Source organism: Streptomyces sp. NPDC050842 (genome assembly GCF_044456565.1).
In the GTDB taxonomy this organism is placed as follows: domain Bacteria; phylum Actinomycetota; class Actinomycetes; order Streptomycetales; family Streptomycetaceae; genus Streptomyces.
In genome coordinates this window covers 57,672-113,783 of the sequence record NZ_JBITGA010000004.1, presented here as the reverse complement: position 1 = coordinate 113,783, position 56,112 = coordinate 57,672, and the positions used below count along the sequence as shown (strand labels likewise).

Genomic DNA, 56,112 nt, shown 5'->3' with positions numbered 1-56,112 from the left:
GAACCGCCCCTCCTGAATCACCCTCAGGGGTGAGCGAGTTCTCCACAGCACCGCGGCCCTCCACAGGCCCGCACGCGGTCCGGTCCACTCCGTCACAGTCGGTGACGGAGGTGGTACCGCATGAACAGGACCCAAGCCCTCGGACGGTACGGGGAAGAGCTGGCGACCCGCCGGCTCACCGCGACCGGCATGCACATCCTCGCCCGCAACTGGCGCTGCGGCCGGGCCGGAGAGATCGACATCGTCGCCCGTGACGGCGACACCCTCGTCATCTGCGAGGTCAAGACCCGCCGCCACGGCGCCTACGAACACCCGATGGCCGCCGTCACCCCGACCAAGGCCGAGCGGCTCCGCCGCCTCGCCGCCTGCTGGCTCGACCGCAGCGGCGCACCCGCCCCCACGGGCGGCGTCCGCATCGACCTCGTCGGCATCGTCCTGCCCCGCAAGGGCGCCCCCGTCCTCACCCACGCCCAGGGGGTGGCCTGATGGGATTCGCCCGCACGTGCTCCGTCGGCGTCGAAGGCGTCGTCGTCGAGGTCCAGGCCGACCTCGAACCCGGCGTCGCCGCCTTCACCCTCGTCGGCCTCCCCGACAAGAGCCTCAGCGAGAGCCGCGACCGTGTCCGCGCCGCCGTCGTCAACTCCGGCGCCGAATGGCCCCAGAAGAAGCTCACCGTCGGACTCAGCCCCGCGTCCGTCCCCAAGAGCGGCAGCGGCTTCGACCTGGCCGTCGCGGCCGCCGTGCTCGGCGCCGCCGAGCGCATCGACCCCCGCACCATCGCCGACCTCGTCCTCATCGGCGAACTCGGACTCGACGGACGCGTCCGCCCCGTGCGAGGCGTCCTGCCCGCCGTCCTGGCCGCCGCCGACGCCGGGTACCGCCAGGTCGTCGTCCCCGAACAGACCGCCGGCGAAGCCTCACTCGTCCCCGGCGTCTCCGTCCTCGGCGTCCGCACCCTCCGTCAGCTGATCGCCGTCCTCACCGACGAACCCGTCCCCGACGAGGAACCCATGGAGGAAGGACGACCCGACGCCATGCTCGCCGGACTCCTCGTCCCCGGCGCCGGCATCGGCACCGGACTCGCCGCCGACCCCACCGAGGGGCCCGACCTGGCCGATGTCGCCGGCCAGCACCGGGCCCGCCACGCCCTGGAGATCGCCGCCGCCGGCAGCCACCACCTCCTGCTCTCCGGCCCTCCGGGCGCGGGGAAAACGATGCTCGCCGAGCGACTCCCCGGCATCCTCCCGCCCCTCACCCGGCAGGAATCCCTCGAAGTCACCGCCGTCCACTCCGTCGCCGGGATCCTCCCGCCCGGCGAACCCCTCGTCCGCCGCGCCCCCTACTGCGCGCCCCACCACTCCGCCACCATGCAGTCCCTCGTCGGCGGCGGCAACGGCCTCCCCAGGCCGGGCGCCGTCTCCCTGGCACACCGCGGCATCCTCTTTTTGGACGAAGCTCCCGAGTTCTCCGGCAAGGTCCTCGACGCACTGCGTCAGCCCCTCGAATCGGGACACGTCGTCATCGCCCGCGCCGCGGGCGTCGTCCGCCTCCCCGCCCGCTTCCTCCTCGCCCTCGCCGCCAACCCCTGCCCCTGCGGGAGGCACACCCTCCTCGGCGCCGGCTGCGAATGCCCCGCCTCCCTCATCCGCCGCTACCAGGCCCGCCTCTCCGGCCCCCTCCTCGACCGCGTCGACCTGCGCGTCGAAGTCGAACCCGTCACCCGCTCCGACCTCCTCGGACAGGGCGGGCGCGGCGAGACCACCGCCGTGGTCGCCGCCCGCGTCCACGAGGCCAGAGCCCGCGCCGCCGCCCGCCTGTCCGACACCCCCTGGAACGTCAACAGCGAGATCCCCGGACACGAACTCCGTACGCGCTACCTCGCCGCACCCGGCGCCCTCGCCGCGGCCGAACGCGACATCGAGCGCGGACTCCTCACCGCCCGCGGCCTCGACCGTGTCCTCCGCGTCGCCTGGACCGTCGCCGACCTCGCCGGACACGACCGGCCCGACAGCGAGGACATCGCCCTCGCCCTCGAAATGCGCACCGGCATCGCCCGCGGCGTGCCCGTCGGAGCGGGGGAGCGCACATGACCGGCCCTCAGCCCCCTGGTACCGCGGGGGCCATGGACGAGCGACTCGCCCGCGCCACCCTCACCCGGGCCGTCGAACCCGGCGACGAACACGCCGGCCGCTGGCTCCGCCACCACGGAGCCGTCGGCTTCCTCGACCGCCTCCTCCACCCCGGCGACGACCCCTTCCCCGGCACCGGAGCCACACGCGTCGACAGCTGGCGACGACGCGCCACCGCCGCCGACCCCGCCCGCGACCTCGACACCGTGCACCGCCTCGGCGGACGCTTCCTCGTCCCCGGCGACATCGAATGGCCCCGTCAACTCGACGACCTCGGCCACGCCCGCCCGCTCGGACTCTGGATCCGGGGCCCCGCCGACCTGCGGACCTGGGCCCTGCGCTCCGTCGCCCTCGTCGGCGCCCGCGCCTGCACCCCGTACGGCGCCCACATCGCGGCCGATCTCGCCACCGGCCTCGCCCGACAGGGCTGGGTCGTCGTCTCCGGCGCCGCCTACGGCATCGACGGCGCGGCCCACCGCGGCGCCCTCGCCGCCGGCGGAGCCACCGTCGCCGTCCTCGCCTGCGGCGTCGACACCCCGTACCCCCGAGGCCACGGAGGGCTCATCGGCCGCATCGCCGAACAAGGACTCGTCGTCGGGGAACTGCCGCCCGACAGTCACCCCACACCCAGCCGCTTCATCCTCCGGAACCGTGTGATCGCCGCCCTCACCCGAGGCACCGTCGTCATCGAGGCCCAGCACCGCAGCGGCTCCCTCGTCACCGCCCGCGCCGCCGCCCGTCTCGGCCGCCACACCATGGGCGTCCCCGGACCCGTCACCAGCGCTCTCTCCGCCGGCGTCCACGAGCTCCTCCGGGGCGACGCCACCCTCGTCACCGACGCCCAGGAGATCGTCGAACTCGTCGGCGACATGGGCGAACTCGCCCCCGCCCGCCGCGGCCCCGTCCTGCCGCGCGACCTGCTCGCGCCGGCCACCGCGCACATCCTCGAAGCCGTCCCCGCCCGCGGCCCCACCCCCACGACCGTCATCGCCCGCCGGGCCGGAACCACCCCCGACGACACCCTCGCGAAGCTGTACGAACTGCACGCCCTCGGCTTCGTCGAACGGTACGGAGAGGGCTGGCAGTTGACGAACACGGCCACTCACGAGTCGAACGCGCGGCGAGGCGATACTTGACCTGGAGCATTCGGGTGACAGGGTGAAGCCGATGAGCAACCGAGTTCTCTCGGCCGGAACCGAGGGGTCGACACGCGCCACGGCCCGGGTTCGAAGATGTGGCCGACGGTGTCCACCCGGACCGGCGCTATCCCCCGATGTTCGCGCACCGCGACAGCGCACTCACGCTACGCTCACCAGGATTCCCCGCCGGACATCCCACAGGACACCCCCACCGACGCACCCGACAGCAGAACGGCTCAAGGCAACGCATGCCCCAGCACACCTCCGGGTCTGACCGCGCTGCGGTGCCCCCAGCAGCCCGGGGCGCCGTGCGACCACCCGCACCGACCTCGCTCGACGAGCTGTGGCGCTCGTACAAGGACTCGGGCGACGAGCGGCTGCGGGAGCAGCTGATCCTGCACTACTCGCCGCTCGTCAAGTACGTCGCCGGACGCGTCAGCGTGGGGCTGCCGTCCAACGTGGAACAGGCCGACTTCGTCTCCTCCGGGGTCTTCGGCCTCATCGACGCCATCGAGAAGTTCGACGTCGAGCGCGCCATCAAGTTCGAGACGTACGCGATCACCCGCATCCGCGGCGCCATGATCGACGAACTGCGAGCCCTGGACTGGATCCCCCGCTCCGTCCGCCAGAAGGCGCGCAACGTCGAGCGCGCCTACGCGACCCTCGAAGCCCAGCTCCGGCGCACCCCCTCCGAGAGCGAGGTCGCCGCGGAGATGGACGTCACGCTGGAGGAACTGCACGCGGTTTTCAGCCAGTTGTCCCTGGCGAACGTGGTCGCCCTGGAGGAGCTGCTGCACGTCGGGGGAGAGGGCGGCGACCGCCTCTCCCTGATGGACACGCTGGAGGACACGGCGGCGGACAACCCCGTCGAGGTCGCGGAGGACCGCGAGCTGCGCCGACTGCTCGCCCGGGCGATCAACACACTCCCCGAGCGCGAGAAGACCGTCGTCACGCTCTACTACTACGAGGGCCTCACGCTGGCCGAGATCGGCCACGTCCTCGGCGTCACCGAGAGCCGCGTCAGCCAGATCCACACCAAGTCGGTCCTCCAGCTCCGCGCCAAACTGGCCGACGTCGGACGTTGAGCCACCCGGGGCCGGTCGTACAGTGGAGCCGTGCCCAGGATTCGAGCGGCCTCCGTGGCCGAGCACCGGACGATGCAGCGAGGCGCCCTGTTGGACGCCGCGCGTTCCCTGCTGTCCGAGGGCGGTACGGAGGCGCTGACCTTCCCCGCACTCGCCGAGCGCACGGGCCTGGCCCGGTCCTCGGTGTACGAGTACTTCCGCTCACGCGCGGCCGTGGTCGAAGAGCTGTGCGCCGTCGACTTCCCCGTCTGGGCCGCCGAGGTCGAGACCGCCATGGCCGGCGCCGAGACGCCCGAGGGCAAGGTCGAGGCGTACGTCCGCACGCAGCTGGCCCTGGTCGGGGACCGGCGCCACCGGGCGGTCGTCGCGATCTCGGCGAGCGAGCTGGACGACGGGGCCCGCGAGAAGATCCGCGCGGCCCACGGCGGCCTCGTCACCATGATCGTCGAAGCCCTCGCCGCCCTGGGCCAACAGGAGCCCCGCCTGGGCGCCATGCTCCTCCAGGGCGTCGTCGACGCGGCCGTCCGCCGCATCGAACTCGGCGCGGCGGAGGACCCCGCGACCATCGCGGAAGCGGCGGTCACCATGGCCCTCCACGGCGTCAGCGGCTCCTCGGCCTGAACCTTCGCGGGCCGCACCGCAGCCCTCTAGAGTTCCCCCGGGGGTGGGGGCATGGAGTTCGGGGTGGGACTGCCGAGATACGGGCGACGGCCGGCGGTACGGCGCTTGCCGGCCCACCCGCGCCGGACGAGAAGGGACGCCGTGTGCGCCTTCTTCCTCCTCCGTTTCCTGCTCTCGCTGCCGGAGGACCCCTTCGAGGCGCTCGCCGCGCTGTTCGAGCCGGCGCGGAAGGCCTCCAGGCTCCTGACGCGACTGTGGGCCGGGCCGGGCATGCGGGGCGGCTGGGACAGCGACGCGGGACGGCTCGTCCTCGCGGTCCACACGGCGTACTGGCTGAGGGACGCGCTGCGCACCGAGGAAGCGGACGGGCTGCTCGTCGTGGCGGACGGGAGAGTCTCCCTGCGGGCCCCCTGGCAGGAGGCGTCGGAGGCGGTGTCGTTCCCGCACGCGGGCGTGCGGGCCACCCCGTGGCCGCGAAGGCTGCGGCGGCGGGTGGACATCGCCTGCGCGGACGGCTCCTGGCTGACCGTGCGTGCTTCACAGGCCCGGTCCGCCGACCGGATCCGCGCACTCCTGGCGGACCGGGGGTCCCTCCCCGGTCAGCCGCCCGTCGGCAGCAGCCGTGAAGGGGCTCTCCGGGTCAGGAGCAGCGGGTTCAGGTAGGTGTCGCCGCGGAGCAGGCCCCAGTGGAGGCAGGTCCGTGGGCAGTGGGTGCTCGGTGTGACGCGGGCCACGGGGGTGCCCGCGGTGACCCGGGTGCCCGCCTTCACCAGAGGGGTCACCGGAGAGAAGGTCGTGCGCAGTGGGGGAGTGCCCGTGCCCGGGAGGGTGAGGGTGAGGACCCCGCGGCCGCCGACCGGGCCCGCGAACGAGACCGTGCCCGCCGCCGGGGCGAGGACCGGGGCGTCGGGGGCGGCCGCCAGGTCGACGCCGCGGTGGCCGGGGCCGTACGGGCCGGCCGGGGGTTGCCAGCCGCGGAGGATCTCGGGCGGGGGCGGGCCCACCGGCCACAGCAGGCCGAGGGCCAGGAGCAAGGTCGCGAAGTACATGGGGGAAGGCTGCCCCGGGGGAGCGGTTCGCGGGGGTCGGCGACGGTTTCTGTGGACTACCCGCCGGTTGTGGACAGCGCCGTCACCCGCCGCTCCCGGGGTCCCGTACACTTCCTATGGCGACTCGGGACACCGGGTCGACTTCGCACGCCCCGCCATAGCCCTCACCGGTCGTGGCAGCGCCTTTCGGTCCCTTGTGGGCATGGCGCGTCGGGGCGTCAGGAAAACAACCGAGAAACCCAAGGAGATACGGCCATGGCCGTCGTCACGATGCGGGAGCTGCTGGAAAGCGGCGTCCACTTCGGTCACCAGACCCGTCGTTGGAACCCGAAGATGCGTCGCTTCATCTTCACGGAGCGCAACGGCATCTACATCATCGACCTGCTCCAGTCGCTGTCGTACATCGACCGCGCCTACGAGTTCGTCAAGGAGACCGTCGCGCACGGCGGCTCCATCATGTTCGTCGGTACGAAGAAGCAGGCCCAGGAGGCCATCGCCGAGCAGGCGACGCGTGTCGGCATGCCGTACGTCAACCAGCGTTGGCTCGGTGGCATGCTCACCAACTTCTCCACCGTCTACAAGCGTCTGCAGCGCCTCAAGGAGCTTGAGCAGATCGACTTCGAGGATGTGGCCGCCTCCGGCCTCACCAAGAAGGAGCTCCTGGTCCTCTCCCGCGAGAAGGGCAAGCTGGAGAAGACCCTTGGCGGTATCCGCGAGATGTCCAAGGTGCCCAGCGCCGTCTGGATCGTGGACACCAAGAAGGAGCACATCGCCGTCGGCGAGGCTCGCAAGCTCAAGATCCCGGTCGTCGCGATCCTCGACACCAACTGCGACCCCGACGAGGTCGACTACAAGATCCCGGGCAACGACGACGCGATCCGCTCCGTCACCCTGCTCACCCGCGTGATCGCCGACGCTGTCGCCGAGGGCCTCATCGCCCGCTCCGGCGCCGCGACCGGCGACTCGAAGCCGGGCGAGAAGGCCGCCGGCGAGCCCCTCGCCGAGTGGGAGCGCGACCTGCTCGAGGGTGAGAAGAAGGCCGACGACGCCGAGGTCCAGACCTCCGCCGAGACCGAGAAGGTCGCGGACGCCGAGGCTGCCGACGCCGCCGAGGCCGTCGCCGAGGCTCCGGCCGCCGAGGCCGAGGTCGCGGACGCCGAGGCTCCGGCCGCGGACGCCGAGCAGGCCTGACCCTTCAGGACCTTCGGGTGACGACGGCGGGGGCTCACGAAGCCCCCGCCGTCCACCCGTGGACCCGCCCGATCTTTCAGACTTCGAGAGAGAAACAGACTCATGGCGAACTACACCGCCGCTGACGTCAAGAAGCTCCGCGAGCTCACCGGCGCCGGCATGATGGACTGCAAGAAGGCCCTGGACGAGGCCGACGGCAACGTCGACAAGGCCGTCGAGGCCCTGCGCATCAAGGGCCAGAAGGGTGTCGCCAAGCGCGAGGGCCGCTCCGCCGAGAACGGCGCCGTGGTCTCCCTCATCGCCGACGACAACACCTCCGGTGTCCTGGTCGAGCTGAAGTGCGAGACGGACTTCGTCGCCAAGGGTGACAAGTTCCAGGCCGTCGCCGCCGAGCTCGCCGAGCACGTCGCGAAGACCGCCCCGGCCGACCTGGAGGCGCTGCTCGCCTCCGAGATCGAGGCCGGCAAGACCGTCCAGGCGTTCGTCGACGAGGCCAACGCCAACCTCGGCGAGAAGATCGTCCTGGACCGCTTCGCGCAGTACGCCGACGGCTTCGTCTTCGCGTACATGCACCGCACGATGCCGGACCTCCCGCCGCAGATCGGTGTCCTCGTCGAGTTCGACAAGGCCGACGCCGCCGTCGCCAAGGGTGTCGCCCAGCACATCGCCGCCTTCGCGCCGAAGTACCTCACCCGTGAGGACGTCCCGGCCGAGGTCGTCGAGACCGAGCGTCGCGTCGCCGAGGAGACCACCCGCGCCGAGGGCAAGCCCGAGGCCGCGCTCCCGAAGATCGTCGAGGGTCGCGTGAACGGCTTCTTCAAGGACGCGACGCTGCTCGGTCAGCCGTACGCCCTTGACAACAAGAAGTCCGTCCAGCAGGTCCTGGACGAGGCCGGTGTCACCCTGAAGCGTTTCACCCGCATCAAGGTCGGCATCTGAGTCCGTCCGCGAACGCGACGGACACCGGACCCCGGTAGGGTCTGAGGCAGTCGTCCGCCCCCGCGCAGGACGACCGCAGATCTGACGAGGAGGCCATTGCCGTACGGGATACCGCGAGGACCCAAGGCAATGGCCTCCTTCGTATGTGCACGAGGAGATCTCCATGAACCAGGGCGCCGTACAGGGCGACGACAACAACGGCAAAAAGGCCGGCCGCTACATGCTGAAGCTGTCCGGAGAAGCCTTCTCCGGCGGTACGGGCCTGGGCGTCGACCCCAACGTCGTGCACGCCATCGCGCGTGAGATCGCGGCGGTCGTACGCGACGGCGCGGAGATCGCGGTGGTGATCGGCGGCGGCAACTTCTTCCGTGGCGCCGAGCTCCAGCAGCGCGGCATGGACCGGGCCCGCTCCGACTACATGGGCATGCTCGGCACCGTGATGAACTGCCTCGCCCTCCAGGACTTCCTGGAGAAGGAAGGCATCGACTCGCGCGTCCAGACCGCCATCACCATGGGCCAGGTCGCCGAGCCGTACATTCCGCTGCGTGCCGTGCGCCACCTGGAGAAGGGCCGCGTCGTCATCTTCGGCGCGGGCATGGGCATGCCCTACTTCTCCACCGACACCACCGCGGCCCAGCGGGCCCTGGAGATCGACGCCGAGGCCCTGCTCATGGGCAAGAACGGCGTGGACGGGGTCTACGACTCCGACCCGAAGGCCAACCCCCACGCGGTCAAGTTCGACGCGCTGGAGTACGGCGAGGTGCTCTCCCGTGACCTCAAGGTCGCCGACGCCACCGCCATCACCCTGTGCCGGGACAACAAGCTCCCGATCCTCGTCTTCGAACTGCTCACCGAGGGCAATATCGCTCGCGCGGTGAAGGGTGAGAAGATCGGCACGCTCGTGAGCGACCAGGGCACCCGGGCCTGACACCCGAACCGGGAACCGCCCCGCAAGGGGATGGACAGAGCCCTGCCGGTCGTACCCACCGTGCAGGACACAAAGCGACGACACGCAGGAGCATGTGGTGATCGAAGAGACCCTCCTCGAGGCCGAGGAGAAGATGGAGAAGGCCGTCGTGGTCGCCAAGGAGGACTTCGCCGCGATCCGCACCGGCCGTGCGCACCCGGCGATGTTCAACAAGATCGTGGCGGACTACTACGGTGCCATCACCCCCATCAACCAGCTGGCGTCGTTCTCCGTTCCGGAGCCGCGCATGGCTGTGGTGACCCCGTTCGACAAGAGCGCGCTGCGCAACATCGAGCAGGCGATCCGCGACTCGGACCTCGGTGTCAACCCGAGCAACGACGGCAACATCATCCGGGTGGTGTTCCCCGAGCTGACCGAGGAGCGCCGCCGGGAGTACATCAAGGTGGCCAAGAGCAAGGCCGAGGACTCGAAGATCTCGATCCGCGCCGTGCGCCGCAAGGCCAAGGAGTCCATCGACAAGCTCGTCAAGGACGGCGAGGTCGGCGAGGACGACGGCCGTCGCGCGGAGAAGGAGCTCGACGACACCACCGCGAAGTACGTCGCGCAGGTGGACGAGCTGCTCAAGCACAAGGAAGCCGAGCTGCTCGAGGTCTGATGAACGACTCTTCCTGGGGGGCCCCGGGCGGCAGCGGCCGCCGGGGACCCGACCAGGGGCCTGCCCCGGCGGGTCCCGCATACGATCGGCATCAGGCGGCGCAGACTCGGCCCATGCCCATCGTGCCCGACGTTCCCGCCGGCGGATTCCAGGACGGTCACGGCCGGGGGGCCGCTCACCAGAGCGGTCCCCTGTTCCGTGACGAGACGCCGCACGAGCACCCGCAGGAGCCCATGTCCAGCCCCACCCCGCCTCCGCCGCCCGCGCCGACGGCGCCCCGGCAGAAGAAGAGCGCGGGGCGTGACCTGGGCGCGGCCATAGGGGTCGGAGTCGGTCTCGGCGCGGTCATCGTCGCGTCGCTGTTCATCTGGAAGCCGGCGTTCGTCGGGGTGATCGCGGTCGCCGTGGTCGTCGGGCTGTGGGAGCTCACGTCCCGCCTCCAGGAGCGCAAGGCCATCAAGGCTCCGCTGGTGCCGCTCGCGGTCGGCGGTGCGGCGATGGTCGTCGCCGGCTACGTCAGGGGCCCCGAGGGCGCCTGGGTGGCGATGGCGCTGACGGCGCTCGCGGTACTCGTCTGGCGGATGACGGAGCCCCCCGAGGGCTACCTGAAGGACGTCACGGCGGGTGTCTTCGCCGCGTTCTACGTGCCGTTCCTGGCGACGTTCGTGGCGATGCTGCTCACCGCGGACGACGGTCCGCAGCGGGTGCTGACCTTCCTGATCCTGACGGTGGTCAGCGACACCGGTGCGTACGCGGTCGGCTGGCGCTTCGGCAAGCACAAGCTGGCGCCGAGGATCAGCCCCGGCAAGACCCGCGAGGGTCTCGGCGGCGCGGTGGCGTTCGCGATGGCGGCGGGCGCGCTGTGCATGGAGTTCATGATCGACGACGGGACCTGGTGGCAGGGTCTGATCCTCGGTCTGGCGGTGGCGGCGAGCGCGACGCTCGGTGACCTCGGCGAGTCGATGATCAAGCGCGATCTCGGCATCAAGGACATGGGCACGCTGCTCCCGGGCCACGGGGGCATCATGGACCGGCTGGACTCGTTGCTGCCGACGGCGCCGGTGGTGTGGTTGCTGCTCGCGCTGTTCGTGGGGACGGGCTGAGAGGCCGGTCGATTCCGTCCGTCGGAGACGGTTGACGGACAGCGGGTACTCTGGAAGGGCTCGTGGCGCGTGCGCCGCGGGCCCTTCCGCCGTCCTCGCCACCGCGAGGACGCTCCAGTGAGGTCTCCTGGCTTCGGCATCGTCATGCCGCGCTTCCCGCCGACGCGGGGCTGTCCGGACCTCGTGCCGTCTGAGGAGACACCCGATCGTGGCCCGTCCTGTGCCCGGAGAACTCACTTTCATCGCCCCCAAGGAAGCCAAGAAGCCGCCGCGGCACCTGGCCGACCTCACGCCCGCCGAGCGCAAGGAAGCCGTCGCCGCGATCGGCGAGAAGCCGTTCCGCGCCAAGCAGCTGTCGCAGCACTACTTCGCGCGGTACACGCACGACCCCGCGCAGTGGACCGACATCCCGGCGGCCTCGCGGGAGAAGCTGGCCGGGGAGCTGCTGCCCGACCTGATGTCCGTCGTGCGGCACATCTCGTGCGACGACGACACCACCCGTAAGACCCTGTGGCGGCTGCACGACGGCACGCTCGTGGAGTCGGTGCTCATGCGCTACCCGGAGCGGGTGACCATGTGCATCTCCTCGCAGGCCGGCTGCGGCATGAACTGCCCGTTCTGCGCGACCGGGCAGGCGGGCCTCGACCGGAACCTGTCGACCGCCGAGATCGTGCACCAGATCGTGGACGGCATGCGGTCCCTGCGGGACGGCGAGGTGCCCGGCGGGCCGGCGCGCCTCTCGAACATCGTGTTCATGGGCATGGGCGAGCCCCTCGCCAACTACAAGCGGGTCGTCGGCGCGATCCGGCGGCTCACCGACCCCGAGCCGGACGGCCTGGGGCTCTCGCAGCGCGGGATCACCGTGTCCACGGTCGGTCTCGTGCCGGCGATGCAGCGCTTCGCCGACGAGGGCTTCAAGTGCCGCCTCGCGGTCTCGCTGCACGCCCCCGACGACGAGCTGCGCGACACCCTCGTGCCGGTGAACACCCGCTGGAAGGTCCGCGAGGTCCTCGACGCCGCCTGGGAGTACGCGGAGAAGTCGGGCCGCCGGGTCTCCATCGAGTACGCGCTCATCCGCGACATCAACGACCAGGCGTGGCGCGGTGACCTCCTCGGCAAGCTGCTGAAGAACAAGCGGGTGCACGTCAACCTGATCCCGCTGAACCCGACGCCCGGCTCGAAGTGGACGGCGTCCCGTCCGGAGGACGAGCGGGCCTTCGTCGACGCCATCGCCCGCCACGGCGTTCCGGTGACCGTCCGGGACACCCGGGGCCAGGAGATCGACGGTGCCTGTGGACAGCTGGCGGCCTCCGAGCGCTGACCTTGTAGTCTGAGCTCGAACACATCTCCATATTCCGACAGGGGAGCGCCACAGCGCTGAGAGTGCGGTCACCGTAGGACCGCAGACCCTCTGAACCTTGCCCAGGTCATTCTGGGTAGGAAGTTCGGTCGTTAACTCAAGCTGTTGCGCCCTGCCCGCGTCCGGGTTCCCCCGGACGTGGGCAGGGCCGCGTCTCTTCCTGGTCATACCCAGGAGGAATCTCAGTGAGCACCACCATTTCGGCGAGCACCAAGAGAATGGCCGCCGCCGCGCTCGTCGCGGCGCTGGGCGTCACCACCCTCGCCGCCTGCGGCACCGAGTCCGGTGCCAAGGGTGACGCGGGCAAGTCCGGCAAGCCCGTGTCGAAGACCGTGACCCTCGTGAGTCACGACTCCTTCAACGCCTCCAAGGAGGTGCTGGCGGAGTTCACGAAGGAGACCGGATACACGGTCAAGGTCCTCAAGGCCGGCGACGCGGGCGAGGCCGTCAACAAGGAGATCCTGACCAAGGGCTCCCCGCAGGGCGACGTCTTCTTCGGCGTCGACAACACCCTGCTCTCCCGCGCCCTCGACAACGGGATCTTCGTCCCGTACGAGGCGAAGGGCGTGGACCGGATCCCGGCCGCGTACCGCCTCGACAAGGAGCAGCGGGTCACCCCGGTCGACTCCGGCGACATCTGCGTCAACTACGACAAGAAGTACTTCGCCGACAAGAAGCTGGCGCCGCCGCAGACCTTCGACGACCTGGCGAAGCCGGCGTACAAGGACCTGCTCGTCGTCGAGAACCCCGAGCGGTCCTCCCCGGGCCTCGGCTTCCTCCTCGGTACGGCCGCGAAGTACGGCGACGAGGGCTGGCAGGGCTACTGGAAGAAGCTGAAGGACAACGGTGTGAAGACCGTCGACAGCTGGGAGCTCGCCTACAACCAGGAGTTCTCCGGTTCGGCCGGCGGCAAGCAGGCCAAGGGCGACCGGCCGCTCGTCGTGTCGTACGCCTCCAGCCCGCCGGTCGAGGTGCTGTACGGCGAGCCGCAGCCGAAGGTGGCCCCGACCGGGGTCTCCACCGGCACCTGCTTCCGGCAGATCGAGTTCGCGGGCCTGCTGAACGGCGTGAAGAACCCCGAGGGCGGCAAGGCGCTGATCGACTTCCTGATCTCGAAGAAGTTCCAGGACGACATGCCGCTCCAGATGTTCGTGAACCCGGTCGCGAAGGACGCGACGCTGCCGGAGCTGTTCACGAAGCACGGCGTCGTGATCGACGCGCCGGAGACGATGGCGCCCGAGAAGATCGCCGAGAAGCGTGACCCGTGGATCCAGCAGTGGTCGTCGCTCGTCCTGAAGTAGTGCGGGGCCGGGGCGATCTCCGGGGGAGCGCGACGCGGCTGGGGCTGATGGCCCTGCCCGTCGCGTTCTTCGGGGTCTTCTTCGCCTGGCCCGTCGCGTCGATCGTCGACCGCGGGCTGCGGCCCGACGGCGTCTGGCGGTTCGGCCGGGTCGGCGAGACGCTGAGCCGGCCGGACATCCTCGACGTGCTCGGCTTCACGGTGTGGCAGGCGGCCGCCTCCACCGGTCTGACACTGCTCGTGGCGCTGCCCGGCGCGTACGTCTTCGCCCGTTTCGACTTCCCGGGGAAGAGCGTGCTGCGGGCCGTGGTCACGGTCCCGTTCGTGCTGCCGACCGTCCTCGTCGGCACGGCCTTCCTGGCGCTCGTCGGCCGGGGCGGTCTGACGGACGAGCTGTGGGGGCTGCGGCTCGACACCAGCGTCTGGGCGATCCTCCTCGCGCACGTCTTCTTCAACTACGCGGTGGTCGTACGGACCGTCGGCGGCCTCTGGTCCCAGCTGGACCCGCGCCAGGAGGAGGCCGCCCGGGTCCTCGGCGCCTCGCGCTGGACGGCCTGGCGGACGGTGACCCTGCCGGCGCTCGTGCCGGCGGTGTCGGCGGCGGCCCTGATGGTCTTCCTCTTCACGTTCACCTCCTTCGGTGTCGTCCAGATCCTCGGCGGGGACGGGTACTCCACCCTGGAGGCCGAGATCTACCGGCAGACCGCCCGGCTGCTCGACCTGCCGACGGCCGCCGTCCTCACTCTCGTCCAGTTCGCCGCGGTCGGCGCGATCCTGGCCGTGCACGCCCGGACGGTACGGCGGCGGGAGACCGCGCTGCGGCTCGTCCCGCCGGAGACGACCGCGCGCCGGCCGCGCGGCTTCGGACAGTGGGCGCTGCTCGCGGGCGTCCTCGTCTCGGTGGCGCTGCTGATCCTGCTGCCGCTGGGCGTGCTCGTGGAGCGCTCCTTCGCCGGGCCGCAGGGGTACGGGCTCGGCTACTACCGGGCGCTCGGGTCGCTCGACGAGGCCGGCACCTTCCTGGTGCCGCCGCTGGAGGCGATCGGGAACTCGCTGCGGTACGCGGCGGCCGCCACGGGCATCGCGGTACTGATCGGCGGTCTCGCCGCTGCGGCGCTCACGAGGAGGGCCGGACGGCTCGTGCGGGGCTTCGACGCGCTGCTCATGCTGCCGCTCGGGGTCTCGGCCGTCACCGTCGGCTTCGGGTTCCTCATCACGCTCGACGAACCGCCGTTCGACCTGCGGGCCAGCTGGATCCTCGTACCGCTCGCCCAGGCCCTGGTCGGCGTCCCCTTCGTCGTACGGACGATGCTGCCGGTGCTGCGGGCGGTCGACGAGCGGCTGCGGGAGGCGGCGGCCGTGCTCGGCGCGTCACCGTGGCGGGCCTGGCGGGAGGTGGACCTGCCGCTGGTGCGGCGGGCGCTCCTCATCGCCGCGGGGTTCGCCTTCGCCGTGTCGCTCGGGGAGTTCGGCGCGACCGTCTTCATCGCCCGGCCGGACAGCCCGACGCTGCCGGTGGCGGTGGCCCGGCTGCTCGGGCGGCCGGGCGAGCTCAACTACGGCCAGGCGATGGCCCTCTCGACGATTCTGATGGTGGTGTGCGCGGTGTCCCTGTTGCTGTTGGAACGGCTGCGCACCGAGCGGACCTCCGGGGAGTTCTGATGCTTTCGATCCAGGACGCGACCGTACGGTTCGGGGAGCGGGCCGCGCTCGACGCCGTGGACCTGGAGGTCGCCGAGCACGAGATCGTGTGCGTCCTCGGTCCCAGCGGCAGCGGCAAGTCCACACTGCTCCGGGTCGTCGCCGGACTCCAGGCGCTCGACGGCGGCCGGGTGCTGCTCGGCGGCGCCGACCAGGCGGGCGTGCCGGTGCACCGGCGGGGCGTCGGGCTGATGTTCCAGGACCACCAGCTGTTCCCGCAGCGGGACGTCGGCGGGAACATCGCCTTCGGGCCGCGGATGCGGGGGGCCGCGAAGGCCGAGCAGGCGGAGCGCGTACGGGAGCTGCTCGACCTCGTCGGGCTGCCGGGGGCCGAGCGGCGCTCGGTGTCCGCGCTCTCCGGCGGCGAGCAGCAGCGGGTGGCGCTGGCGAGGGCGCTGGCGCCCCGGCCCCGGCTGCTCATGCTGGACGAGCCCCTCGGACAGCTCGACCGGGGGCTGCGGGAGCGGCTCGTCGTCGAGCTGAGGCAGCTCTTCGGGCGGCTCGGGACGACGGTCCTCGCCGTCACCCACGACCAGGGCGAGGCCTTCGCGCTCGCCGACCGGGTCGTGGTGATGCGGGACGGGCGGATCGCCCAGTCGGGTGTGCCCGTCGAGGTGTGGTCGCGGCCGGCCTCGGAGTTCGTGGCCCGCTTCCTCGGCTTCGACAACGTGGTGGCGGCGCGGGTCGCCGGGACGGTCGCGGAGACGGTGTGGGGGAAGGTCCCGGTGCCGGAGGGATCGCCGCAGGGGGAGCGGCGGCTCCTCGTCCGGCCGGGCGGGGTGCGTCTCGTCCCGACGGAGTCGTCGGAGTGGACCGTCGAGTCGCGGACCTTCCGGGGCGACCGCGTCGTGGTACGGCTCCGGCCGGCGGACGGGCCGCCGCTGGAGGCGGAGTTCCCGCTGAGCGAGGCGCCGGCGGAGGGGGCCGCGGTCGACGTGCGGTTCGCGGTGGAGGACGTCGTGGTGCTCGGTGATTCCTGAGGGGTGCTGCTAGCAGGACACACACGTCCTGCGGGTCGCCCGCTGGTAGGTGCGGGTGGCGCGAGCCAGGGCGAGGCCGTAGCAGGAGAAGCCGCCGTAGGCGACGGCGAACACCCAGGGCGCGTGGTCGGCGAGGTCGACGTGGATCAGTCCCGCCCAGGTCAGCACGCCGACTGCGGCGAGGAGCGCGCCGAACGGCGCGAGCGCACCGGCCCCCGCCCAGCCGAGCGCGAGCAGCGGCGGCCGGGGCAGCCGGCGGCCCCAGGGGCGGGTCAGCGCGAAGGCGAGGGCCATGCCGATGACGGCCAGGACCGCGGTGACGTCGACCCCGTGGTCGTACAGCCAGATGCCCAGATCGCTGGTGTACTCGGGGTCGACCCCTGGTCGGCCGGTGCCGGTGTACCCGAAGGTGAGGCCCAGCGCCCAGGCCGTCTTCAGTGAGGCGTACGGGACGAGGGCGGCGCCGGCGACGAGTCCGGCACGCGTGGAGTCCGCCCCCACGGCGGTGCGGTCGTGTCCGCCGCAGTGCGCGCAGGTGCCGAGGCGCCGGCGCCGGTGCGCGAGGGCCGCACACCCCCACAGCACGGCGCCGAGCACCGCGAGGAACTGGTTGGCGAGCGCCGCCCAGTCGACCGGGGGCTGGTTGCGGGACAGGAAGAACAAGAGGTGGAGGGGGCTGAGGAGGGCGGCGAAGCCCGAGGTCAGACAGAGCGCGACGACCGCCCAGGCCGCTCCGGAGGGCCACCGGGCAGCCGGGCGGCGCGGCAGCGCGTACCCGAGGACGGCGGACGCCCCGTACAGCACCGCCGCGGCCGCCTCGGCGCCCGTACCGGTGCCCTTGCCCAGGATCGCGTACCCGAACGAGGGCGTGGTGAGGGCGGCGAGGGTCGCGCCCGCGGCGTACAGCAGTGACCAGACGAACGCGGCGGCACCCGCCCAGGACGGCCAGTCGGCCAGGAGTCTCTTCGGCGTCATGCCCCGATCCTCCCGGCGGGGGGCTCGCGTGGCGTCCCTCGGCAGGCGGGTCCGGCTCCGCCGCGCGGCGGAGGGGCGCTACGCCTTCCGGAGCCGTTCCAGTGCCGCCGGGGCCTCGTCGGTCGAGTCCACCAGGGCGATGCGGGAGGCCATCGGCCGGTCGGCGGCCAGGGCTTCCAGGAGGGGCCAGGCCGGGAGGTGTTCGGTCCAGTGGGCGCGGTCGACCAGGACCATCGGCGTGGGCGTGCCCAGGGAGCCGTAGTAGTTCGGGGTGGCGTTCGTGAAGATCTCCTGGACCGTGCCCGCCGCGCCCGGCAGGAAGACGACGCCCGCCGTGGAGCGGGCGAGCAGGCCTTCTTCGCGCAGGGCGTTGGCGAAGTACTTGGCGATGTGTCCGGCGAAGGGGTTCGGCGGCTCGTGGCCGTAGAACCAGGTGGGGATGCCGACCGAGTCGCCGCCCCGCGGCCACCGGGCCCGTACCTCGAAGGCGGCGCGGGCCCACTCCGTCACCGAGGGGGTGAAGGACGGGGCGGTGGAGAGGACGGCGAGGGCCTCCGGGAGGGTCCCGTCGGGGAACGGGGCCAGGTACGCGCCGAGGTTCGCCGCCTCCATCGCGCCCGGCCCGCCGCCGGTCGCGACGGTGAGGCCGGAGCGGGCCAGCGACCTGCCGAGCCGGGCGGCGCCCGCGTACGCCTCGGTGCCCCGGCCCATCGCGTGCCCGCCCATCACGCCGACGACCCGCGTGCCTTCGAGGAGTTCGTCGAGGGCGTCGGAGACGGCGTCGTCGTGGAGCGAGCGGAGCATCGAGGAGAAGATGTCGCCGTCGGCCCTGGTCCGTTCGAACCAGGTGTACGCGAGGGCGTCGGGGGTCGACTCGTAGGCGGCCACGGCGATGCCGTCGTAGAGCTCCTCGGGGGAGTACAGCCCCGAGCGGTACGGGTCGAAGGGCAGGTCGGGGACGGGCGGGAAGACGAGCGCCCCGTCGGCGCGCACCTTGGCGGCGGCCTCCGGCTCCATGGGGCAGCCGAGGAAGAGGGCCTCCGCCGCGTACGCGGTGAGCAGGGCGAACGTCCGGTCGGTCAGGTCGACGGACTGCACGCGGAGCCCGGCGAGCGCGCCGGGCCGGGCGAGCGCCGCGTCGAACTCGCCGAGCGTGTGGATCTCGCGTCCGTGCCCGCGCGGACCGGGCGGCCGGTGTGCGGGAGGAGGCGTCGCCATGGGCCCACGATAGGGGGCGCCTGCCGATCGGGCGTGACGGCGTGACGGCCTGACGGCCTGACGGGTCGCCCGTCAGGCCGTCAGGGGGAGCGCCGCCAGCTCCGCCACGATCCAGGTGAGCGGCAGGAAGACGGCGACGAGGGCGCCGGCCCGCATGAGGGCCGCCGTGCGCAGGACCGTGGGCGGGGCGCCGAGGCGGAGGAGCGCCTCGGTGGTGTGGGCGCGGCACTGCTTGGACTCAAGGGCAGCCGTGAGGAGCGTGGCCGTGGTGCAGGCCATGACCAGGGCCGCGCCGAGACCGGTGAGCGGCCCGAAGGCGGCCGGGCCCGTGCCCGACGCGTACAGCGCGGCCGCCGCGAGCGTCCCGGAGAGCACCGCGGAGACCACCCCGAGCGGGCGGCCGATACGGCGGGACTCGTCCATCAGGACACGGCCGGCGAGCAGCCGGGTGGCACCCGGCCGGACGGCCTGGAGGAGCCGGCCGCAGCCGTACGTGAGTCCGGGGCCCGCGAGCCCGAGGCCGAAGGCGGTGAGCACCCACCCGGCGAGGACGCCCGCCGGGCTGCCGTCGAACCGGCCCGGCAGGGGGAGGTCGTCCCCGGCGCCGCTGCGGCCCGCGTACGTCTCGATGGCGAGGCCGACCGCGACCAGGGCGACACCCCACGGCAGGCCGGACGGCACCGGCTTCTCGACGCCCTCCGGCTCGGCGGGAGCGGAGCGCGGGCGCAGCGCGAGGCCCGCCGCCGTGGCGGCGACGACCGGCAGGATCGCGAGCAGCGTGAGAGCGGCGGCGAGCGGCATCGGCTGGTCGGCGGCGAGCAGCTCGGCCGCCGCCCCGTCGAAGGGCAGTCCCGTGATGTCGCCGCGCAGGTGCAGGTAGAACAGGAGCGCGACCATCGAGCCGAGCGTGCAGGCGACGGCCGTCGACGCGGCCGCGACGGCCGTGAGCCGGACGGGGCCGAGCCCGACCGCCGAGAGTCCGGGGCGCGGCCGGGTGCTGGGGTCGGTGCGGGCCACGGCCACGGCGAACTGGACCGTCGCGGCGAGCGGCAGGGCGCACCACAACAGGCGCAGTACGGAGGCCGACGACTGGGCCGGGTGCCCGACGGCGTATCCGAGGGTGCAGAGCAGCAGGAAGCCCACCCCCGCGGCCGCGGCGGCGACGAGGAGCCGCCGTGTCAGGACGAGGGGGTGGGTCCCACGGGCTAGACGGAGAGCGAGCACGCGGTGACGCCCTCCGCTCCTGACGCCGGCGGGACGGTGCCGACCCGGCGTCCGTCGAGGAGGGCGACCGTACGGTCGGCGAGCGCCGCCACCTCGCTGTCGTGGGTGGCGAGGAGCACCGTGATGCCGTGCGAGCGGGCCGCGGCGGTCAGGGTGCGCAGGACCTGCGCCCCGTCGGCCCGGTGCAGCGTGGCGGTGGGTTCGTCGGCGAAGAGCACCGACGGGGTGGTGACGAGGGCGCGGGCGATCGCGATCCGCTGGCGCTGGGAGTGGGTGAGCGCGTGCGGGCGCTTGCGGGCGCAGACGCCGATGTCGAGGCGCTCCAGCCATTCGACGGCGGCGGTCTTCGCGGCCCGGTGGGAGGCGCCGCGGAGCAGCAGGGGCAGGGCGACGTTCTCCCAGCCGGTGAGCTCGGGGACGAGGCCCGGCTCGGGGTCGATCCAGCCGAAGCGGTCGCGGCGGAGCCGTTCGCGCTGGGCCTGGCCGAGGGTGTGGACGGGGCTGCTGTTGAACCAGACCTCGCCCTGCTGGGCGAGGAGCTGCCCTGACAGGCAGCGCATGAGCGTGGTCTTGCCGCTGCCGCGCGGGCCGACGAGGGCGAGGATCTCGCCTTCGCGGACGCCGAGGGAGACGCCGCTGAGGGCGTCCGAACCGCCCAGGGCGCAGTGCAGGGAACGCGCCCAGATCACGTCGTTGTCCGGTGGGGCCATCGCGTACACCTCGATGTCGTCCGATCTGTGTTCCCCCGTCCGGGGGAACGAAGAGACGGGCCTTTCGGTCACTGGCGCCGGGAGGAATCAGGGAGCGGCCAGGGATGCACCGTAAGGATTCAGATCGGTTTGTACGGACAGCACGCGGCCCGGGCATGTCGCCATCCACTCGGATGGCGGCATGCCCGGGCCGTTGTCACGCCGTGAGGGCGGCGTGAGGTCCTGTGCCTCGCGGGGCTGGGCCCAGCGGCGAGGTGCGGATCAGAGCTTGGTCCACGCCTCCGTCAGCACCGAGCGCAGGATGCCTTCGATCTCGTCGAAGGTGCCCTGGTCGGCGATGAGCGGCGGGGCCAGCTGGATGACCGGGTCGCCACGGTCGTCGGCGCGGCAGTACAGGCCGTTCTCGAAGAGCGCCTTGGAGAGGAAGCCGTAGAGCACGCGCTCCGTCTCCTCGTCCGTGAAGGACTCCTTGGTGGCCTTGTCCTTGACGAGCTCGATGCCGTAGAAGAAGCCGTTGCCGCGGACGTCGCCGACGATCGGGAGGTCGTGCAGCTTCTTCAGGGTGTTGAAGAAGTTGCCCTCCTGGTCGAGGACGTGCTGGTTCAGGCCTTCCTTGTCGAAGATGTCGAGGTTGGCGATAGCGACCGCCGACGACACCGGGTGGCCACCGAAGGTGTAGCCGTGGAGGAAGGTGTTGTCGCCCTTGTAGAACGGCTCCGCGATGCGGTCCGAGACGATGCAGGCGCCGATCGGGGAGTAGCCCGAGGTCATGCCCTTGGCGCAGGTGATCATGTCCGGCACGTAGCCGAACTTGTCACAGGCGAACATCGTGCCGAGACGGCCGAAGGCGCAGATCGTCTCGTCGGAGACGAGCAGCACGTCGTACTGGTCGCAGATCTCGCGGACGCGCTGGAAGTAGCCGGGCGGCGGCGGGAAGCAGCCACCGGCGTTCTGCACGGGCTCCAGGAAGACGGCCGCGACGGTGTCGGCGCCCTCGAAGAGGATCTCCTGCTCGATCTGGTCGGCGGCCCAGCGGCCGAAGGCCTCCGGGTCGTCGCCGTGGATCGGGGCGCGGTAGATGTTGGTGTTCGGCACCTTGTGCGCGCCGGGGACCAGCGGCTCGAAGGGGGCCTTCAGGGCCGGCAGACCCGTGATGGACAGGGCGCCCTGCGGGGTGCCGTGGTAGGCGACCGCACGCGAGATGACCTTGTACTTGGTGTGCTTGCCCTGCAGCTTGAAGTACTGCTTGGCCAGCTTCCACGCGGTCTCGACGGCCTCGCCGCCACCGGTGGTGAAGAACACCTTGTTCAGGTCGCCCGGGGCGTAGTCCGCGAGACGCTCGGCGAGCTCGACGGCCTTGGGGTGGGCGTACGACCACACGGGGAAGAACGCCAGTTCCTTGGCCTGCTTGTACGCGACCTCGGCCAGTTCCTCGCGGCCGTGTCCGGCGTTGACGACGAACAGACCCGCGAGACCGTCGAGGTAGCGCTTGCCCTTGTCGTCGAAGATGTAGGTGCCCTCACCACGCACGATGGTGGGAACGGGCGAGTTCTCGTACGACGACATGCGGGTGAAGTGCATCCACAGGTGGTCGTACGCGGTCTTGGACAGGTCCTGGGTCACGATTATCGAGTTCCCCACATATAGGTCTGCTTCTTGAGCTTGAGGTAGACGAAGCTCTCGGTGGAGCACACGCCGGGGAGGGTGCGGATGCGCTTGTTGATCACATCCAGCAGGTGGTCGTCGTCCTCGCAGACGACTTCCACCATCAGGTCGAAGGAGCCCGCGGTCATCACCACGTACTCGCATTCGGCCATGGCCGTCAGCGCCTCCGCAACCGGATCGAGGTCACCCTCGACGTTGATGCCGACCATCGCCTGGCGCCGGAATCCCACGGTGAGCGGGTCGGTGACGGCGACGATCTGCATGACGCCCTGGTCGAGCAGCTTCTGCACGCGTTGGCGCACCGCGGCTTCGGAGAGGCCGACGGCCTTGCCTATCGCCGCGTAGGGACGGCGACCGTCCTGCTGGAGCTGTTCGATGATTGCCAGGGAGACGGCATCGATCGTCGGGGACGAACCGGTCCCGGTTCTGGAGTCTGTGCTTCGACTGGCCACGGCTTCACTGTGCACCGAGATTGTCAGTCGTGCAAGCCCGAAGTGATGAAATTCGTTGTGACGGGGTCCGGATCTCACTGAATCCGAAGTTGAGGGGGGTCGGGGCTATGGAAAGCGTCAGTCGAGCGACTACCCTGGGGTGTCTCGCCCATCGGGACGCCGCACAAGGACGTGCGATGTCAGAACGTGACAGGAGGGGTGGCAAGTGACCACCGAGCTGCGCCGGCTGCGTAACTACATCAACGGGGAGTTCCGGGATGCGGCCGACGGCCGCACCATCGAGGTGGTCAACCCGGCCACCGGCGAGGTGTACGCCACCTCCCCGCTCTCCGGCCAGGCCGACGTCGACGCCGCCATGGAGGCCGCCGCGGCCGCCTTCCCCGCGTGGCGCGACAGCACCCCGGCCGAGCGCCAGAAGGTGCTCCTCAAGATCGCCGACGCCTTCGAGGAGCGCGCCGAGGACCTCATCGCCGCCGAGGTGCTGAACACCGGCAAGCCGACCGCCCTCGTCGGGAGCGAGGAGGTACCGCCGATGGTGGACCAGATCCGCTTCTTCGCCGGCGCCGCCCGCATGCTCGAGGGCCGTTCGGCCGGCGAGTACATGGAGGGCATGACCTCCATCATCCGCCGCGAGCCCGTGGGCGTCTGCGCCCAGGTCGCGCCGTGGAACTACCCGATGATGATGGCCGTGTGGAAGTTCGCCCCGGCGCTCGCCGCGGGCAACACCGTCGTCCTCAAGCCCTCGGACACGACCCCCGCGTCGACCGTCCTGATGGCCGAGATCATCGGGCAGATCGTCCCCAAGGGCGTCTTCAACGTCATCTGCGGTGACCGCGAGACGGGCAAGGCCATGGTCGAGCACCCGACCCCGGCGATGGCCTCCATCACCGGCTCGGTCCGCGCCGGCATGCAGGTCGCCGAGTCGGCGGCCAAGGACGTCAAGCGCGTCCACCTGGAGCTGGGCGGCAAGGCCCCGGTCGTCGTCTTCGAGGACACCGACATCGAGTCGGCCGTCGGGGACATCTCGGTCGCGGGCTTCTTCAACGCCGGCCAGGACTGTACGGCCGCCACCCGCGTCCTCGTCCACGAGTCCATCCACGACGAGTTCGTCGCCGCGCTCGCCAAGGCCGCCGCCGAGACGAAGACCGGCCAGCCGGACGACGAGGACGTGCTCTACGGCCCGCTCAACAACGCCAACCAGCTGAAGCAGGTCAGCGGCTTCATCGACCGCCTCCCGTCCCACGCCAAGGTCGAGGCCGGCGGTCACCGCGTCGGCGACAAGGGCTACTTCTACGCCCCGACCGTCGTCTCCGGCCTCAAGCAGGACGACGAGATCGTCCAGAACGAGGTCTTCGGCCCGGTCATCACCGTCCAGTCCTTCACGGACGAGGCCCAGGCCCTCGCGTACGCCAACGACGTCGAGTACGCCCTGGCCTCCTCCGTCTGGACCAAGGACCACGCGCGCGCGATGCGCATGTCCAAGGCCCTCGACTTCGGCTGTGTGTGGATCAACACCCACATCCCGCTCGTCGCCGAGATGCCCCACGGCGGCTACAAGAAGTCCGGCTACGGCAAGGACCTCTCCGCGTACGGCTTCGAGGACTACACGCGCATCAAGCACGTGATGACCTCCCTGGGCTGATCGCACCACGGCACGTGACACGCGGCCCCGGCATCCTGGTCGACAGGGTGTCGGGGCCGCGCTCTGTCGCTCGACGGAGCGTCCATTGCCGCAGGTGGCCGTCGGTGGGGATGCTGGGGCGGTGAGAGCGATAGCCAGGAACACGATGTCCCGCCGGTCCCTGCTGCGCGGGATCGGCGGTGTCGGGGCGGCCGCCGCGCTCGCCGGGTGCGGGGTGCCCGCCGCCTACGTCGACGAGCGCGACCGGGCCGGCCGCGACCTGTCCGCGCGCGACCGGACGCTCGAATTCGCCAACTGGCCGCTCTACATCGACACCGATGACGACGACACGTCGAAGCGCCCGACCCTGGACGCCTTCCGCGAGCGCACCGGGATCTCCGTCCGCTACACGGAGGAGATCAACGACAACGACGAGTTCTTCGGCAAGATCGGCCCGTCCCTGATGAACCACCAGGAGACCGGCCGCGACCTGATCGTCGTCAGCGACTGGATGGCCGCCCGCTTCGTCCGCCTCGGCTGGGTCCAGGAGATGGACCGCGCCGCCCAGCCGCACGTCGCGAAGCACCTCAACCCGCAGCTGCGTTCGCCCGCCTTCGACGCGGGCCGGCTGCACAGTGTGCCCTGGCAGTCCGGGATCACCGGCATCGCGTACAACCGGAAGAAGCTCGGCCGTGAACTCCGCTCCACGAAGGAGCTGTGGGCCGACGACCTGCGCGGCAAGGTCACCCTGCTCTCCGGGCTCGACGAGTCCATGTCCCTGCTCCTCCAGGGCAACGGCGTCGACGTGACCCGGTGGACGCGCGACGACTTCCTCGCCCTGTGCGAGCAGATCGAGGGGCTCGTCCGGAAGAAGCACATCCGCCGCTTCACCGGCAACGACTACATCAAGGACCTGTCCACCGGCGACGTGCTCGCCTGTCAGGCGTACTCCGGCGACGTCATCCAGCTCCAGGCAGACAATCCCGACATCGAGTTCGTCGTCCCCGAGGAGGGCGGCGAACTGTGGGCCGAGTCCCTCCTGATCCCCAACCGGGCCCAGCACAAGACCAACGCCGAGCAGCTGATCGACTACTACTACGAGCCCGAGGTCGCCGCCGAACTGGCCGCCTGGGTCAACTACGTCTGCCCCGTGCCTGCCGCGCAGAGCGTCCTCGCGGACTCCGGCGACGAGGAACTGGTCGCCCTCGCCGAGGACCCGCTGATCTTCCCGGACGCCGACATGCGGAGCCGGCTCGCGATCGCCCGCGACATCCGTGCCGACGAGCGGCAGGAGTTCGCGAAGAAGTGGAACGCGATCGTGGGGCTGTGAGGGCGGGGGAGTGAGCTGCCTGGTCCTGAGCGGGGTCACCGCCTTCCCGCTCGTCACCGAACTCCGTTTCCTCGACGAGGCGTTGGGGTCCTGGGCGGCCCCCGTGGCCGAGCTGTTGCCCGGGCTCGCCGAGTGGATCGCCCGGGTGCGGGGCGGGCTCACCCTCGCCGACGAGCAGGCACCGTACCTCCTCTACGGGACCGACTGGCTGGCCTTCGCGCACCTCGTCATCGCGGTCGCCTTCTACGGCGTGTACCGCGACCCGTCCGGAACATCCGGGTCGTCGAGTTCGGGATGATCGTCTGCGTCGGCATCGTCCCGCTCGCCCTGATCTGCGGGCCCATCAGGGGCATCCCCTTCTGGTGGTCGGTCATCGACATGTCCTTCGGCGTCATCGGGTTCCTGCCGCTGCTCGTCGTACGCCGGATGATCAAGCGCCTGGAGGCCTCGACGTTCTCGGCGCCGGAGGCCGTACCCGCACCGACTTCCGGCCGGCCCGGCGCATCCCGCGCGAGCAGGTCTCCACTGGGACGCGTGGTGATCAGCCGGGCATCCCGTACGCCGCCACCATGACGGTCAGCGCCGTCCGGTTCATGTCCTGGCCCTTGGCGTCCGTGGCGTTGACGCTGTAGACGAGCGTGCGGGCGCCGTCGCGGGTCGACGCGATGGCGGTGTTATAGCCCCAGCGGCCGCCCGTCTTGCCCCACACCTCGCGCCCGCCGAGCCGCTTCATCGCCAGACCGGCGGCGTACGCGGCCGGGTCGCCCGACTGCAGGTCAGGGACCTTCGGCAGGGTGAACATCTCCTCCAGGAGCGGCCCGCGCACCACCCGGCCCGCGAACAGTGCCTGCGTGAACCGCTCCAGGTCGGCGGTGGTCGACACGAGGTCGCCGGCCGCCCAGCCGTCCGTGGTCCCCCACACGGAGACGTCCCGGAGCCCGGTCGTCCCGTCGTCGAGCCGCATCGTCTGGTAGCCGTGGTTGTACGGGCCGACGATCCGGGGGTCCTTGCCGGGGAAGTACGTGTCGCGGAGGCCGAGCGGGCGCAGGATCCGCCGCTCCACCTGCCGCTCGTACGTGTCGTCCGTGACCCGCTCCACGATCAGACCGGCGATCGTGTACCCGATGTTGAGGTAGTGCTGCTTCGTGCCCGGCCGGAACTCGCGGGGCTTCGCCGTCGCCGACCGGACCATCGCCTCGGGGGTGTGGACCTGGAAGCGGTTCGCGTACCACTCCTCCACGGTCGTGCCCGCGAAGTCGGGGGCCGGGATGCCGTGCGTGTGGTTCAGGAGCTGGCGGACGGTCACCCTGGCGTACCGGCCGGGGATCAGCTCGGGCAGGTACGAGCGGGCCGACCGGTCCAGGTCGATCCGGCCCTCGGCGGCGAGCTGGAGGACGGTCGCCGCCGTGAAGACCTTCGTCACCGAACCGGCCCGGAAGCGGGCGGCCGGGTCGGCCGGGGCGCCGCTCTCCAGGTCGTGGACGCCCGAACTGCCCTGCCAGGAACCCTCCGTGCCGCTGACCCTGACCAGCGCGGCCGTCGCGTCGGCCCGGGGGAGACCGGCGATCGCGGCCGACATCGCCGCCTCCAGGGAGGGGGTCGAAGCCTCCTGCGCGGCGGCCGCCGGTGCCGCGGCCGCGGCCGGGACGATCGCCGGTCCCGCGGCCACCCCCAGGACCAGGGCGGCGGCGAGCAGGGTGCGGGTGGACTTCTTCATGGTCAACTCCCGTGGTGTGAGCCGTTGTTCTCGATGGCTCCATCCTGCTGACCAGGGGAGATCCGCGGATCGCCCGCACCGGCGGTCTTGCGGGGGTCAGTTCCTCGCCGACGCGGGGGAGAGGCCGGGGCCCGTGCCTCCCCCGGGCGGGGGAGAACCCGCCGCGACCAGGCCCGTCTCGTACGCGCAGATCACCGCCTGGATCCGGTCCCGCAGCCCCAGCTTGGCCAGCACGTTCCCCACATGGGTCTTCACCGTGTGGTCGCTCACCACCAGCTCCGCCGCGATCTCCGCGTTCGACAGACCGCGCGCGAGCAGCAGCAGCGTCTCCCGCTCGCGGCCCGTCAGCACGTCGAGCCGGGGGTCCGGGCCGGTGGCGGTCCTGCGCGGTCCGCCCGCGGTGTACTGCTCCACGAGGCGCCTTGCCACGGACGGTGCGAGCAGCGAGTCGCCCGCCGCCACGACCCGGACCGCGTGCACCAGGTCGTCCCTGCGCACGTCCTTGAGGAGGAAACCGCTCGCCCCCGCGTGCAGCGCCTCGTACACGTACGCGTCGGTGTCGAAGGTCGTCAGGATCACCGTCCGGCACTCCGACTCCGCGCTGATCGTCCGGCAGGCCTCGATGCCGTCCGTCCGGGGCATCCGGATGTCGAGCAGCGCCACGTCGGGGCGGAGGCGGCGCACCGCGTCCACCGCCTCCGCGCCGTCGCCGGCCTCCGCCACCACCTCGATGTCCGGCTGCGCGTCCAGGATCATCGCGAAGCCGCTGCGGACCAGCTCCTGGTCGTCGGCGACCACCACACGGATCGTCATGTCCTCACCCCCGTGGTCGAGGGTACGGGGAGCAGCACCCGCACCTCGAAGCCCCGGCCGCCGGGGCCCGGGCCCATCGCCGCCGTGCCGCCGTGTGCCGCCGCCCGCTCCCGGATGCCGACGAGGCCGTGGCCGCCGGATCCCGCCTGCGGGCCGCGCCCGTCGTCCGTGACCGTCACGCGCAACACCCCCTCCTCATGCGTCAGCCGGACCTCGGCCGTGCGGGCGCGCGCGTGCTTCACCACGTTTGTCAGGGCCTCCTGGACGATCCGGTAGGCGCTCGCGCCGGTCGCCGCAGGAAGGGCCCGCACCCCGCCCTCGGTCGTGTACGTGACGGCCACGCCGCCGCCGGCCCGGACCCGCTCGACCAGCTCGGCGATGCCGCCGAGGTCGGGCTGCGGCTCCCGCGGGGCGGCCCCGCTCTCGGAGCCGTCGCGCAGCACCCCCAGCATCTGCCGCAGTTGGGCCATCGCGTCGCGGCCGGTCGCCGAGATCGCCTCGAAGGCGGCCTCGGCCCGCTCCGGGGCCGCCCGTACCGCCACCGGCCCCGCCTCCGCCTGCACGACCATCAGGCTCACCGCGTGCGACAGGATGTCGTGCATCTCCCGTGCGATCCGGGCCCGTTCGCGCGCGGCGGCCCGCTCGGCCTCGATCCGGTGCTCGCGCTGACGCGCGTCCTGGAGCCGGCCGAAGACGTACGCGGCGGCGAACACGAAGAGGGAGAAGGTCAGTTCCCGCACGGACTGGGTGTTGAGCCAGACCGAGACGGGCACCGCGACGACGAGCAGCGCCGTCGTCACCAGCCGCTTCCACGGCGGGGAGAGCGCGGCGATCGTGTAGACGATGACGAGCCCGGTGTACGGCAGCGGCTGCCCCGGCCCCTCCACGGCCAGCCTGTACAGCGCGCTCGCCGCCAGGACCGTGAGCAGGACGGCGACCGGCGCGCGCCGCCGCCAGACCAGCGGCAGCACCATGAGGGTCGTCAGGCCGTACGCGGGCCAGCTCGCCGGCTCCAGTTCGGGCGGGCGCGGCACCACGAACGGCATCGTCATCGCCGCCTGCACGAGGAGCGCGATCCCGATGTCCACGCCCCACGGGTTCGCCGCGCCCCAGCTCCGCGCCCGCTGCCACCCGCCCCGTATCGCCCCCGGGATGTCCCCGGGCACGTCCCCCCGCCCGGCCATTACGGCTTGCGGCCCACCGCGCCGAACTGAGCGACCTCGGCCGCCCCTTCGGAGCGCCAGCGCGCGCAGGACACGATGCCAGGCTCCAGCAGGTCGAGCCCGTCGAGGAAGGAGGCGAACTCGGCCCGGCTGCGGGCGGTGATCGGCGGCGTCGCGTTCTCGTTCCAGAACGCCATCGCGGCCTTGTTGCCCTCGCCGCCGAGCTCCGGCTCCAGCGTCGGGTGGGTCAGGACCAGATAGCTGCCGGAGGGGACGGCGTCCATCAGGGTCTTCACGATCGACCGGGCCTCGCCGGTGTCCAGGACGAAGTTGAGGATGCCGAGCATCAGCACCGCGACCGGGCGGGACAGGTCGAGCGTCGTGCCGGCGGCCGCCAGGATCTTCTCCGGGTCCTGCGCGTCCGCGTCCACGTACTCGGTGACCCCCTCCGGCGAGCTCGTCAGGAGCGCGCGGGCGTGGGTGAGGACGATCGGGTCGTTGTCGACGTAGACGATCCGCGCGTCGGCGGCGACCCGCTGCGCCACCTCGTGGGTGTTGTCGGCGGTCGGCAGGCCCGTACCGATGTCCAGGAACTGGCGCACACCCGCGTCGGCGGCCAGATGGGTCACCGCCCGGCCGAGGAACGCCCGGTCCGCGCGGGCGACTTCGCCGATGCTCGGGTAGAAGGCGGTGACCTGGTCGCCGACCCCGCGGTCCACCGGGTAGTTGTCCTTGCCGCCCAGCCAGTAGTTCCACACCCGGGCGTTGTGGGCGATGTCGGTGCGGATCCGGTCGTTCATGCGCGAGCCTTTCGCAGAGCGGCGGCGAGTGCGTCGACCCGGTTCGTGGTGATCGAGTCGACCCCGTTGAAGATCAGCTTACGCATGGTGCGGGTGGTGTCCGCGGTCCAGGCCGAAACGAGCAGACCGTCCCGGTGCACCCGCTCGGTCAGCTCCCGACTCACCAGGCCGAAGCGGTAGTTGAGCCATTTCGGCCGCACCGCGTCGAGCAGCACCCGCCGGGGCGGGGCGAGCGAGGTCCAGGTCAGGGCGATCTCGGCGGCCGGGTCGGCGGCCCGCACCTGGAGCATGGCCACGGCCCCCGCGCAGTAGTACACGCGCTCCCCGGCGCCGCACTCCCGCACCGTACCGACGATCGTGCGGACCGAGTCCTCGTTCCCGCCGGGCAGGTCCAGCATCAGCCGGTGCGCCCCCACGGTGATCAGCGCCTCGCGCAGGGTCGGCACGTCGTCGTACGTCAGCTCGCGCAGCTGCTCGTACGAGAGCCGGGACAGCGGCCGGTCGTGGCCCCAGAGCCGCTTGAGGGTGTCGTCGTGGAGGAGGACCGGCACGCCGTCCTTGGTGAGCCGGACGTCGACCTCGACGGCGTCCGCCCCCCGCCCGATCGCCGAGGCGATCGAGGGGAGCGTGTTCTCTCGGACGCGGTACGGGTCGCCGCGGTGGGCGACGGCAGTCACAGGGCGCATGGCCCCATTCTCACCGTCGTCAGCGAGCCAGCCAGCCGTCCGTGTACGTGTCGATCTCGGCGGCGATCCGCGCCTTGCCGGCCGCGTCGAGGAAGGAGGCCTCCACCGCGTTCTTCGCGAGGGCGGCGACACCGCGCTCGTCGAGGCCGAGGAGCCGGGCGGCGACCGCGTACTCGGTGTTGAGGTCCGTGCCGAACATCGGCGGGTCGTCGCTGTTGACCGTGACGAGGACCCCGGCGTCCACCATCTGCCGGATCGGGTGCTCGTCGAGCGTGGCGACGGCCCGCGTGGCGATGTTGGAGGTCGGGCAGACCTCCAGGGCGATGCGGTGCTCGGCCAGGTGGGCGAGGAGCGCCGGGTCCTGGACCGAGCTGGTGCCGTGGCCGATGCGCTCGGCGCCCAGGTCGTTGATCGCGTCCCAGACGGTCTGCGGGCCGGTCGTCTCGCCCGCGTGCGGGACGGAGTGCAGACCGGCGGCGCGCGCCAGGTCGAAGTACGGCTTGAACTGCGGACGCGGGACCCCCACCTCGGGTCCGCCGAGACCGAAGGAGACCAGGCCCTCGGGGCGGATCCCGTCGGTCGTGGCGAGCCGCGCGGTCTCCTCGGCGGAGACGAGGCCGGCCTCGCCGGGGATGTCGAAGCACCAGCGCAGGATCGTGCCGAACTCGGCCTCGGCCGACTTGCGGGCGTCCTCGATCGCCGCCATGAAGGCGCGCTCGTCGATGCCGCGGCGGGTGGAGGAGTACGGGGTGATGGTCAGCTCGGCGTACCGGATGTTCTGCCGGGCCATGTCCCGGGCGATCTCGAACGTCAGCAGCCGGACGTCCTCGGGGGTGCGGACCAGATCGACGACCGACAGGTAGACGTCGATGAAGTGGGCGAAGTCCGTGAACGTGAAGTAGTCGGTGAGGGCCTCGGGGTCGGTGGGGACCTTGGAGTCCGGGTGCCGGGCCGCGAGTTCGGCGACGATGCGGGGCGAGGCGGAGCCGACGTGGTGGACGTGGAGCTCGGCCTTGGGCAGGCCCGCGATGAAGGGATGGAGATCGCTCATCGGGTCATCGTAGGCCGGGCGGTTCCCCCTCAGGGGTGAGGTCGTAACATGGCGTGACCACGATGGGGGAGGCCCATGTCTGACAACCGAGACCAGCCGCAGGGCGGGTACAACCCGGCGGACCCGTGGGCTCCGCCGAACCGCGACGGTGTGGAGCTGAGCAAGCCCGCGACGCCGTCGACCCCGCCCGTGCACGACCAGATGACGGTCACGTCCATGCCGGCCGCGAGCGACGTCCCGCCGCCGCCGGTCGCCCCGGGCGGCCCCGCGGCCACGCCCGGCTACGGCTACCCGGCGGCCACCCCGCCGGCCGGCGCCTACGGCTACCCGTCCGCCGCGAGCACGCCGCCCGTCGCGCCGGTGCCCCCGGCCACGTCGGGGTACGCGTACCCCTCCTACGGCGCGGGGTACAGCAGTCAGCCGCCCGGCTGGCAGCAGTCGCCGTCCAACGGCATGGGCATCGCCTCGATGGTGCTCGGCATCGTCGCGGTGGTCGGCTTCTGCCTGTACGGCATCAACATCATCCTCGGCATCCTGGCGCTGATCTTCGGCATCATCGGCATGAAGAAGGCCGGCCGGGGCGAGGCGACCAACCGGGGCATGGCGCTCGCGGGCGTCATCCTCGGCTCGATCGGCATCGTCGTCGGCGCCGTCATCCTGGGCCTCATCATCTGGGCCGCCACCCAGGACTCCTCGTCCTTCGAGGAGGAGAGCGACCCGTTCGCGTCGGTCCTGCAGATCGAGCGGGACGGCCGCTGACGCCGGTACCTGCGTGAAGAGGCCCCGCACCGACCGGTGCGGGGCCTCTTCACGCAGGTGCTCGGGGCCTCCGCGCGTCAGCCGCCGCGCAGCCGGTCCCGGGCCTCCATCAGGGCGAAGCCCAGCAGGTTCAGCCCGCGCCAGCGGGCCGGGTCGTGGGCGCCCGCGTCGTCGGCCGCGAGGCCGATCCCCCAGACGCGGTCCACGGGGCTGGCCTCCACGAGGACACGCGTGCCCGTGCCGAGGAGGTACGCGCGCAGGCCCTCGTTCGAGGAGAACTTGTGGACGCTGCCCTCGACGACGATCCCGAGGCGCTCCCGCTCCCACACCGTCTCGTCGAAGCCCCGCACCAGCCGGCCGGCCTTCTTCGCCTCCGCCGGGGTCCGGGCGGCCAGGGCGGCGCGCTCGGCCTCCGCGTCACCGAAGAGGCGTGCTTTGGCCGCCATCATCCAGTGCTCGGCGGTCGCGTACGACACGCCGTCGACCACGAAGGGTGCGGGCCACCACTGGCTCAGGCAGCTCGCCGAGAGCCGCCCGTCGGGGTGCGGGCGGTGGCCCCAGAAGAGCAGCCACTTGACCCTCTCACCCGCGTTGACCTGCTGCGTCAGCTCGTCGACCGTGTTCATGCACGCGAGTGTGGCATCCGCCACGGACACTCCGTACGGAGATTTTCCGGCCACCTCGACACATGGTCGACCGATTCCGTTGCGTAACCAAAAGGCAACAACGGAATCACTTGTTGGGGTGGCATCCTCATGTCAGGATCGGCACTCAATTCGAGCTGGGACAACGGAGAGCGTCATGGGCAACCGCTTCCAGGTGACGGACCGCTTCGCGGACGGCGCACAGTACATCGGCGGACGGCTCCGGGCCGGAACCTCCGATCGAGAACACACGATCATCAACCCCGCGACCGGTGAGGGTGTCTACACCTACCGGCTCGCCTCCGTCGCCGACGTGGACGAGGCCGTCGCCGCCGCGAAGGCCGCCTTCCCCGGCTGGTCGGGCGCCACCCCGGGCGAGCGCTCCGACGCCCTGCACCGCTTCGCCGGCGTCCTCGCCGACTGGGCCGAGGACATCGCGTGGGTCGAGTCGCTCCAGGCGGGCAAGCCGCTCCGGCTCACCACCGAGTTCGACGTACCGGGCACCATCGACAACACCGCCTTCTTCGCGGGCGCCGCCCGCCACCTCCAGGGCCAGGCGGCCGCCGAGTACAGCGGCGACCACACCTCGTACATCCGGCGCGAGGCGATCGGCGTCATCGGCTCCATCGCCCCCTGGAACTACCCGCTCCAGATGGCGGCCTGGAAGATCCTCCCGGCGATCGCCGCCGGCAACACGATCGTCCTGAAGCCCGCCGAGATCACCCCGCTGACCTCGCTGATGTTCGCGCAGGCGGCGACCGAGGCCGGTATCCCCGACGGCGTCATCAACATCGTCAGCGGCTCCGGGCGGGTCGTCGGCGAGCACCTCGTCGGTCACCCCGACGTCGTCATGACCTCCTTCACCGGCTCCACCCCGGTCGGCAAGCGCGTCGCCGAGGTCGCCACCGCCACCGTGAAGCGGCTCCACCTCGAACTGGGCGGCAAGGCCCCCTTCGTCGTCTTCGACGACGCCGACCTGGAGGCCGCCGCGAACGGCGCCGTCGCCGCCTCCCTCATCAACACCGGCCAGGACTGCACCGCCGCCACGCGCGCCTACGTCCAGCGCCCGCTCTTCGACGCCTTCGTCGCCCGCGTCGCCGAACTGATGGAGACGGTCCGCGTCGGCGACCCCTTCGACGCCGCCACCGACCTCGGCCCGCTGGTCAGCCACGCCCAGCGCGACAGCGTCGCCGGCTTCGTCGAGCGCGCCCGCGGCTACGCCACCGTCGTGGCGGGCGGCGAGATCCCGGGGGGTGACCTGAAGGACGGTGCGTACTATCGTCCGACCCTGATCACCGGCGCCGCACAGGACAGCGAGGTCGTGCAGTCGGAGATCTTCGGCCCGGTCCTGGTGGCCCTGCCCTTCGACAGCGACGACGAGGGCATCCGGCTCGCCAACGACACCCCGTACGGCCTCGCCGCCTCCGCCTGGAGCCGTGACGTCTTCCGGGCGAACCGCGCCACGCGGGAGCTCCGGGCGGGTTGCGTCTGGGTCAACGACCACATCCCGATCATCAGCGAGATGCCGCACGGCGGCACCAAGGCGTCGGGATACGGAAAGGACATGTCGGTGTACTCCTTCGAGGAGTACACGCAGGTCAAGCACGTGATGTTCGACAACACCGCGGTGGCCGCGAAGGACTGGCACCGCACGATCTTCGGGGACCGATAAGTATTCGACATGCGGCTACCGCCGCGTGGTTCGCCGCCCGACCAGCGGCCCACACCCTCCCGAAAGGGCACAGCGCATGGAGCAGTACGAGCCCGAACACCTGTCCGCCGCGCAGCTGGCGGCGGTACAGCGCAGTCTGACGAGTGGCCGGGGTGCCCTCAGCCGTCGTTCGATGCTGCGGGCGGGCGGCGTCGGCGCGCTCACGGTCGGCGGTCTCGCCGGCCTGAGCGCCTGCGGCATCCCGCCCGCCAAGCGGGAGGGCCAGGGTCCCGCCTCCACCGACGTCTCGGCCAAGGAGAAGAGCCTCGCCTTCTCCAACTGGACCGAGTACATGGACATCAGCGAGGACGAGAAGTCGCGTCCGACGCTGGAGGCGTTCGCGAAACGCACCGGGATCAAGGTCAAGTACACCGAGGACATCAACGACAACGTCGAGTTCTTCGGCAAGATCAAGCCGCAGCTCGCGGCCGGTCAGAACACCGGCCGCGACCTGATCTGCGTCACCGACTGGCTCGCCGCCCGGATGATCCGGCTCGGCTGGGCGCAGAAGCTCGACCCGGCGAACCTGCCCAACGCCTACGCGAACCTCTCCGCCCAGTTCCGGCGCCCCGACTGGGACCCGGGCCGCGCCTACTCGTACCCCTGGACGGGCATCTCCACCGTCATCGCCTACAACTCCAAGGCGACCGGCGGCAAGAAGGTCGACTCGGTCACCCAGCTCCTGGACGACCCCTCCCTCAAGGGCCGGGTCGGCTTCCTCACCGAGATGCGCGACTCCGTCGGCATGACCCTGCTCGACATGGGCAAGGACCCGGGGAAGTTCACGGACGCCGAGTACGACGAGGCGATAGGCCGGCTCCAGAAGGGCGTCGACAAGAAGCAGATCCGCCGCTTCACCGGCAACGACTACACCTCGGACCTGGACAAGGGCGACCTGGCGGCCTGCCTCGCCTGGGCCGGTGACGTCATCCAGCTCCAGGCGGACAACCCGGACATCAAGTTCGCCATCCCGTCCGCCGGATACATCACCTCCAGCGACAACCTGATGGTCCCCGCCCAGGCCACGCACAAGACCAACGCCGAGAAGCTCATCGACTACTACTACGAGCTTCCCGTCGCCGCGCAGCTCGCCGCGTACATCAACTACGTCTGCCCCGTCGACGGGGTCAAGGACGAGCTCGCCAAGATCGACCCCGAGCTCGCGAACAACACGCTGATCCTCCCGGACAAGGCCATGGCCAAGAAGTCGCGCGCCTTCCGTTCGCTCACCAGCGCGGAGGAGACGGCGTACGAGGAGAAGTTCGCCAAGCTCATCGGCGCCTGAGCCCGACGTCGTCCACCTCTCTCACTCCCTGGGACAGCAACCCATGACTGACAAGAACACCGGCGGCGACGTCCGTCTCACCGGGATCAGCAAGGCGTACGGCTCCTTCACCGCCGTCCACCCGCTCGACCTGACCGTTCCACAGGGCTCCTTCTTCGCCCTGCTCGGCGCCTCCGGCTGCGGCAAGACCACCACGCTGCGCATGATCGCCGGCCTGGAGGACCCGAGCACCGGCACCATCTTCCTCGGCGACAAGGACGTCACGGACCTCCCGCCGTACAAGCGGCCGGTCAACACCGTCTTCCAGTCCTACGCGCTCTTCCCGCACATGGACATCACCGAGAACATCGCCTTCGGTCTGCGCCGGCGCGGCATCAAGTCGGTGAAGAAGCAGGTCGACGACATGCTGGAGCTCGTGCAGCTCGGCGACAAGGCCCGCCACAAGCCGCACCAGCTCTCCGGCGGCCAGCAGCAGCGCGTCGCCGTGGCCCGCGCGCTCATCAACCACCCCCAGGTCCTCCTCCTCGACGAGCCGCTCGGCGCGCTCGACCTCAAGCTGCGCCGCCAGATGCAGCTGGAGCTCAAGCGGATCCAGACCGAGGTCGGCATCACCTTCGTCCACGTCACCCACGACCAGGAGGAGGCCATGACCATGGCCGACCAGGTCGCGGTGATGAACGGCGGCCGGGTCGAGCAGCTCGGCGCCCCCGCCGACCTGTACGAGAACCCGCAGACCACCTTCGTCGCCAACTTCCTCGGCACGTCGAACCTCATCGAGGCCGAGGTCCTGGAGACCGGCGGCTCGGACGTGCTCGTCACCGCGGGCGGCGGCAAGCTCCGGGTCCCCGGCGACCGCTGTACCTCCGCCGTCCGCCAGGGCGGCAAGGTGCTCGTCGGCGTCCGCCCCGAGAAGATCTCGCTCGCGCACGCCGACGACGCGGGCGCGATAGCCGACGGCCGCAACCGGGTCACCGGCCGGATCGTCGACTCCTCCTTCATCGGCGTCTCCACGCAGTACGTGGTGAACTCGCCGGCGGGCGCGGAACTCCAGGTGTACGAGCAGAACATCGAGAGGGACACGCGACTCGTCCCCGGCGCCGAGGTCGTCCTGCACTGGAACCCGGCGCACACCTTCGGGCTCGACGCGGCGCAGGACATCGACGCGGGTGTGGAGACGGTGGAGGACGCCGGATGAGTACGTCCACCCTCACGAAGGAGGAGGCGCCGCAGCCGGTCGCTGAACCGGTTCTGCGCAAGCCCTCCACCCGCAAGCGGCTCGTCCCGTACTGGCTGCTGCTGCCCGGCATCATCTGGCTGCTCGTCTTCTTCGCGCTGCCGCTGGTCTACCAGGCGTCGACCTCGATCCAGACCGGCTCCCTGGAGCAGGGCTTCCAGGTCACCTGGCACTTCCAGACCTACTGGGACGCCTTCACCGAGTACTGGCCGCAGTTCGTCCGCTCCCTGCTGTACGCCGGGACCGCGACCCTGCTGTGCCTGCTGCTCGGCTACCCGCTGGCGTACCTGATCGCCTTCAAGGCCGGCCGCTGGCGCAATCTGCTCCTGGTCCTCGTCATCGCGCCGTTCTTCACCAGCTTCCTCATCCGGACGCTCGCGTGGAAGACGATCCTGGCGGACGACAGCGTCGTCGTCGACGTGCTGAACGCGCTGCACGTCCTCGACGTGACCAGCTGGCTCGGCTGGACCGAGGGCGAGCGCGTGCTCGCCACGCCGATGGCGGTGGTCTGCGGTCTCACGTACAACTTCCTGCCGTTCATGATCCTGCCCCTCTACACCTCCCTGGAGCGGATCGACGGCCGGCTTCACGAGGCCGCGCAGGACCTGTACGCCTCCCCGGCGACGACCTTCCGCAAGGTGACCTTCCCGCTGTCGATGCCCGGCGTCGTCTCCGGCACCCTGCTCACCTTCATCCCGGCCAGCGGCGACTACGTCAACGCCGAACTGCTCGGCTCGACGGACACCAAGATGGTCGGCAACGTCATCCAGTCGCAGTTCCTGCGGGTCCTCGACTACCCGACGGCGGCCGCGCTCTCCTTCATCCTCATGGCGATCGTGCTGGTCATGGTCACCGTCTACATCCGCCGAGCGGGAACGGAGGATCTGGTCTGATGCGTTGGATCCGTCGGAACCTTGTCGTCATCGCGGGCCTGCTCACGCTCGCGTACATGATCCTGCCGAACATCGTCGTGATGGTGTTCTCGTTCAACAAGCCGAACGGGCGCTTCAACTACTCCTGGCAGCGCTTCTCCCTGGACGCCTGGAAGGACCCCTGCGGCGTCGCCGACATGTGCGAGTCGCTCTCCCTCTCGCTCCAGCTCGCCGCCTGGGCCACCGTCGGCGCCCTCGTCCTCGGCACGATGATCGCCTTCGCGCTCGTCCGCTACCGCTTCCGGGCGCGCGGCGCGATCAACTCGCTCATCTTCCTGCCGATGGCGATGCCCGAGGTCGTCATGGCCGCCTCGCTGCTCACGCTCTTCCTCAACATGGGGATCGAGCTGGGCTTCTGGACGGTCCTGATCGCCCACATCATGTTCTGTCTGTCGTTCGTCGTGACGGCGGTCAAGGCCCGGGTCATGTCCATGGACCCGCGCCTCGAGGAGGCCGCCCGCGACCTCTACGCGGGCCCCGTGCAGACCTTCCTGCGCGTGACGCTCCCGATCGCCGCACCCGGCATCGCCGCCGGCGCGCTGCTCGCCTTCGCGCTCTCGTTCGACGACTTCATCATCACCAACTTCAACGCGGGCTCCACCGTCACCTTCCCCATGTTCGTCTGGGGCTCGGCCCAGCGTGGAACCCCCGTTCAGATCAACGTCATCGGCACCGCGATGTTCGTCCTCGCGGTACTGATGGTGGTGGCCGGGCAAATCATTACGAACCGGCGCAAGAAAACAGCAACAGCGTGAGCACGACAGCCTGAGCAACAGGCAGCTCAGGCACCGAAGGAGTTGGAAACCATGGCCCCAGTTGCCATGCGTCTCGCTGCACAATCTCTCTCCGACGCCCAGCCCGTCCCCTTCTGGCTGGAAGATCCCGGCAAGCCCGGAGCCCTGCCCGCCCTCACCGGCACCGAGAAGTGCGATCTCCTCGTCGTCGGCGGCGGCTACAGCGGACTGTGGACCGCGCTCCTCGCCAAGGAGCGCGAACCCTCCAGGGACGTCGTACTGATCGAAGGGCGCGAGGTGGGCTGGGCCGCCTCGGGCCGCAACGGAGGCTTCTGCGCCGCCTCCCTCACGCACGGCTTCGGCAACGGGCTCGCCCGCTGGCCGGGTGAGCTGCCGAAGCTGGAGGAGCTCGGCGAGCGGAACCTCGACGGGATCGAGGAGGCGGTCGCCCGCTACTCGCTGGACTGCGACTTCGAGCGCACCGGCGAGATCGACGTGGCCACCGAGCCGTACCAGGTCGAGGAACTCCACGAGGTGTACGAGGAGATCGAGCGCCTCGGTCTCGCGGACGGCCTCGAACTCCTCGACCGGGACGCCGTCCGGGCCGAGGTCGACTCGCCGACCTTCCTCGGCGGCCTCTGGGACCGCCGCGGCGTGGCCATGCTCAACCCGGCCAAGCTGGCCTGGGGCCTGAAGAAGGCGTGCCTCGACCTGGGCGTCCGGATCTTCGAGAACACCCCCGGCCTGGAGCTGGTCTCCGTCGGCGCCGGCATGGGCGTGCGCACGCCGTACGGCAGGGTCGTCGCCCGCCGGGTCGCGCTCGGCACCAACGTCTTCCCGTCGCTGGTCAAGCGGGTCCGGTCGTACACCGTCCCGGTGTACGACTACGCCCTCATGACCGAGCCGCTCAGCCCCGAGCAGCTCGCCTCCGTCGGCTGGAAGAACCGGCAGGGCCTGGGCGACTCCGCCAACCAGTTCCACTACTTCCGGATCACGGCCGACAACCGCATCCTGTGGGGCGGCTACGACGCGATCTACCCGTACGGCGGCAAGCTCGACGCCGAGATGGACCACCGCCCGGAGACCTACCTCAAGCTCGCCGAGCACTTCTTCCGCTGCTTCCCGCAGCTGGAGGGCCTGCGCTTCAGCCACGCCTGGGGCGGCGCGATCGACACCTGCTCGCGCTTCTCGGCCTTCTTCGGTACGGCGTACAAGGGCAAGGTCGCGTACGCGGCCGGGTTCACCGGCCTCGGCGTCGGCGCGACCCGCTTCGGCGGGGACGTCATGCTCGACCTGCTCGCCGGGGAGCGCACCGAGCGCACGGAGCTGGACATGGTCCGCTCGAAGCCGCTGCCGTTCCCGCCCGAGCCGATCGCCTGGGCCGGCATCGGCATCACCAAGTGGTCGATGGCCCGCGCCGACGAGAACGGCGGCCGGCGCAACGTGTGGCTGAAGACGATGGACAAGCTGGGTCTGGGCTTCGACAGCTAGTCACGGGTCGGTCGCTTCGGTACGGGGCGGGGTCACGGTGTCTTCCGTGGCCCCGCCTCGCCGTTCCCGCCCGCCGCGGCCATCTCGCCCTCGCCCTCCGTGTCGACGTGCGGCAGGATCCTGTCCAGCCAGCGGGGGGTCCACCAGGCCCACTTCCCGAGCAGGGTCATCACCGCGGGCACGAGCAGCAGCCGTGCGACCGTCGCGTCGATGAGCACGCTCGCGGCCAGACCGAGTCCCATCATCTTCACCACGATGCTGTCGTTGAGGATGAAGGCCGCGAAGACGCTCACCATGATCAGTGCCGCGCAGGTGATGACGCGCGCGGTGATCTCCAGGGCGTGGGCCACGCTCGCCTTCGCGTCGCCGGTGCGCAGCCACGCCTCGTGGACCCGGGACAGCAGGAAGATCTCGTAGTCCATGCTCAGGCCGAAGACGATGGCGAACATCATCATCGGCACGTAGCTCTCGATGGGCACGTCGCCGGAGACGCCGAGCGCCGGGCCGCCCCAGCCCCACTGGAAGACGGCGACGACGACGCCGTACGAGGCGGCGATGGACAGCAGGTTGAGCACCGCCGCCTTGGCGGCGACGATCGGGCCGCGGAAGACGACCAGGATGACGAGGAACGCCAGCGCGACGACCACGGCGATGATGAGCAGCAGCCGGCTGGAGACGATGTCGAGGAAGTCCACCTGCGCGGCGGTGGTGCCGGTGACGTACGTGGCCGCGGTGGTGCCGCCGACCGCCTGCGGGAGGACGTCGTCGGCCAGGTGGTTGGTCAGCGACGTGGTCTTCTCGTCCTGCGGGGCGGCGACCGAGTAGGCCGTGGCGATCAGGACGTCGCCGTCCGAGGTCGGCGTGAGCGGCGTGATCAGGGCGGCGTCGGGCACGCCGGTGAGCGCCTTCTGGGCCTGGCTCGCGAGCGCGGAGCGGTCGGCCGCGGGGACGGAGGTCTGGTCGATGACCAGCGTCAGGGGCCCGTTGGAGCCGGGTCCGAAGGCGGTGGACATCAGGTCGAAGGCGCGCCGGTCGGTGAAGGACTTCGGGTCCGCGCCGTCGCCGATGTGACCGAGCTGGATGGAGAACAGGGGGATGGCCAGCACGACGAGGACGACGACGCCCGAGGTCAGGAACCACCAGCGGCGGCGTTCCACGCGGAGGGCGTAGCGGTGCCAGGTGCCGTGCGCCTCGCCGGTCGTTCCGTTCCCGGTCGACCCGTCGCCGGTCGTTCCGTCGCCGGTCGTCTCGTCGGTCTCGGCGACGGGAGCGCGCAGATGCAGCCGGTCGATGTGGCGGCCGATGAGCCCGAGCATCGCCGGAACGAGCGTGAGGGCTCCGGCGACGGCGGTGACGACGGTGGAGGTCGCGGCCAGGCCGAGCAGTCCGATGAAGCTCAGTCCGGAGACCCACAGTCCGCCGAGGGCGATGACGACGGTGCAGCCCGAGACGAGGACGGCCCGCCCGCTGGTCGCGGTGGCGAGGCCGGCCGCCTCGACCGGATCCCGGCCGTTCATCAGCAGCTGCCGGTGCCGGGTGATCAGGAAGAGCGCGTAGTCGATGCCGACGCCGATGCCGATCATCGTGGCCAGGGTGGGGGAGACGGTCGCGAAGTTCCACACCGCGGCGAGCAGGCCGAGGATCGCGAGGCCGCAGACGGCCGCCACCAGGGCGGTGACCAGGGGCAGCACGGCGGCGATCAGGCTGCCGAAGCCGATGATCAGCACGATGATCGCGACGCCGAACCCGATCGCCTCGCTCGTCCGGTCGTCCGCCTCGGGCCGGGCCAGTTCGCCCAGCGACCCGCCGTACTCGACCTGGACCCCGGCGGCGCGCAGGGGCTCCACGGCGCTGTCCACACCGGTCAGGTAGTCGTCGCCGAGGGTGCCGGGCTGGACGTCGAAACGGACGGTGATGTAGCCGGTCTTCCCGTCGGTGGACAGCGGGCCGACGTTCGGGGTGCCCGGGGGAGGGGAGGGCGGCGGGGTGCCGGAAGCCGGCAGCGGGCTCGTGGCGTTCAGGACGTGCGGGAGCTTCTTCAGCGAGTCCACGGCGGACGAGACCTGATCGCCGACGTCGGTCAGCGGCTTCGCGCCGTCGTAAAGCACCACCTGGGCGCTGTAGCCGCCGGCGGCGGGCTCGTGCGCACGCAGGACGTCGAGCCCCTCCTGGGACTGGGTGCCGGGCAGCGAGTAGTTGTCGGAGTACTCGCCTCCGTACGCGTGGTTCAGCCCCACCAGGGCGCCGAGCGCCACGACCCAGGCGACGAGCACGACGACGAAGTGGCGGGCCGACCACTCGCCGAGACGCCGCAGCAGCCCCTTCCCGGAGCGACGCGCGCCGCCCGGCGCCGGAGCTCCGGCACCACCCGACGACTGTGGATACGGCATGGGTACTCCCGTGGCGAGGCGGCGCGTGGGCGGTGCGAGGAGGCGGGCGAAGGCCCATACGAACACGGGGGGAGGGACGCGCGAGGGAGGCCGTCGACCCGGCCCGGCGCCGTCCACCCGATCGGACCTTCGCCATGTGACCCAGATCACTGCCTACTGATGACCCGAAGTCGCGTAAGAGAAGACGTCGACCCCGCTCTCTCCGGGTGGACACCGTGTCCTTACGGAAGGAGACCGTTGCGATGACTGGTACGGGGGCCACAGGCGCCAGGAGTGCCGTGGAGTGGCTGGCATCGGTGGCGCCGGATCCCGACGCCTGCCGGTGGGAATGGGAGCGCAACCCCCACGGGGTCGCGCTGCTGCCCGCCGGCAGGCGCTGGGACGTCCTGATCCTGCCGGGGGAGCTCGGCTATCCCACCCTCGACGTGCTGAGTCGCCTGGTGGACCGGCCGGGGCCGGTCCTCGCCGACTTCGGCGACGCCCGGATCGGCTTCTTCGTCCCGCCGGGCACCGCCGCCCGCTGGCTCGGCACCGGGGTGCGCAGCGTGGGCGCCGGCGCCTGGATCGTCGTCCCGTACCCGGGGCGGGTGACCGGTGGTGTCCGCTGGCTGGTGGCGCCGGACGGGATGGGCACCCTCAACGACACCTCGCTCCTGGAGCTGGCGATGCACGAGGCGGCGGGCCAACTGGCCAGGGGTGACGGGGGAACGTCCGGCGTCTGACGCGAGTCGCGGGCAAGTCCCCCACGAGGCAGAGGTCTTGACCACTTGATTGGTCTGGACCATGCTGTGGCGCGCCCACCTCGATTCCCCCACCCCCGGAGGCAGTTGTGGACCGCACCAGACCCCTCACCCTGCTGTTGGCGGGCGCCCTCGCCGCCGGCGGACTCATGGCACTCACCCCCGCGGCCGCCCTGGCCGCCGACGCCGAACTCGCCCGCAACGGCGGCTTCGAGGCCGGCCTCGACGGCTGGAACTGCACGGCGGGCAGCGGCGCCGTCGTCTCGTCGCCCGTACACGGCGGGACGAAGGCGCTCCAGGCCACCCCGGCCGGCAGCGACAACGCCAAGTGCTCCCAGACCGTCACCGTCAAGCCCAACTCCTCGTACGAGCTGAGCGGCTGGGTCCGCGGCAGTTACGTCTACCTCGGCGCCTCCGGCACCGGCACCACCGACGTCTCCACCTGGACGGGCTCGGCCCCCGACTGGCAGCGGCTCGCGACCAGGTTCACGACGGGCGCCTCGACCACCTCGGTGACGATCTACACCCACGGCTGGTACGGCACCCCCGCCTACCAGGCCGACGACCTCTCGCTCTTCGGCCCCGGCGGGGACCCGGTCCAGCTCCCGGCCGCTCCCACCGGACTCGCCGCGGGCTCCCCGACGTCCACCACGGTGCCGCTGACCTGGAGCGCGGTCTCCGGCGCCACCTCGTACAACGTCTACCGGGGCACCACGAAGATCCAGACGGTCACCGGCACCTCGGCCACCGCGACCGGGCTCACGGCCTCCACCCCGTACACCTTCCAGGTCGCCGCGGTGAACAGCGCGGGCGAGTCCCCGAAGTCGGCCGCCGTCACCGCCACGACGACCAGCGGCGGCGGGGGCGGCAACCCCGGCCTGCCCGCGCACGCCCTCGTCGGCTACCTGCACGCCAGCTTCGCCAACGGCTCCGGCTACACCCGCATGGCCGACGTCCCCGACTCCTGGGACGTCATCAACCTCGCCTTCGGCGAACCCACCTCGGTGACCTCGGGCGACATCCGCTTCTCCCTCTGCCCCGCCACCGAATGCCCGAACGTCGAATCCGTCGCGGACTTCAAGGCGGCGATCAAGGCCAAGCAGGCCGCGGGCAAGAAGGTCCTCATCTCCATCGGCGGCCAGAACGGCCAGGTCCAGCTCTCCACCACCGCCGCCCGCGACACCTTCGTCTCCTCCGTCTCGAAGATCATCGACGAGTACGGCCTCGACGGCCTCGACATCGACTTCGAGGGCCACTCCCTCTCGCTCCAGACCGGCGACACCGACTTCCGGAGCCCGACGAGCCCGGTCATCGTCAACCTGATCCAGGCGGTCAAGACCCTCAAGGCCAAGTACGGCCCCGGCTTCGTCCTGACGATGGCCCCGGAGACCTTCTTCGTCCAGCTCGGCTACCAGTACTACGGCTCCGGCCCCTGGGGCGGCCAGGACCCGCGCGCGGGCGCCTACCTCCCGGTCATCCACGCCCTGCGCGACGACCTCACCCTGCTGCACGTCCAGGACTACAACTCGGGCTCCATCATGGGCCTGGACAACCAGTACCACTCGATGGGCGGCGCCGACTTCCACATCGCCATGACCGACATGCTGCTCACCGGCTTCCCGGTCGCGGGCAACAGCGAGCGCTTCTTCCCGGCCCTCCGCCCCGAACAGGTGGCCATCGGCCTCCCGGCCTCCACCCAGGCGGGCAACGGCCACACGGCACCGGCCGAGGTGAACAAGGCCCTCAACTGCCTGACGAGGAAGACGGACTGCGGCACCTACCAGACCCACGGCACCTGGCCGGCGCTGCGCGGCCTGATGACCTGGTCGATCAACTGGGACCGCTACAACCAGTGGGCGTTCTCGAAGAACTTCGATTCGTACACGTGGAGCTGACCGCCAGGATCAGCACCCCCAGGCACAGACTGGCCAGCACGTCCAGGGGCCAGTGGTAGCCGCGCAGGATCAGCCCGGTCCCCGTCACCGCCGTCAGCACGGCGGCGACGGGGATCAGCCGGTTCGAGACGAGGAAGGCGGCGCCGAAGTAGGCGACCATCGCGGTGGCCGTGTGGCCGGAGGGGTAGTAGCCCTGAGCCCACGGCTCCAGCGGGCCGGGCCTGGCCGTCCACTCCTTCAGCGGAATCACCAGGAGCGGTACGAGGACCATCGCGAGCCCCGCGTACAGGGCGGCGATCCGGCGGCCGCGCCACACCGCGTACGCCATCGCGCAGGCGAGGACCGGCAGGGCGACCGTCATGTTGCCGAGGTCGGAGGCGAGTTCGCTCAGGGAGCGGGGGACCGAGTCCACCAGCGAGCGGGACACCCGCTCGTCGAGCCTGGCCAAGGGGCCGTGGACGAGCACCTGCCAGGTCACGACGACGAGGGCGACGAGCGCCGAGAAGAGAGCCGGCCGCCCTGGAACAGGGGGGGTGGTTCCAGGGCGGCCGAGGGGATCGGGCTGCCGCGCGCCCCGGGGGGTGTGGGGCGGGCGGCCATCCGATCGGTGAGGAGTCCCGGAGCACGAGGCTCCAGCGGTGTGCGCCGAGGCGCGGTGTGGGCGGGGCTGGGGAGGCTCCGCCCGGGGTGTTTCTCTCATCTGCAGAAACCGTACGCCAGAGAAGAGGGGGCCGACAGCGGGAAGGGCATCCCGCCATCGGCCCCCCACAGAGTCTTCACACCGTGTGTGAGAACACCGTGTGTGAGAACAGGGTCCGTTCGACTCAGATCTGGGCGAACGCGTTCTCGATGACGTCGAGGCCCTCGTTGAGCAGGTCCTCGCCGATGACCAGCGGAGGCAGGAAGCGCAGCACGTTGCCGTAGGTGCCACAGGTCAGGACCAGCACGCCCTCGGCGTGGCAGGCCTTCGCCAGGGCGCCCGCGGCCTCCGCGAACGGCTCCTTGGTCGCCGGGTCCTTGACGAGCTCGATGGCGACCATGGCGCCGCGGCCGCGGATGTCGCCGATGATCGGGAACTTCTCCTGCATGGCGGTGAGGCGGGCCTTCATGACCTCCTCGATGCGCTTCGCCTTGCCGTTGAGGTCGAGCTCCTTCATCGTCTCGATGGAGCCGAGCGCACCGGCGCAGGCGACCGGGTTGCCACCGTAGGTGCCGCCCAGACCGCCACCGTGGACGGAGTCCATGATCTCGGCGCGACCGGTGACGGCGGCGAGCGGCAGACCGCCCGCGATGCCCTTGGCGGTGGTGATGAGGTCCGGGACGATGCCCTCGTCCTCACACGCGAACCACTGGCCCGTGCGGCAGAAGCCGGACTGGATCTCGTCGGCGACGAAGACGATGCCGTTGTCGTTGGCGAACTTCACGATCGCCGGCAGGAAGCCCTTGGCCGGCTCGATGAAGCCGCCCTCGCCGAGGACCGGCTCGATGATGATCGCGGCGACGTTGTCGGCGCCGATCTGCTTGCTGATCTGGTCGATCGCCTGGGCGGCGGCCTCGGGGCCGCAGTTCTCGGCACCGGTGAGCCAGCGGTAGCCGTAGGCCACCGGCACGCGGTAGACCTCGGGGGCGAACGGACCGAAGCCCTGCTTGTACGGCATGTTCTTCGACGTGAGCGCCATCGTGAGGTTCGTACGGCCGTGGTAGCCGTGGTCGAAGACGACGACGGCCTGGCGCTTGGTGTACGAGCGGGCGATCTTCACCGCGTTCTCGACGGCCTCGGCGCCCGAGTTGAAGAGCGCGGACTTCTTGGCGTGGTCGCCCGGGGTCAGCTCGGCGAGCGCCTCGCAGACCTCCACGTAACCCTCGTACGGCGTCACCATGAAACAGGTGTGGGTGAAGTCCTGGAGCTGCGCGGCGGCGCGGCGGACGACGGCCTCGGCGGAGGCGCCGACGGAGGTCACGGCGATGCCGGAGCCGAAGTCGATCAGGCGATTGCCGTCGACGTCCTCGATGATGCCGCCACCGGCCCGCTTCGTGAAGACGGGGAGCGTGGAGCCGACGCCACCGGCGACCGTGTCGAGACGGCGGGCCTGAAGCTCCAGCGACTTCGGACCGGGGATGGCGGTGACGACGCGCCGCTCCTGCGGGACAGCGTTCATGCGGGGCTCCTGGGGGTGTTCTGGACGCACTTGCGGGTTTCCTCCGCAGGCTAGGCGCGGGGGAGGGGGTGCGGCATGCGCCGATCGGGAGTGATCGCGGGTGTGCCGTTGTCCGGGATGGACATGGCGGCTCCGTTTCCACCTCCAAGGGTGACCGTTTCCGCCACTCGGCGGCGATCGCCCGTACGGGTGGGCGAAACCCCTCCGGGGCGCTCCCGGCCCACTAGATTGACGAGGGCACAGACGCGGCGACCCGGCAGGTCAGGGGGCAGGGGTACATGGAGACCGACGGCACGTACGAGTCACGCGACACCAGGGGAGGCGCGGTACCTCGCCCGGCGGGACCGCCGACGGGTGTTCCGGCCCACCAGGTGCCCTCGACGGCCCCGCAGGCCGCCCGGACGCCCCCGCAGGTCCCCCCGACACCCCCGGCCTACGAGGTTCGCCCCGCCGCCCCCGCGTATCCGGCCGCGCCGCCGGACCCCGCCCCGACGGCGGGCCCCGGCAACGTCCCGGCCCCGCCGAGCGTCCCGCCCTCGCCGTCCCGGGCTCCCGGGGCCACGGGAGTGCCGGGCTCCTCGCCCGTCGTCGAGTGGCTCGACGCCCCGCGCCCCAAGGCCGGACTCGGCATCTGGCGTTTCCGGCACGTGCCGCCGCCCGAGGTGCCCGCGCGGCTCGCACCGGTCACCTTCGTCGGGATGCTGATCCCCGTGGCCATCGGGCTGGTCGTCTGGTCGGCCTGGCGGAACAACACCCTCCCGTACGCGGACGTCCTGCTGCGGACCCTCACCCCGAACGACTGGTGGTATCCCCTCACCACCTCACCGAAGGACTGGGAGGGCGTCGCGGCGCACAGCGTCTTCGACGGCGCCCTCTTCCTCGCGCTCGTGTGGGGCATCGGCGCCCTCGGCTCCTGGGGCAAGGTCACCCGCCACTATCTGGGCCGGTGCCTCCCGCCCGTACGCGCCGCGCTCGCGGGGACCGGGGCCCTGATCGTCCTGGGGTTCGTCTTCTCCGAGAACCTCGGCCTCGGGTGGCCCCCGCTGCCCCTCGTCGACCCGGTCGCCTGCCTCGCCGCCCTGGTCACGGGCGGCTGGGACGTCCCCAAGTCACCGTTCTTCGTCTACCCCATGCGCGCGCTGATCACGGTCGCGGTCGTCTGGCCGTTCGCCCGCGTCGGCGAGTGGCCGAGCCTCTTCCGCCAATGGCGCGCCCGGTCCGCCCCCGGCGGAGCCCCGGCTCCCACCGTCCCGGCCCGCCCCGAAATCCCCCGCTCCCAATGGCCCGAGCTCAGGGGCGCGGGCCAGCACCGCGTCGCCGACCTGCTCGCCGGCGAACTGGTCACCGGGCGGATGAACGACGTCGACTGCGCACGGGTCCGCCGCGGCTGGCGGAACACCGACCAGGACGCCAAACGCCGCACCGCCCTCCTCGACGCCCTCCTCCGGCAGGGCGCCGCGGCGGACGCGCACCCGTCGGGCGACCGTGACCTGCCTAGCCGCTCGGCTCGCCACGACCTGCTCCTGGGGCAGGTCCGGGTGGGCCGCTGGGCGGCTGCCGAGCGCACCCCGCGCGCCTACCACGGCGCCGGTCTCGCGCTCGATCCCGGGCTCCTCGGCACCTCCCTCCTCGCCGTGGGCCCCTCCGGCGCGGGCAAGACCCGCTCACTCGTCGCGCCCGTCGTCGAGTCGCTCACCCTCCAGGCGCTCACCGGAGCCGTCGCCGTCGTCGCCGTCGGCGCTGCCGGGGCGCCGCTCGGCCCCGACGAGGCGTACGACGTCGTGGTCCGCGTCGGAGACCCCTCTTCCCGGTACGACCTGGACCTGTACGCGGGGGCCACCGACCCGGACGAGGCCGCCGGCTTCCTCGCCGAAGGGCTCGTCGGCGACATGGAAGGCGTGGAGACCCGGCGGGCCGCCACGGTGCTCGCCCAGCTCATCGGCCCCTACCGGGCCGCGTACGGGCGCTTCCCGACCGTCCCGGTCCTGCGGGAACTGCTCGAAGCCCGCCCCGAGGTCCTGGGCGCGCTGCTCGACCTGCTGCCGGCCGACGGAGCGCAGGCGATGCGCCGTGAGCTGGAGTCCCGGATGCGTCAGGTCGGCACCGCGACCGACGTGGGCCCCGTGCTCGCCGACCGGCTCACCGCCCTCGACCGGCCCGTCTTCGCGGAGTTCTTCGGCGGCGGCCGCGACGTGCGGCCGTTCTCCCTCCGGGCCGTCGCCCAGCACCCGATGCGCGTGCGGGTCATCCTGCCGGAAGGCGGCCACGAGGAAGCCGCGCGCCTGCTCAACCGGCTGCTGCTCGCCCAGTTCCAGCAGGTGACCCGGGACCGTGCCGGGAGCGGGCACTTCGCCTGCCTGGTGCTCGACGACGCGGCGGGCGCGCTCACGCCGGGGACCGTGCGGGCCCTCCAGCGGCTGCGCCCGCAGAACGCGGGCGTCGTCCTGGCCCTCCGCACCCTCGCGGAGGTGCCCGAGGCGCTGCACGGGCCGCTCCTCGCCGGAGTCGGCTGCCGGATGGCCTTCGCCGGGCTCCCCACCTGGGACGGCCGCGCCTTCGCCGAGGCGTGGGGTACCGAACGGGTGGAGACGACCGAGGTGGCCCACCACACGGTCTTCGCCGACCAGCCGATGACCCGGGCGTTCCACGCCCTGCGCAAGCTGGTGACGGGCAAGGCCGTGACCACCGAGGCCGTCACCGTCCGGGAAGTGGAGCGGCAGCGGTGGTCCGCGTCCGATCTCGCTCATGCCGTGCCCCCCGGGCACGCCGTCCTCTCCCTCACCCATGTGCGCGGCGAACACACCCCACCGCTCCTCGTCGAGCTCCGCGGCTGAGCGGGGCCGTATACGCCCTGGCACAATCGGGGGCGCCGCTCGGCTGAGCGGCGCCCCCTCGCCCAAAGGTCCGACGGTCCCCAATGCCGCCCACCCTCGCCTCGCTCGTGCAGCACTCCGCCCTCAAGCTGGTCGTCCGCGCGGGTGAGGACCGCCTCGGCACCCCCGTCCGCTGGGCCCACGTCAGCGAGCTGGCCGACCCGGTCCCGTACATGGAGGGCGGCGAGCTCCTGCTCACCACCGCGCTCACGCTGGACGCGGAGGACCTGGAGGCGATGCGCCGGTACGTGCGGCGGCTGCTCGGCGCGGGTGTCGTCGGGCTCGGGTTCGCCGTCGGCGTCAACTACGAGGCGATCCCGGCGGCCCTCCTCGAAGCGGCGCGCGAGGAGCACCTGCCGCTCCTGGAGGTGCCGCGCAGGACCCCGTTCCTGGCGATCAGCAAGGCGGTCTCGGCGGCCATCTCCGCCGACCAGTACCGCGCCGTCACGGCGGGCTTCGAGGCCCAGCGCGAACTGACCCGCGCCGCGCTCGCCGAAGGCCCGGAAGCCGTTGTCGCCCGGCTCGCCGCGCACGTCGACGGCTGGGCCGCGCTGTACGACACCTCCGGCACGGTCGTCGCCGTCTCGCCCGAGTGGGCCGCCCGCCGGGCCGCCCGGCTCACCCCCGACGTGGAACGGCTGCGCGACCGGCCCGCTCCCGCGAGCGCCGTGGTGGGCGGTACGGACGACCGCGTCGAGCTCCAGTCGCTCGGGACCGGGCGGCGCGTGCGGGGCGCGCTCGCGGTCGGCACGGGCGCGCCCCTCGGGACGGCCGAGCGGTACGCGGTGCACTCGGCGATCGCCCTGCTCACCCTCACGACGGAACGTTCACGCTCGCTTCAGGCCGCGGAGCACCGGCTCGGCGCGGCCGTCCTGCGGATGCTGCTCTCGGGGCAGCCGGACCACGCCCGCGCGGTCGCGGGGGACGTGTACGGCGGGCTGCTCGACGCCCCCTTCCGGCTGATCGTCGCCGAGCCCGCCGGGGGCGAGCCGGCCGGGGAGGCCCCGCTGCCTGCCCTCGCCGAGACCCTGGAGACGGCCGCGGCCCGGGCCGGCGAGGCGGTGCTCACGGTCCCGGAGAGCGAGGGGCGGCTCGTCGTCCTCGCCGGGGACGGGGGCGCCGTCGTAGCCGAGTGCCACGGGTACACGGAGCGGGAGGCGGAGGAGGCCGGGGTCGTCGTCGGGCTCTCGGCCCCGGCCGGTCCGGTCGCCGCGGCAGCCGCGTACAAGCAGGCGGAGCAGGCGCTCGCCGTCGCCCGGCGGCGGGGCCGCGCGCTCGTCGAGCACGAGGAGCTGGCCGCCGGTTCGGTGCTGCCGCTCCTCGCCGACGACGCCGTCCGCGCCTTCGCCGACGGCATGCTCCGCGCGCTGCGAGAGCACGACGCGACGGGCCGCGGCGACCTGGTCGCCTCGCTGCGCGCGTGGCTCTCCCGGCACGGCCAGTGGGACGCGGCGGCGGCGGATCTGGGCGTCCACCGGCACACCCTGCGCTACCGGATGCGGCGCGTGGAGGAGATCCTGGGCCGCTCGCTGGACGACGCGGACGTCCGGATGGAGCTGTGGCTCGCGCTGAAGGCGACGGGCGAGGACACGCCCTGAGTCCTGAGTCCTGAGGGCGGTGCCCCCGTACGCCCCCGCTACTCGCCGATGGCGCCGCTGTCGCCCTGCTGCTTACGGCTCCGCCGCTGCTGGTCGCGGACCACCTCGCCGCCGAGCAGGGTCGCCGTGGCCACCGCGCGGACCCAGCGCGGGCCGCCCCGCGACGCCCACACCACGCAGACGCACCCTCCGACGGCGAGCACCAGGACGCCGATCAGGACCATCAGGATCATGTTCTTCCCCCATGCGCTCATTCGCTGTCGCGGTCGGGGCCATCCTGTCACCCTCGTACCGAGGGGCCCCTTACCCCGCTTCAGTCGTCCGGATTCCGGTTTCCCTGCCCGAAGGCGGGCAAATTTCTTGGCCTTCACCTCCCGGACTCCTTACTCTCCCGTACATGACAAGCCCCGCCGTCGATCCGGCCCCCGAGGTGCAGCAGACCACCACCCCCGAACCCCGTACGACCACGACCACGACCACGACCAAGCCCACGACCACCGCCACCGCCCGGGCCCGCCGGATCACCGGCGCCGTATGGGCCGCGCTCGGCATCGTGTACGTCGTCTGGGGCTCGACCTACCTCGGCATCCGGATCGTCGTGGAGACCGTGCCGCCCTTCCTCTCCGGCGGCGCCCGCTTCGTCACCGCCGGACTGCTCCTGACCGGGATCATCGCCTGGCGGCAGGGCCCCGCCGCCCTCAAGGTGACCCGCCGGCAGCTCGCCTCGGCCGTCCTCGTCGGCCTGCTCCTCATCCTCGGCGGCAATGGCCTCGTCGTCCTCGCCGAGACCTCCATCCCGTCCGGCCTCGCCGCGCTCCTCATCGCCGTCGTCCCCGCCTGGGTCGTCGTCCTCAAGGCCGTCTCCGGCGACCGGCCGACCCTCGGCGGCACCGCCGGCGTGCTCCTCGGCCTGGCCGGCCTCGCCGTCCTGACCCTCCCCGGACTCAGCGGCGACGTGCGGATCGGCGGCGTCCTCCTCGTCGTCGCCGCGACCCTCTGCTGGTCCGTGGGCTCCTTCTCCTCCTCGCGCCTGCCGATGCCGGCCAACCCCTTCACCGCCAGCGCGTACGAGATGATCGCCGGCGGTCTCGCGGGCCTCGCCGTCGGCCTGATCCGCGGCGAGCAGCACGGCTTCGACGTCTCCGAGGTCTCCACCCGCTCGTGGGTCGCCCTCGCCTATCTGGTCGTCTTCGGCTCGCTGATCGCCTTCACCGCGTACGCCTGGCTCCTCCAGGCCGCCCCGATCTCCCTGGTCGCCACCTACGCGTACGTCAATCCCGTGGTCGCCGTCGCCCTCGGCGCCCTCGTCCTGAACGAGACGCTCACCTGGCCGCTCCTCCTCGGCGGCGCGATCGTCGTGGCCGGCGTCTGGCTGATCGTCTCGACCGAACGACGCAGGTGAGGCGGGCCGGGGCGAGGAAGGGGCCGGGGGAGGGCGGGCTCGGATGAGGACGGGGCGGGAGAGTTCTTCGGCCGAACCGGACAGAGCCTTCACCCCACTACTCCATAGCGGACAAGCCCGCGCCCGCCGCCCCGGCCCTACCGTGTGAGGAGAGCGATCGCTCGCACCACCGAAACGGAAAGGGCCGGGACGCAATGACGACCACCCACGCCTTCTGGCTCGCCGGCCGCGAGGCCACCGGCGAGGCCACCTTCGACGTCACGAACTCCTTCGACGGACGTCTGGTCGGCAAGGTCAGCGTGCCCACCGAGGCCCAGGTCGAGGAGGCCGTCGCCGCCGCGCACGCCGTCGTCGACGAGTTCGCCGCGACCCCGGCGCACGTCCGCGCCGCCGCCCTCGACCACGTGTCGAAGCGGCTCGCCGAGCGCACCGAGGAGATCGCCCTCCTGATCTCCGCCGAGAACGGCAAGCCCATCAAGTGGGCCCGCGGCGAGGTCGGCCGCGCCGTCTCCGTCTTCCGTTTCGCCGCCGAGGAGGCCCGCCGCTGGAACGCCGGCGAGGCCCAGCGCCTGGACACCGAGGCCGGCGGCGCGGGCCGCCTCGCCCTCACCCGCCGTATCCCCAAGGGCGTCGTCCTCGGCATCGCGCCGTTCAACTTCCCGCTGAACCTCAGCGCCCACAAGGTCGCCCCGGCCATCGCCGTCGGCGCCCCGATCATCCTCAAGCCGGCTCCGTCGACCCCGATCTCCTCCCTGATCCTGGGCGAGATCCTGGCCGAGACCGAGCTGCCGGCCGGCTCCTGGTCGATCCTGACCGTGCCGAACGACCGCATGCCCGCCCTCGTCAAGGACGAGCGCCTCCCGGTCATCTCCTTCACCGGCTCGGACAAGGTCGGCTACGCCATCCAGGAGTCGGTGCCGCACAAGCACTGCACCCTGGAGCTCGGCGGCAACGCCGCGGCCGTCGTCCTGCCCGACTGGTCCTCCGAGGCCGACCTGGACTGGGCGGCGAGCCGTATCGCCACCTTCTCCAACTACCAGGGCGGCCAGTCCTGCATCTCCGTGCAGCGCGTGATCGCCGACGCCTCGGTCTACGACCGCCTGGTGCCGAAGATCGTCGCCGCCGTCGAGGCCCAGGTCACCGGTGACCCGTCCGACGCCGCCACCGACGTCGGCCCGCTGGTCGACGAGGCCGCCGCGCAGCGCGTCGAGTCCTGGGTCGACGAGGCCGTCGCCGCGGGCGCCAAGCTCCTCACCGGCGGCAAGCGCGAGGGCGCCACCTACGCCCCGACCGTCCTCACCGACATCCCGGCCGACGCCACCCTGGCCCGCGCCGAGGTCTTCGGCCCGGTCCTCACGATCGCCAAGGTCGACGGCGAGGCCGAGGCCTTCGCCGCGGTCAACGACTCCGACTTCGGCCTGCAGGCGGGCGTCTTCACCCGCGACCTGCAGACCGCCTTCCGCGCCCACCGCGCGCTCGAGGTCGGCGGTGTGATCGTCGGCGACGTCCCCTCCTACCGCGCCGACCAGATGCCGTACGGCGGCGCCAAGCGCTCCGGCGTCGGCCGCGAGGGCGTCAAGTTCGCGATGGACGACTACACGTACGAGCGCGTCCTGGTCCTGACGGGCCTCGCGCTCTGAGCCGTACAGCCCTGTAGGCCGTACATCACGAGGCCAGGCGGCCCGAGCCCACTGTGCGGGGGCTCGGGCCGTCTTTCGTCATGCCGCTCTCGTCATGCCACGGGCGCGTCGACGAGGCGGACGACCTCGGCGGGCTGCGCACGGAAGGCCTTGTTCGCCGCGTCCGCCGCCGCCATGTGCGGGGCGACGTCGTGCGCGGCGAGCGCCTCGGCCGAGGCCCAGCGCTCGATCAGGACGAAGCGGTCGGGGTCGTCGGCCACCCGGTGGAGGTCGTACCGCAGACAGCCTTCCTCCGCCCGTACGAGCGGGGCGAGCGCCGCGAAGGCGGCGACCTGTTCCGCGCCCCTGCCGGGCAGGGTGGCGATGTGGACGATGAGCTTGATCGGCTGCGACATGCCGGGGACCCTACGCGGCGTCACGTCCCGGCCGCCCGGTCGTCTCGCCAGGAGGACGCGGCACTCGCGCGACGCGCGATCGCTCCCGCTCGTCTTTCCGAACCCGCGGAAATCGGGTACGACGGACAGACAGCCCGAGGAGGTGTCCATGTCCGCCCCCACCCAGCGGCCCAAGGTCACGGCACACGAAGCCCGGCAGACCGCCGAGGCCGCCCGCGAGCAGGACTGGCACAAGCCGAGCTTCGCCAAGGAACTCTTCCTCGGCCGGTTCCGCCTGGACCTCATCCACCCCCACCCGCTCCCCGCCGACGAGGACGTCCGGCGCGGGGAGGCCTTCCTCGCGACCCTCCGGACGTTCTGCGAGACCCGGATCGACGGCGCCCGCATCGAGCGCGAGGCCCGCATTCCCGACGAGACGATCACCGGACTCAAGGAGATCGGCGCGCTCGGGATGAAGATCGACCCGGCGTACGGCGGTCTCGGCCTCACCCAGCTGTACTACAACCGCGCCCTGGCCCTCGTCGGCTCCGCGAGCCCCGCCGTCGGCGCCCTGCTCTCCGCGCACCAGTCGATCGGCGTACCGCAGCCGCTGAAACTCTTCGGCACGCAGGCCCAGAAGGACGCC

Annotated in this window: 50 protein-coding genes, 1 pseudogene and 1 riboswitch (1 of these 52 cut by a window edge); of the genes and pseudogenes, 32 read left to right on the top strand and 19 right to left on the bottom strand. The window is 71.7% G+C overall.

The genetic code is table 11. From position 1 onward, the window contains the following. Window positions 1-120 precede the first annotated feature (120 nt). The 6 genes from ACIBG6_RS13620 to ACIBG6_RS13595 all read left to right on the top strand — a co-directional run bounded on the left by ACIBG6_RS13620 (window position 121) and on the right by ACIBG6_RS13595 (window position 5,637). A complete protein-coding gene (locus tag ACIBG6_RS13620) occupies window positions 121-486 on the top strand; it encodes a YraN family protein (RefSeq protein WP_399222783.1) in 366 nt (121 codons plus the stop codon). After that, window positions 486-2,090 (top strand): YifB family Mg chelatase-like AAA ATPase, encoded by a 1,605-nt coding sequence (locus ACIBG6_RS13615; RefSeq protein WP_399222782.1) that lies wholly within the window; start codon window positions 486-488, stop codon window positions 2,088-2,090. The genes ACIBG6_RS13620 and ACIBG6_RS13615 overlap by 1 nt, the downstream gene beginning before the upstream one ends. Beyond that, the gene (dprA, locus tag ACIBG6_RS13610; protein WP_399222781.1) at window positions 2,087-3,265 is read left to right on the top strand and encodes a DNA-processing protein DprA; all 1,179 of its coding nucleotides are present in this window, start codon (window positions 2,087-2,089) and stop codon (window positions 3,263-3,265) included. The genes ACIBG6_RS13615 and dprA overlap by 4 nt, the downstream gene beginning before the upstream one ends. 251 nt (window positions 3,266-3,516) lie before the next feature. Continuing rightward, window positions 3,517-4,353, top strand: a complete 837-nt coding sequence (whiG, locus tag ACIBG6_RS13605; RefSeq protein ID WP_392301076.1) for an RNA polymerase sigma factor WhiG — start codon at window positions 3,517-3,519, stop codon at window positions 4,351-4,353. Window positions 4,354-4,425: 72 nt separating this feature from the next. Continuing rightward, on the top strand, window positions 4,426-4,974 hold the full coding sequence (locus ACIBG6_RS13600; RefSeq protein WP_399223347.1) for a TetR/AcrR family transcriptional regulator: 549 nt from the start codon (window positions 4,426-4,428) through the stop codon (window positions 4,972-4,974). A gap of 141 nt (window positions 4,975-5,115) precedes the next feature. Further along, on the top strand, window positions 5,116-5,637 hold the full coding sequence (locus ACIBG6_RS13595; protein ID WP_399222780.1) for a hypothetical protein: 522 nt from the start codon (window positions 5,116-5,118) through the stop codon (window positions 5,635-5,637). On the opposite strand, the gene ACIBG6_RS13590 is transcribed toward ACIBG6_RS13595, so the two are convergent. Further along, a complete protein-coding gene (locus tag ACIBG6_RS13590) occupies window positions 5,574-6,023 on the bottom strand; it encodes a murein hydrolase activator EnvC family protein (protein WP_399222779.1) in 450 nt (149 codons plus the stop codon). The genes ACIBG6_RS13595 and ACIBG6_RS13590 overlap by 64 nt on opposite strands. 255 nt (window positions 6,024-6,278) lie before the next feature. Here ACIBG6_RS13590 and rpsB point away from each other — a divergent pair, with 255 nt between their 5' ends. The 9 genes from rpsB (at window position 6,279) to ACIBG6_RS13545 (ending at window position 16,180) form a co-directional block, all read left to right on the top strand. Beyond that, window positions 6,279-7,214 (top strand): 30S ribosomal protein S2, encoded by a 936-nt coding sequence (gene rpsB, locus ACIBG6_RS13585; RefSeq protein WP_399222778.1) that lies wholly within the window; start codon window positions 6,279-6,281, stop codon window positions 7,212-7,214. A 102-nt stretch (window positions 7,215-7,316) separates the two neighbouring features. Next, window positions 7,317-8,153 carry a translation elongation factor Ts gene (gene tsf, locus ACIBG6_RS13580; protein ID WP_384139333.1) on the top strand — a complete coding sequence of 279 codons (837 nt, stop codon included), beginning with the start codon at window positions 7,317-7,319 and terminating at the stop codon, window positions 8,151-8,153. A 163-nt stretch (window positions 8,154-8,316) separates the two neighbouring features. Next, a complete protein-coding gene (gene pyrH, locus ACIBG6_RS13575; RefSeq protein ID WP_356677385.1) occupies window positions 8,317-9,081 on the top strand; it encodes a UMP kinase in 765 nt (254 codons plus the stop codon). A gap of 97 nt (window positions 9,082-9,178) precedes the next feature. Next, window positions 9,179-9,736 (top strand): ribosome recycling factor, encoded by a 558-nt coding sequence (frr, locus tag ACIBG6_RS13570; protein ID WP_317599582.1) that lies wholly within the window; start codon window positions 9,179-9,181, stop codon window positions 9,734-9,736. Then, a complete protein-coding gene (locus ACIBG6_RS13565; RefSeq protein ID WP_399222777.1) occupies window positions 9,736-10,839 on the top strand; it encodes a phosphatidate cytidylyltransferase in 1,104 nt (367 codons plus the stop codon). Before frr ends, ACIBG6_RS13565 begins: the two co-directional genes overlap by 1 nt. A 208-nt stretch (window positions 10,840-11,047) precedes the next feature. After that, window positions 11,048-12,160, top strand: coding sequence for a 23S rRNA (adenine(2503)-C(2))-methyltransferase RlmN (gene rlmN / locus ACIBG6_RS13560; protein ID WP_317599585.1), 1,113 nt, complete (start codon window positions 11,048-11,050; stop codon window positions 12,158-12,160). A 29-nt stretch (window positions 12,161-12,189) separates the two neighbouring features. Then, window positions 12,190-12,300, top strand: a riboswitch (TPP riboswitch). Between the two features lie 117 nt (window positions 12,301-12,417). Beyond that, complete coding sequence (locus ACIBG6_RS13555) at window positions 12,418-13,500, top strand: thiamine ABC transporter substrate binding subunit (protein WP_399223346.1); 1,083 nt, start codon at window positions 12,418-12,420, stop codon at window positions 13,498-13,500. Window positions 13,501-13,547: 47 nt separating this feature from the next. Next, window positions 13,548-15,161 (top strand): ABC transporter permease, encoded by a 1,614-nt coding sequence (locus ACIBG6_RS13550; RefSeq protein WP_399222776.1) that lies wholly within the window; start codon window positions 13,548-13,550, stop codon window positions 15,159-15,161. Beyond that, complete coding sequence (locus tag ACIBG6_RS13545; RefSeq protein ID WP_399222775.1) at window positions 15,161-16,180, top strand: ABC transporter ATP-binding protein; 1,020 nt, start codon at window positions 15,161-15,163, stop codon at window positions 16,178-16,180. The genes ACIBG6_RS13550 and ACIBG6_RS13545 overlap by 1 nt, the downstream gene beginning before the upstream one ends. A gap of 9 nt (window positions 16,181-16,189) precedes the next feature. Here the strand turns inward: ACIBG6_RS13545 and ACIBG6_RS13540 are convergent, their stop codons facing one another. The 6 genes from ACIBG6_RS13540 to ACIBG6_RS13515 form a co-directional block, all read right to left on the bottom strand. After that, on the bottom strand, window positions 16,190-17,155 hold the full coding sequence (locus ACIBG6_RS13540) for a hypothetical protein (RefSeq protein WP_399222773.1): 966 nt from the start codon (window positions 17,153-17,155) through the stop codon (window positions 16,190-16,192). 78 nt (window positions 17,156-17,233) lie between these two features. Then, window positions 17,234-18,373, bottom strand: coding sequence for an LOG family protein (locus tag ACIBG6_RS13535; RefSeq protein ID WP_399222772.1), 1,140 nt, complete (start codon window positions 18,371-18,373; stop codon window positions 17,234-17,236). A gap of 72 nt (window positions 18,374-18,445) precedes the next feature. Next, window positions 18,446-19,597, bottom strand: coding sequence for a hypothetical protein (locus ACIBG6_RS13530; RefSeq protein ID WP_399222771.1), 1,152 nt, complete (start codon window positions 19,595-19,597; stop codon window positions 18,446-18,448). Next, entirely contained in the window at window positions 19,579-20,307 is a 729-nt protein-coding gene (locus ACIBG6_RS13525) for an ABC transporter ATP-binding protein (protein ID WP_399222770.1), read from the bottom strand. The genes ACIBG6_RS13530 and ACIBG6_RS13525 overlap by 19 nt, the downstream gene beginning before the upstream one ends. Window positions 20,308-20,568: 261 nt before the next feature. Beyond that, complete coding sequence (locus ACIBG6_RS13520) at window positions 20,569-21,948, bottom strand: aspartate aminotransferase family protein (RefSeq protein WP_317599592.1); 1,380 nt, start codon at window positions 21,946-21,948, stop codon at window positions 20,569-20,571. Beyond that, window positions 21,933-22,439 carry an Lrp/AsnC family transcriptional regulator gene (locus ACIBG6_RS13515; RefSeq protein WP_399222769.1) on the bottom strand — a complete coding sequence of 169 codons (507 nt, stop codon included), beginning with the start codon at window positions 22,437-22,439 and terminating at the stop codon, window positions 21,933-21,935. Before ACIBG6_RS13515 ends, ACIBG6_RS13520 begins: the two co-directional genes overlap by 16 nt. Window positions 22,440-22,629: 190 nt before the next feature. Here ACIBG6_RS13515 and ACIBG6_RS13510 point away from each other — a divergent pair, with 190 nt between their 5' ends. The 3 genes and pseudogenes from ACIBG6_RS13510 to ACIBG6_RS13500 form a co-directional block, all read left to right on the top strand. Continuing rightward, window positions 22,630-24,066, top strand: a complete 1,437-nt coding sequence (locus ACIBG6_RS13510; RefSeq protein ID WP_399222768.1) for a gamma-aminobutyraldehyde dehydrogenase — start codon at window positions 22,630-22,632, stop codon at window positions 24,064-24,066. A gap of 145 nt (window positions 24,067-24,211) precedes the next feature. Further along, window positions 24,212-25,375: a spermidine/putrescine ABC transporter substrate-binding protein gene (locus ACIBG6_RS13505; protein WP_399222767.1), complete on the top strand. Its 1,164-nt coding sequence runs from the start codon at window positions 24,212-24,214 to the stop codon at window positions 25,373-25,375. 10 nt (window positions 25,376-25,385) lie between these two features. Beyond that, window positions 25,386-25,855 (top strand): annotated as a pseudogene (locus tag ACIBG6_RS13500) (hypothetical protein); the annotation flags it as partial. A gap of 61 nt (window positions 25,856-25,916) precedes the next feature. Here ACIBG6_RS13500 and ACIBG6_RS13495 read toward each other — a convergent pair. The 6 genes from ACIBG6_RS13495 to ACIBG6_RS13470 form a co-directional block, all read right to left on the bottom strand. Beyond that, entirely contained in the window at window positions 25,917-27,092 is a 1,176-nt protein-coding gene (locus tag ACIBG6_RS13495) for a serine hydrolase domain-containing protein (RefSeq protein WP_399222766.1), read from the bottom strand. A gap of 96 nt (window positions 27,093-27,188) precedes the next feature. Then, window positions 27,189-27,905 (bottom strand): response regulator, encoded by a 717-nt coding sequence (locus ACIBG6_RS13490; RefSeq protein ID WP_399222765.1) that lies wholly within the window; start codon window positions 27,903-27,905, stop codon window positions 27,189-27,191. After that, window positions 27,902-29,089, bottom strand: coding sequence for a sensor histidine kinase (locus ACIBG6_RS13485; protein WP_399222764.1), 1,188 nt, complete (start codon window positions 29,087-29,089; stop codon window positions 27,902-27,904). The genes ACIBG6_RS13490 and ACIBG6_RS13485 overlap by 4 nt, the downstream gene beginning before the upstream one ends. Next, window positions 29,089-29,868, bottom strand: a complete 780-nt coding sequence (locus tag ACIBG6_RS13480; protein ID WP_399222763.1) for an SAM-dependent methyltransferase — start codon at window positions 29,866-29,868, stop codon at window positions 29,089-29,091. Before ACIBG6_RS13480 ends, ACIBG6_RS13485 begins: the two co-directional genes overlap by 1 nt. Further along, window positions 29,865-30,554, bottom strand: a complete 690-nt coding sequence (locus ACIBG6_RS13475) for a glycerophosphodiester phosphodiesterase (RefSeq protein WP_399222762.1) — start codon at window positions 30,552-30,554, stop codon at window positions 29,865-29,867. The genes ACIBG6_RS13480 and ACIBG6_RS13475 overlap by 4 nt, the downstream gene beginning before the upstream one ends. A gap of 19 nt (window positions 30,555-30,573) precedes the next feature. After that, window positions 30,574-31,605, bottom strand: a complete 1,032-nt coding sequence (locus tag ACIBG6_RS13470) for an adenosine deaminase (RefSeq protein ID WP_399222761.1) — start codon at window positions 31,603-31,605, stop codon at window positions 30,574-30,576. A 75-nt stretch (window positions 31,606-31,680) separates the two neighbouring features. On the opposite strand from ACIBG6_RS13470, the gene ACIBG6_RS13465 reads away from it, so the two are divergent. Continuing rightward, on the top strand, window positions 31,681-32,364 hold the full coding sequence (locus ACIBG6_RS13465) for a DUF4190 domain-containing protein (protein WP_399222760.1): 684 nt from the start codon (window positions 31,681-31,683) through the stop codon (window positions 32,362-32,364). A 77-nt stretch (window positions 32,365-32,441) separates the two neighbouring features. Here the strand turns inward: ACIBG6_RS13465 and ACIBG6_RS13460 are convergent, their stop codons facing one another. Continuing rightward, window positions 32,442-32,990 (bottom strand): NADAR family protein, encoded by a 549-nt coding sequence (locus ACIBG6_RS13460; RefSeq protein WP_399222759.1) that lies wholly within the window; start codon window positions 32,988-32,990, stop codon window positions 32,442-32,444. 175 nt (window positions 32,991-33,165) lie between these two features. On the opposite strand from ACIBG6_RS13460, the gene ACIBG6_RS13455 reads away from it, so the two are divergent. The 6 genes from ACIBG6_RS13455 to ACIBG6_RS13430 all read left to right on the top strand — a co-directional run bounded on the left by ACIBG6_RS13455 (window position 33,166) and on the right by ACIBG6_RS13430 (window position 40,395). Then, the gene (locus tag ACIBG6_RS13455) at window positions 33,166-34,680 is read left to right on the top strand and encodes a gamma-aminobutyraldehyde dehydrogenase (protein WP_399222758.1); all 1,515 of its coding nucleotides are present in this window, start codon (window positions 33,166-33,168) and stop codon (window positions 34,678-34,680) included. 76 nt (window positions 34,681-34,756) lie between these two features. After that, a complete protein-coding gene (locus ACIBG6_RS13450) occupies window positions 34,757-36,004 on the top strand; it encodes a spermidine/putrescine ABC transporter substrate-binding protein (RefSeq protein ID WP_399222757.1) in 1,248 nt (415 codons plus the stop codon). Between the two features lie 43 nt (window positions 36,005-36,047). After that, window positions 36,048-37,199, top strand: a complete 1,152-nt coding sequence (locus tag ACIBG6_RS13445) for an ABC transporter ATP-binding protein (protein ID WP_399222756.1) — start codon at window positions 36,048-36,050, stop codon at window positions 37,197-37,199. Next, window positions 37,196-38,131 (top strand): ABC transporter permease, encoded by a 936-nt coding sequence (locus ACIBG6_RS13440; protein ID WP_399222755.1) that lies wholly within the window; start codon window positions 37,196-37,198, stop codon window positions 38,129-38,131. Before ACIBG6_RS13445 ends, ACIBG6_RS13440 begins: the two co-directional genes overlap by 4 nt. Continuing rightward, complete coding sequence (locus ACIBG6_RS13435; RefSeq protein ID WP_056644638.1) at window positions 38,131-38,925, top strand: ABC transporter permease; 795 nt, start codon at window positions 38,131-38,133, stop codon at window positions 38,923-38,925. Before ACIBG6_RS13440 ends, ACIBG6_RS13435 begins: the two co-directional genes overlap by 1 nt. A gap of 51 nt (window positions 38,926-38,976) precedes the next feature. Then, window positions 38,977-40,395: an NAD(P)/FAD-dependent oxidoreductase gene (locus ACIBG6_RS13430; protein ID WP_399222754.1), complete on the top strand. Its 1,419-nt coding sequence runs from the start codon at window positions 38,977-38,979 to the stop codon at window positions 40,393-40,395. 32 nt (window positions 40,396-40,427) lie between these two features. Here ACIBG6_RS13430 and ACIBG6_RS13425 read toward each other — a convergent pair whose 3' ends face one another. After that, on the bottom strand, window positions 40,428-42,785 hold the full coding sequence (locus ACIBG6_RS13425; RefSeq protein ID WP_399222753.1) for an MMPL family transporter: 2,358 nt from the start codon (window positions 42,783-42,785) through the stop codon (window positions 40,428-40,430). 242 nt (window positions 42,786-43,027) lie between these two features. Here ACIBG6_RS13425 and ACIBG6_RS13420 point away from each other — a divergent pair, with 242 nt between their 5' ends. Both ACIBG6_RS13420 and ACIBG6_RS13415 read left to right on the top strand, forming a co-directional pair. Continuing rightward, window positions 43,028-43,507, top strand: a complete 480-nt coding sequence (locus tag ACIBG6_RS13420; RefSeq protein WP_399222752.1) for a hypothetical protein — start codon at window positions 43,028-43,030, stop codon at window positions 43,505-43,507. 167 nt (window positions 43,508-43,674) lie between these two features. Continuing rightward, on the top strand, window positions 43,675-45,420 hold the full coding sequence (locus ACIBG6_RS13415; RefSeq protein WP_399223345.1) for a chitinase: 1,746 nt from the start codon (window positions 43,675-43,677) through the stop codon (window positions 45,418-45,420). Here the strand turns inward: ACIBG6_RS13415 and ACIBG6_RS13410 are convergent. Both ACIBG6_RS13410 and gabT read right to left on the bottom strand, forming a co-directional pair. Continuing rightward, window positions 45,356-46,120, bottom strand: coding sequence for a phosphatase PAP2 family protein (locus ACIBG6_RS13410; protein ID WP_399222751.1), 765 nt, complete (start codon window positions 46,118-46,120; stop codon window positions 45,356-45,358). The two genes, ACIBG6_RS13415 and ACIBG6_RS13410, sit on opposite strands and share 65 nt — an antisense overlap. Window positions 46,121-46,244: 124 nt before the next feature. Continuing rightward, window positions 46,245-47,579 carry a 4-aminobutyrate--2-oxoglutarate transaminase gene (gene gabT / locus ACIBG6_RS13405; protein WP_399222750.1) on the bottom strand — a complete coding sequence of 445 codons (1,335 nt, stop codon included), beginning with the start codon at window positions 47,577-47,579 and terminating at the stop codon, window positions 46,245-46,247. A 278-nt stretch (window positions 47,580-47,857) separates the two neighbouring features. Here gabT and ACIBG6_RS13400 point away from each other — a divergent pair, with 278 nt between their 5' ends. Together ACIBG6_RS13400 and ACIBG6_RS13395 are read left to right on the top strand one after the other, a co-directional pair. Continuing rightward, window positions 47,858-50,413, top strand: coding sequence for an ATP/GTP-binding protein (locus ACIBG6_RS13400; protein WP_399222749.1), 2,556 nt, complete (start codon window positions 47,858-47,860; stop codon window positions 50,411-50,413). Between the two features lie 83 nt (window positions 50,414-50,496). Next, window positions 50,497-52,050, top strand: a complete 1,554-nt coding sequence (locus tag ACIBG6_RS13395) for a PucR family transcriptional regulator (protein ID WP_399222748.1) — start codon at window positions 50,497-50,499, stop codon at window positions 52,048-52,050. 38 nt (window positions 52,051-52,088) lie between these two features. On the opposite strand, the gene ACIBG6_RS13390 is transcribed toward ACIBG6_RS13395, so the two are convergent. Continuing rightward, complete coding sequence (locus ACIBG6_RS13390; protein WP_399222747.1) at window positions 52,089-52,283, bottom strand: hypothetical protein; 195 nt, start codon at window positions 52,281-52,283, stop codon at window positions 52,089-52,091. A gap of 164 nt (window positions 52,284-52,447) precedes the next feature. Here ACIBG6_RS13390 and ACIBG6_RS13385 point away from each other — a divergent pair, with 164 nt between their 5' ends. Continuing rightward, entirely contained in the window at window positions 52,448-53,452 is a 1,005-nt protein-coding gene (locus ACIBG6_RS13385; RefSeq protein ID WP_399222746.1) for an EamA family transporter, read from the top strand. 194 nt (window positions 53,453-53,646) lie between these two features. Continuing rightward, window positions 53,647-55,092 (top strand): aldehyde dehydrogenase family protein, encoded by a 1,446-nt coding sequence (locus ACIBG6_RS13380; protein WP_399222745.1) that lies wholly within the window; start codon window positions 53,647-53,649, stop codon window positions 55,090-55,092. A 92-nt stretch (window positions 55,093-55,184) separates the two neighbouring features. On the opposite strand, the gene ACIBG6_RS13375 is transcribed toward ACIBG6_RS13380, so the two are convergent. After that, window positions 55,185-55,487, bottom strand: coding sequence for a putative quinol monooxygenase (locus ACIBG6_RS13375; protein WP_399222744.1), 303 nt, complete (start codon window positions 55,485-55,487; stop codon window positions 55,185-55,187). Window positions 55,488-55,635: 148 nt separating this feature from the next. On the opposite strand from ACIBG6_RS13375, the gene ACIBG6_RS13370 reads away from it, so the two are divergent. Next, a protein-coding gene (locus ACIBG6_RS13370; protein ID WP_399222743.1) for an acyl-CoA dehydrogenase family protein crosses the window boundary here: on the top strand, window positions 55,636-56,112 show its beginning. 1,446 nt of this gene lie beyond the right edge of the window; only the first 477 of its 1,923 coding nucleotides appear in the window; the start codon lies at window positions 55,636-55,638; its stop codon lies off the right edge, out of view.

Coding starts and splice junctions, on each gene's coding strand:
- ACIBG6_RS13490 (WP_399222765.1), bottom strand. CDS start 27,905: ATGACGATCCGTGTGGTGGTCGCCGACGACCAGGAGCTGGTCCGCAGC.
- ACIBG6_RS13535 (WP_399222772.1), bottom strand. CDS start 18,373: ATGGCGACGCCTCCTCCCGCACACCGGCCGCCCGGTCCGCGCGGGCAC.
- ACIBG6_RS13620 (WP_399222783.1), top strand. CDS start 121: ATGAACAGGACCCAAGCCCTCGGACGGTACGGGGAAGAGCTGGCGACC.
- ACIBG6_RS13525 (WP_399222770.1), bottom strand. CDS start 20,307: ATGGCCCCACCGGACAACGACGTGATCTGGGCGCGTTCCCTGCACTGC.
- ACIBG6_RS13450 (WP_399222757.1), top strand. CDS start 34,757: ATGGAGCAGTACGAGCCCGAACACCTGTCCGCCGCGCAGCTGGCGGCG.
- ACIBG6_RS13410 (WP_399222751.1), bottom strand. CDS start 46,120: ATGAGAGAAACACCCCGGGCGGAGCCTCCCCAGCCCCGCCCACACCGC.
- ACIBG6_RS13540 (WP_399222773.1), bottom strand. CDS start 17,155: ATGACGCCGAAGAGACTCCTGGCCGACTGGCCGTCCTGGGCGGGTGCC.
- ACIBG6_RS13615 (WP_399222782.1), top strand. CDS start 486: ATGGGATTCGCCCGCACGTGCTCCGTCGGCGTCGAAGGCGTCGTCGTC.
- ACIBG6_RS13475 (WP_399222762.1), bottom strand. CDS start 30,554: ATGCGCCCTGTGACTGCCGTCGCCCACCGCGGCGACCCGTACCGCGTC.
- pyrH (WP_356677385.1), top strand. CDS start 8,317: ATGAACCAGGGCGCCGTACAGGGCGACGACAACAACGGCAAAAAGGCC.
- ACIBG6_RS13495 (WP_399222766.1), bottom strand. CDS start 27,092: ATGAAGAAGTCCACCCGCACCCTGCTCGCCGCCGCCCTGGTCCTGGGG.
- ACIBG6_RS13485 (WP_399222764.1), bottom strand. CDS start 29,089: ATGGCCGGGCGGGGGGACGTGCCCGGGGACATCCCGGGGGCGATACGG.
- ACIBG6_RS13445 (WP_399222756.1), top strand. CDS start 36,048: ATGACTGACAAGAACACCGGCGGCGACGTCCGTCTCACCGGGATCAGC.
- ACIBG6_RS13400 (WP_399222749.1), top strand. CDS start 47,858: ATGGAGACCGACGGCACGTACGAGTCACGCGACACCAGGGGAGGCGCG.
- ACIBG6_RS13415 (WP_399223345.1), top strand. CDS start 43,675: ATGGCACTCACCCCCGCGGCCGCCCTGGCCGCCGACGCCGAACTCGCC.
- ACIBG6_RS13555 (WP_399223346.1), top strand. CDS start 12,418: ATGGCCGCCGCCGCGCTCGTCGCGGCGCTGGGCGTCACCACCCTCGCC.
- tsf (WP_384139333.1), top strand. CDS start 7,317: ATGGCGAACTACACCGCCGCTGACGTCAAGAAGCTCCGCGAGCTCACC.
- ACIBG6_RS13430 (WP_399222754.1), top strand. CDS start 38,977: ATGGCCCCAGTTGCCATGCGTCTCGCTGCACAATCTCTCTCCGACGCC.
- ACIBG6_RS13545 (WP_399222775.1), top strand. CDS start 15,161: ATGCTTTCGATCCAGGACGCGACCGTACGGTTCGGGGAGCGGGCCGCG.
- ACIBG6_RS13440 (WP_399222755.1), top strand. CDS start 37,196: ATGAGTACGTCCACCCTCACGAAGGAGGAGGCGCCGCAGCCGGTCGCT.
- ACIBG6_RS13385 (WP_399222746.1), top strand. CDS start 52,448: ATGACAAGCCCCGCCGTCGATCCGGCCCCCGAGGTGCAGCAGACCACC.
- gabT (WP_399222750.1), bottom strand. CDS start 47,579: ATGAACGCTGTCCCGCAGGAGCGGCGCGTCGTCACCGCCATCCCCGGT.
- ACIBG6_RS13600 (WP_399223347.1), top strand. CDS start 4,426: ATGCAGCGAGGCGCCCTGTTGGACGCCGCGCGTTCCCTGCTGTCCGAG.
- rpsB (WP_399222778.1), top strand. CDS start 6,279: ATGGCCGTCGTCACGATGCGGGAGCTGCTGGAAAGCGGCGTCCACTTC.
- ACIBG6_RS13460 (WP_399222759.1), bottom strand. CDS start 32,990: ATGAACACGGTCGACGAGCTGACGCAGCAGGTCAACGCGGGTGAGAGG.
- ACIBG6_RS13390 (WP_399222747.1), bottom strand. CDS start 52,283: ATGATCCTGATGGTCCTGATCGGCGTCCTGGTGCTCGCCGTCGGAGGG.
- ACIBG6_RS13380 (WP_399222745.1), top strand. CDS start 53,647: ATGACGACCACCCACGCCTTCTGGCTCGCCGGCCGCGAGGCCACCGGC.
- ACIBG6_RS13470 (WP_399222761.1), bottom strand. CDS start 31,605: ATGAGCGATCTCCATCCCTTCATCGCGGGCCTGCCCAAGGCCGAGCTC.
- whiG (WP_392301076.1), top strand. CDS start 3,517: ATGCCCCAGCACACCTCCGGGTCTGACCGCGCTGCGGTGCCCCCAGCA.
- ACIBG6_RS13375 (WP_399222744.1), bottom strand. CDS start 55,487: ATGTCGCAGCCGATCAAGCTCATCGTCCACATCGCCACCCTGCCCGGC.
- ACIBG6_RS13425 (WP_399222753.1), bottom strand. CDS start 42,785: ATGCCGTATCCACAGTCGTCGGGTGGTGCCGGAGCTCCGGCGCCGGGC.
- ACIBG6_RS13455 (WP_399222758.1), top strand. CDS start 33,166: ATGGGCAACCGCTTCCAGGTGACGGACCGCTTCGCGGACGGCGCACAG.
- ACIBG6_RS13435 (WP_056644638.1), top strand. CDS start 38,131: ATGCGTTGGATCCGTCGGAACCTTGTCGTCATCGCGGGCCTGCTCACG.
- ACIBG6_RS13465 (WP_399222760.1), top strand. CDS start 31,681: ATGTCTGACAACCGAGACCAGCCGCAGGGCGGGTACAACCCGGCGGAC.
- ACIBG6_RS13550 (WP_399222776.1), top strand. CDS start 13,548: ATGGCCCTGCCCGTCGCGTTCTTCGGGGTCTTCTTCGCCTGGCCCGTC.
- dprA (WP_399222781.1), top strand. CDS start 2,087: ATGACCGGCCCTCAGCCCCCTGGTACCGCGGGGGCCATGGACGAGCGA.
- ACIBG6_RS13565 (WP_399222777.1), top strand. CDS start 9,736: ATGAACGACTCTTCCTGGGGGGCCCCGGGCGGCAGCGGCCGCCGGGGA.
- ACIBG6_RS13590 (WP_399222779.1), bottom strand. CDS start 6,023: ATGTACTTCGCGACCTTGCTCCTGGCCCTCGGCCTGCTGTGGCCGGTG.
- ACIBG6_RS13480 (WP_399222763.1), bottom strand. CDS start 29,868: ATGAACGACCGGATCCGCACCGACATCGCCCACAACGCCCGGGTGTGG.
- ACIBG6_RS13395 (WP_399222748.1), top strand. CDS start 50,497: ATGCCGCCCACCCTCGCCTCGCTCGTGCAGCACTCCGCCCTCAAGCTG.
- ACIBG6_RS13420 (WP_399222752.1), top strand. CDS start 43,028: ATGACTGGTACGGGGGCCACAGGCGCCAGGAGTGCCGTGGAGTGGCTG.
- ACIBG6_RS13505 (WP_399222767.1), top strand. CDS start 24,212: ATGTCCCGCCGGTCCCTGCTGCGCGGGATCGGCGGTGTCGGGGCGGCC.